The following is a 57,671-nucleotide window of genomic DNA, read 5'->3' on the forward strand; positions in this document are numbered from 1 at the left end:
GCAGGCGGTGGCGGCCACCAACGGCTGGCTGTTGGCTGCACCGGCGTTGTATGCGGCGGTCGTGTGGATTTGCCGGCCGCGCGCGCTGTGGCGAACCAATATCGCTGCGCGGCGTTTTGCGATCGGCCGCTATGCGGTCGCGCTCGATCCGGCCACCCGCACGGTGGTCGTCTGGGCCGAGCGTCGTAAGGTGGGGCAGTACGACGCTCGCGAATTGTCCGTGCGATGGGCGGCGGCGGGAGGTGTGAGCGCGGCGCCGACGCCGACGCCCGTCGTGGCGTTCGGTGTCGCCGGCGAGCCGGGTGGCGCCGCCGCGCCGCTCGGCGTGCCTGCGTTGGCTCGCGGTGCCTTCGGCCGACGTCCGAAAATCGAATTGCTGTGGGATTCGCCGGCTGCGGCGGGCCACAATCGGCAAACCGTGTTCCGCACCGCGCTGACCACCGAGGGTGATCGGGTCGCCGCGCGTGCGCTCGACACATCGTTGCGGCAAGTCTGATTCTGTCGCTTTGTGCAGTCGGCCACACCGCGCGGCCGAAGCGGGCATCATAGAGTGAGTGGTAGTCGATAATAAGAAGTGCCACCCGGCGGTTCAGTGGGTGGGTGAGACATACATCGATCGTATTGCGTCGTTTGCAGGAGTCGCTATGCTCGTTCGCTGGTTGCTTGCCGCCATTCATCTGCTTGCTTATGGCTTTGCCCTTGCGTCGATTCTTCGGCGCACCTGGTCACTGCGGCGAGCCAGCGTGCCCGCTGCGTTGCGATCCGTATTCCGCTCCGACACGCGGTGGGGCATTTCGGCGTTGGTGCTGATCGTCACCGGTCTGATGCGCGCCTTCGGCGGTTTCGAAAAGGGCGCCGACTACTACCTGCATGAGCCGCTCTTTCACGTCAAGATGACGCTGCTTGTGCTGATACTCATCCTCGAAGTCCCGACGGTGCTCGGCCTGATGCGCTGGCGCGCCTGTATCAGAAAAGGCGCCCCGCCTGATTTGCGAAAAGCCCGTACGTATGCGCGTTTCAGCGTGATCCAGACCGTACTGTTGGTGTTGATGGTGTTCGCGGCTACCGGCATGGCGCGCGGTATCGGGCTGCCTGCGGGCGTGGTTTAGTCGCGCGTTGAAGCACTGGCCGGTGGTCGCATTGGCTCGCGACATGCCGAACGCATATAGCGGCGTCGAGCGGTCAGGCGAGGAACGCCTCGAGAACGCTCGAGTCGGCGAACGAAGAGGAGCGTGGGTAACGCCAGCAGAAAACGCCGCTTACCGGCGGCTTCTGCATGACGTCCCACACGCTTCTGCGCAATTTACTTCTCGACCAGTAAGCTTGAATCATCGAGCCGATTCGCCTTCGTGTCATCGGTCTTGCGCATGACATCCGAATCGGCCAAGCCCTTGATCAACTCCAGCGCCTGACGTTCGAACAGCCGCCTGTACAGGCCGTTCTCGCGTCTGATCAACGCCTCGTGACTGCCTTCCTCGATGACCTTGCCCTTGTCCAACACCAGCAGCCGGTCCAGCGCTCGCACGGTGGAAAGGCGGTGTGCCACCACCAGCGTCGTGCGGCCCATCATCAGCCGTTCCATGGCGTGCTGGATCAGCACTTCGCTTTCGCTGTCGAGGCTCGAGGTCGCTTCGTCCAGAATCAGGATCGGCGCGTCCGCGAGAAACGCCCGCGCGATAGCCACGCGCTGACGTTCGCCACCCGAGAGCTTGATGCCGCGTTCGCCCACCAGCGTGTCGTAACCCTGAGGCAGCGTCGCGATAAAGTCGTGCGCACTGGCGAGCCTCGCGGCGCGTTCGATCTCGGCGCGGCTCGCACCGGGCCGCGCATAGGCGATGTTCTCCGCCAGCGAGCGATGAAACAGCACCGGCTCCTGCTGAACGATCGCGATCTGGCTGCGCAACGATGCCTGCCGCACACGGGCGATGTCCTGACCGTCGATCGTGATCCGGCCTTCCGAGATGTCGTACAGCCGCTGGATCAGCTTGATGAAGGTCGTCTTCCCGGAACCTGAATGCCCGACCAGCCCGACGCGTTCTCCCGGCGCGATGCGCACGGAGAAGTTGTCGTAGAGCGGCGTGGCTTTTGCGCCGTAGTGGAAGGTGACGTGCTCGAAGCGAATTTCGCCTTTGCCGATCGCGATCGGGCCCGCGCCGGGCCGATCTTCGATGCCCAGCGGCTGGCTCTCCAGCGACACCAGTTCTTCCATGTCGTTGACCGAGCGCTGCAGGTTGCGGATATGCATACCTACGTCGCGCAGATAGCCTTGCAGCATGAAGAACATCGTCAGCGCGAACGTGATGTCGCCGACGCTCGCTTCGCCGCGCACCCATAACAGCAACGCGGCGCCGAGAATGGCGGCCTGGATTGCCACCAGCATGCCGCCCTGCAAGCCGCCGTTGATCGTGCCGCGCATCCACGTGCGGCGCGTACGATGACGCCACTTGACGATTACACGCTCGAGCAGGACTTCTTCGCGTGCTTCGGCGCCGAACGCTTTCACCACGCCATTGCAGCTGACTGCGTCGGCGAGGGCGCCGCCCATGCGTGTGTCCCACGCGTTAGCGAGGCGCGCGGCGGGCGCAACGAAACCGAGCGACATGGCCACGGTCACCGCGATATACAGCATCGAGCCGATACCAACGACCGCGCCCATCATCGGCCAGCGCCAGCCGAGCAGCATCGTTGCGCCGACCAGCATGACCAGCGACGGCAACAGCGCGATCAGCAATGTGTCGTTGAGCAGATCGAGCGCCCACATACCGCGCGTGATCTTGCGCACCGTGGATCCTGCGAAGCTGTTGGCATGCCAGTCCGTCGAAAAGCGTTGCACGCGATGGAACGCATTCGCGGCGATCTCGCTCATCATCTTGAGCGTCAGCCTGATGATGTTGAAGAACACGCCCTGGCGAAGCAGCGTGGCGCCGAGTCCGAGCGCGCCCAGCACGCAGAAGGCCGTGATCGCAGCGTGCCACGCGACGGCGTCACCGGCGGAGCCGGACGCGATCGCGTCGACGAGCCGTCCGGCGAACATCGGCGTGAGTACGTCGGCCAATGCCGAGAGCAGCGCCAGCGCCGTAATGACGAAGATGCGCCAAGGCTGTTTGGCCCAGTGAAGGAAGGTGAAGCCGAGGACGTCCTTGAAGGCTTGTCCGCGAAAGTCGAGTTTTTTTCTAGTCATTTGCCACGACCCGGTGGCGCGCGAGCGCACCGAGGTTCCAGTCAGAAGCGAAAGGAAGAGACAGTCAAGCGAGCCGGAATGTATCGACGACGATGCCGGCAAAGAGACTACGGACTGTCTGGGATTTGCGCGGACGCCTGTTCAGGCAGAACCGCGCGAGCGACGACGCGACGAATTTAAGGTCGCGAGAATGGCCGTGAGGCCATCCCAGGGACGACGATATGCACTGCGAACATGTGACGCCTCCCTGTAGTCGAATGAGGTGAAGAAAGTGGACGGGGCGAGTGCCCGAAAACTGACTATATCAGCAGTATTTGGCGACCGCAATCGTACGAAAGTTCGGTGTTGACTTCGAAGCGGAGCAGGTGTGTGCGCGTATTAACTCGTCTACGCGTGAGTGATCAATCTGCCGTGTACATCTAAAACATAAGCAAAAACAAAAAAGCCCTCGACTTTCGTTCGAGGGCTTTCTCTTGCGGCTCTTCGGAGACCCGCGAATCTGGTGGGTGGTACAGGGATTGAACCTGTGACCCCTGCCGTGTGAAGGCAGTGCTCTACCGCTGAGCTAACCACCCGAAGAGAGCCGAATTATGTCAGGGATTTTTCCACTCGTCTAGTACTTTTTAAGCGGTTTGCTCATCGGCGGTTGGTGCGGGTTCGAGACGCCACACGCTCGTGCCTTTGATCGCTTTGTCGAGACCGTCGAGCACGGCCTGATGTTCGGTGACCTCGTCGTCGCTCGCGGCAATCACAACCAGATTCAGCGAGTCGATCGCGATGCGCGGCGCGTGCGCGTCGCCGCCACCGTGCGAATCGCCGTGCATGTCGATGACAAGGCTTTCCTGGCCGCGTGTCATCGCCAGATACACCTCGGCGAGCAGTTCCGAGTCAAGCAGTGCGCCGTGCAGTGTACGGTGCGCGTTGCTGATGCCGAAGCGGTCGCACAGCGCGTCGAGTGAATTGCGCTTGCCCGGGAACATCTGCTTGGCGCGCGCCAATGTATCGATGATCTCGCCGCAGTAGGTTTTCACTGGCGGCAAACCCAGCAGCGCGAATTCGGCATCGAGAAAGCCGATGTCGAACGGCGCGTTGTGAATGATCAGCTCCGCGTCCTGAATGAAATCGCGAATCTGATCGGCGATCTCGGCGAACTTTGGTTTGTCGCTCAGGAACTCGGTAGTCAGCCCGTGAACGGCCAGTGCGCCCGGATCGCTGTCGCGTTCCGGGTTGATGTAAAAATGCAGGTTGTTGCCCGTGAGCCGGCGGTTCACCATTTCGACGCAACCGAGTTCAAGGATCCGGTCGCCGGTTCTTGCATTCAGGCCGGTGGTTTCGGTATCGAGGATGAGTTGACGCATGTCGGATTAGCCTGCTCAAAAAAAATCAGCAAAAAAGAAGGGCGCGCGCGTTGGTGTCGCTGCGGGCATCACGGCACGCATCACATTTCTGCGAGTGAGGCGACACCGCGATTGGCCAGTTGATCCGCGCGTTCGTTTTCCGGGTGGCCGTTGTGACCGCGCACCCAGCGCCATTCGATTTCGTGCTGCGCGACGAGCGCATCGAGCCGCTTCCAGAGATCGGCGTTCTTCACCGGCTGCTTCGCAGCGGTGATCCAGCCTTTTTTCTTCCAGCCGTGGATCCATTCACTGATGCCTTTCTGCACGTACTGCGAGTCGGTGTGCACGACGGCCTTGCAGGGGCGCTTGAGTGCCTCGAGCGCGGCGATCACGCCCATCAGTTCCATGCGGTTGTTGGTGGTGTTGGGTTCACCGCCGAACAGTTCTTTTTCCTGGTCGCCGAAGCGCAGCAGCGCGCCCCAGCCGCCGCGGCCGGGATTGCCCTTGCAGGCGCCGTCGGTATAAATATCGATGATGTCGGAAGTCATTGAGTGTGGTTGCGTGTGTTCGGGGTGGCGGCGGGCGCGAGGCCCGCGGCGAGGACAGGTTTCTTCACTTTCAGCGGGCCGACGAGGCGCATGCCGCGCACGCGCTTGATCGCCTTGATCATGTAGGTGGCGCCGAAAATCGGCCACCAGCGGTCGCCGGCGGCTTCCATGAAACCATAGCGGGACAGCCATTGATCGCTGCCAAGCGGCGGACGATAGCAGCCGAAGCGCCCGCGTTCAAGGTCGAAACCCAGCAGTTTGATCCAGTCCTTCAAACGCGTGAAGGCGATCAGGTCGACTGCCGCGGGCACGAACGGCCGACCGGTCATCTTGCCGACCGATTGACGCGCGCCCCACAGCGAGAGCGAATTGAAGCCGAGAATGATCAGTTGGCCTTCGGGCATCAGCACGCGCTCGGCTTCGCGCAGAAGCCGGTGCGGGTCGCTCGTGAATTCCAGCGTGTGCGGCATCACGATCAGGTCGACGCTTTGTGCTTCGAACGGCAGGTCGAGCAGGTCGCACCAGACCGCGCTACGCCCGGTCGGCGCCGACAAACCAGCGGGCAGACCTTGCGCGGCGCCATTCCTGGAGCCATTCGCCAGGCCATTCCCGGCACGCCCCAGACCGCGCGGAAACGTGTAGGGCGCGCTCGCGCCGCTCGCTGCGTCGAGCACGAGCCCGCGGCACGGCATGCGGTTTTCGCGCAAGGCGTCGAGTTGCGGCAGGCCGAGTTGCAGCGCATGGTAACCGAACACGTCGGACACCACGCGATCGAGTTGGGTCTGTTCCCACTCAAGTACGTAGCGGCCAGGTGGCGAATCGGTCCAGGCGGGCCAGTCTATAATCTCTCGATCAGTCATATCAGAGAATGCGTCGCCTATGAATGCGCTCGAGTACGTACCGGTCCCGGCGTTTGAAGACAATTACATCTGGGTCGTTTCCGACGGGCATCACGCCGTGGTCGTCGATCCCGGTGAGGCCGCCCCCGTGCGCGCATATCTGGCGAAGCGGGGTTGGCGGCTGAGCGCTATTTTACTCACGCACCATCACCAAGACCATGTCGGTGGAGTGGCCGATCTGCTGAACGGCCAGGCCGTTCCCGTCTACGGCCCCGCCGGTGAAGCGATCCAGCACCTCACGCATCGTCTCAAAAACGGCGATCACGTGACGATTGCTGCGCCCGCACTCGAATTCGAGGTGCTCGACGTACCCGGTCACACGAGCGGTCATATCGCCTATTTTCAGGCGGCCGACCCGCGCGGCACGCCGCACGTGTTTTGCGGCGACACGCTGTTCGCGTGCGGCTGCGGCCGGTTGTTCGAAGGGACGCCCACGCAGATGCTGGCATCGCTGGATTCGCTTGCCGCACTCCCGGGTGCGACCGAGGTGCACTGTGCACATGAGTACACGTTGTCGAACATCCGCTTCGCGCTCGCCTGCGAGCCGGGCAATGCTGAACTGCAAGCCTGGCGTGACAAAGCGGGCGAATTGCGCGCGCGTCATGTGCCGACGCTGCCCACCACCATTGCCCACGAACGTGCTGTGAACCCATTTTTGCGCGCCGGCAACCCGGCGATTCAAACAATCTTGCAAGAGCAGTTGCACGAAAAAGTGCCCGATCGATTAACGGCATTTACGCTGATGCGTGAATGGAAAAACCGCTTCCGTTGACCCGATTTGGATCAGGGTATTCCTCACGCGAAGAATCGCAAAAATTCGCCAAGCCCAAGATTTCCTTGATTTTTTTCGTAATTTTCCGATTGACGTAAACGTTGCCGTTTCGTACTATCGGCTGCAAATTCCAGCCCTTGTGGAAGCCGAGACGTTCATGCGATTTATCTTTAGTGCGTTGTTGGTCCTGACACTCGCCGCTTGCGCGAGTCAGGGACCGGCGACGAATAGCCCCACCACTGCAACAAACCCCGCCAGTCAGCAAGCCGTAGCCGACGCCCTTCGCAAGACAGCCACCGCCAAAGAGACGATCAACGTCGACCAGGGTTCGGTCGATCAACTGACGAGCGCGGACGCCGATTTGTGGGGCCGTATTCGCCGTGGTTTTCAAATGCCGGATCTGCAAACCGACCTCGTCGACATGCAGGTCAACTGGTATGCGCAGCGCCCGGACTACGTGCAGCGCATGACCGAGCGCTCGCAGAAATATCTCTACCACATCGTCGAAGAGCTCGAAGCGCGCCACATGCCGACCGAGCTCGCGTTGCTGCCGTTTATCGAATCCGCGTACAGCCCGCAGGCATTGTCAGTGGCGAAGGCTGCCGGCATGTGGCAGTTCATGCCGGGCACGGGCCGCACCTACAATCTCAAGCAGAACATGTGGCAGGACGAGCGCCGCGACGTGCTGGCCTCGACCAGCGCCGCACTCGACTATCTGTCGCGTCTGCATGACATGTTCGGCGACTGGCAACTGGCGCTCGCCGCTTACAACTGGGGCGAGGGCAACGTGCAGCGCGCGATTGCCCGCAACGAAGCGGCGGGGCTGCCTACCGACTACCTCAGCCTGCGCATGCCGAACGAGACGCGCAACTACGTGCCCAAGCTGCAGGCGGTAAAGAACATCGTAATGAACCCGCAGATGTACGGGCTCACGTTGCCGTCGATTCCGAACCACCCGTATTTCGTAACGGTCACGACCTCGCACGACATCGACGTGGATACGGCGGCGAAACTCGCGAATCTCTCTCCGGATGAATTCCGCTCACTGAACCCGTCGTTCAGAAAGCCGGTCATTCTCGGCGCCACCCAGCCGCAGATTCTGCTGCCGTTCGACAACGCGAGCGCGTTCGAACGCAATCTGAAGACGTACTCCGGTTCGCTGTCGTCGTGGACCACGTACACGGTCACCGAGCGTGCTGCACCGGCGGCGATCGCGCAAAAGATCGGTGTCGACGCCGACACACTGATGGAAGTGAACAAGATTCCGGTCGGCATGCGCCTGAAGCCGGGCTCGACGATCGTGGTGCCGCGTGGTTCGGACGACGACGAAGACATCAGCGCCGACGTCGCCGAAAGCGCGGTGCTCGCCATGGAGCCTGATGTCCCCGACACCCGCAAGATGCTAATCCGCGTGCGCCGCAATCAATCGATGGCCGCCATCGCGGTACGTTATGGCGTCTCGATCGGTCAGTTGAAGGCCTGGAATCGCACGCATCGCGATCAGGTTTCGCGTGGTCAGGTGATCGTGCTGCACGTGCCGGTCGGTAAGACGATGCCGAGCGAGCCGGGTCCGGAGCGCATCGCGACCGACGTGCAGGGCGGTGGCGTCGAGAAGATCGGCACCCGCGTCGCAGACACGAAGAGCGATTCGCGCTACGATAAGAAGAAGGGTCGTGGCCGCTCCGCCGTGGTGAAGGTGTCTGAGCCGGTGGGTCAAGCCAGCAAGCCGACAACGTCCGGCGCCAGCAAGGGCAAGGTCACGAAGGTGTCGGCTTCCACGTCCAGCAAGGCGTCGAAGGCCGCGGCAGATAGCCGCCCGAAGACCGCGGCCAACGCGAAGAAGGGTAAGTAGACCAAAAGCGGCTCCCACGGTAGTGACCACATGCGTTGCGGGGGCAGCGCGTGAATTGCGCTCCGATCACCCACCGTGTTATTCCGACGCCGTCACCTGTGGTGACGGCGTTTTTCATTCTGCAGATCAATTCGGGCGAAGTTCGCCCATTTCATTTATCTTTCGTGCTTAGGCCAAAGTCGGCCGCTCATTTCAAAGCTTATGTCGTCGACCCAGTTGCGCGTTTTTCTCCTGTTTTCGGCCGGTTACTTCGTTTCGTACGTGTTTCGCGGCGTCAATCTCGGCTTTGCGCCCTTCATCACGCACGATCTCGGCTTGTCGGCCACTGATCTTGGCTTGCTGACCAGTCTGTACTTCCTCGGCTTCGCGGGCGCGCAGATTCCGGCCGGCGTGTTGCTCGACCACTTCGGTGCGCGTCGGGTGACGGCGGTCACCTTGCTATTTGCCGCGCTCGGAATCTGGGTATTCGGCGCCGCGCACAGCGTCGGCATGATGATGTTCGGGCGGTTGCTGATCGGCGTCGGCGTCTCGGTATGTCTTGGCGCTGCCTTCAAGGCGTTGGCGCAGCATTTTGCGTCGGCACGGCTGCCGCTGATGAACGGGCTGGTGATGGCGATCGGCGGTTTTGGCGGCGTGATGGTCGGCTCGCCGCTCACGTGGGCGCTGAGCTTCGCCAGTTGGCGTGCTGTCTGTATCGGCCTGGGTCTGCTGACAGTGCTGGTGGCGGTGGCGCAATGGACTCTTGTGCCGGACACAAAGGAAACCCACCATCAAGCAAGTCTCGGTGCCCAGTTCAAAGGCACTTTGCACATTCTGAAGAGCGCGGCATTCTGGAAAATCGCGTCATTTTCAGTCCTTACGCAAGGCGTGTTCTACGCGATGCAATCACTATGGGTCGGCGCCTGGTTACGCGACGTGCAGGGCTTCGAGCCGCGTGAGGCCGCCGCGCTGGTGTCGGTTCTCGGCTTCGCAATGATGGCCGGCTGCGTGGGCTTCGGCGCGGCGGCACGTAGCCTCGAGCGGCGCGGTGTTTCGCTGTATGTGTTTTGCGGCGTCGGCATGGCGCTGTTCGTCGTCACCCAACTGCTGATCATGTTCAGCGCGCCGCTGCCTGCGAGCCTGCTGTGGGCGGCGTACGGGATCTTCGGCGGTACCGGGATTCTCAGTTATGCAGTCATGGCGCGGCATTTCCCGGCGCAGATGATCGGCCGGGTGAATACCACGCTGACGCTGATCATCTTTCTGCTGATTTTCGGCTTCCAGATCGGCGTCGGGGCGGTGCTGTCGCGCTGGCCGGCCAGCGGCGGACATTATCCGGCGGCTGCGCATCTGACCGCCTGGGGCATTCTGGTGGCGCTACAAGTGTTGAGCGCGATCTGGTACGTATTGCCCGGCCGCGCGCGGCTTCAGCCGGTGCACGCGCGCGCCGAACAGCAGGTTTAAGGCAGCCAAGTAGAGTTCGCAGGGTGGAGTCATATTTACCGCTCCTATCCCGATTCTGGCCCGTGCAAATTTTATCCAGCGGCTTCCGAGCCATGCGCAGCAAGGCTTACACTAGTTTTGGGGCGCGCCTTGCTACGCTAGCTCCCCATCTCGGATTTGGAGGGAAGGGTAGTTTCACGCTATAATTTCAAGGTTTGAGCTTATCAACCCGCACCCTAGCGCCTACCTCTCCCATACCGTTCATCCGCCGCGCGCTTTTGACGCCCCGCACCCCAGCCGATCCGTCCACACAATGGACCCATCGCGCCCCTTGCGACGTCATCAGCAGTACGCGAGCGAGTCTGCGCGCGCATCCTGTCGATGCGTTTCGCTGCGGCTCGCAGTCGGATAGACAGGTCGGCAACAGGGTGTTCCCCAAGGAGTCTCCCGTGTTGCCGTCATTTTCTCCCGCTTTGCTCGCACTCGCCGACGGCACGGTCTTTCGTGGTTACTCGATCGGCGCCCCCGGGCATACGATCGGCGAAGTCGTGTTCAACACCGCTATCACCGGTTATCAGGAAATCCTGACTGACCCGAGCTACGCGCGCCAGATCGTGACCCTCACGTATCCGCACATCGGTAACGTCGGCGTGAATGCCGAAGACGTCGAAGCCACGAAAGTCCATGCCGCCGGCCTGATCATCCGTGATCTGCCGGTTCTCGCGTCGAACTTCCGCATGGAGCGCACGCTCCCGCAATACCTGAAGGACGAAGGCGTGGTCGCCATCGCCGGCCTCGACACCCGTATGCTGACCCGCGTGCTGCGCGACAAGGGTGCACAGAACGGCGCCATTCTGGCCGGCTCGGATGACGAAGCGAAGGCAATCGAACTCGCGCGTTCGTTCCCGGGTTTGTCGGGCATGGACCTCGCGAAGGTCGTGTCGACGAAAGAAAGCTACGAATGGACCCAGACCGAATGGCGTCTGGGCACCGGCTACGGCAAGCAGAACGCGCCGAAGTACCGCGTGGTCGCGTTCGATTACGGCGTGAAGTACAACATCCTGCGCATGCTGGCCGAACGCGGCTGCCACGTCACCGTGCTGCCGGCAGAAGCTTCCGCGGCTGACGCGCTCGCGCTCAACCCGGACGGCGTTTTCCTGTCGAACGGCCCCGGCGATCCGGAACCGTGCGACTACGCGATTCGCGCCACCAAGGAGTTGATCGAGCGCGGCATTCCGACCTTCGGGATCTGCCTCGGCCATCAGATCATGGGCCTCGCGCTCGGCGCCAAGACCCTCAAGATGAAGACCGGCCACCACGGCGCGAACCATCCGGTGAAGGATCTCGAAGACGGCCGCGTGGTCATCACGTCGCAGAATCACGGCTTCGCGGTCGACGCCGACACGCTGCCGGCCAACGCCAAGGTCACGCACATCTCGCTGTTCGACGGCACGCTGCAAGGCTTCGCGTTGACCGACAAGCCGGCGTTCTGCTTCCAGGGCCACCCGGAAGCGTCGCCCGGTCCGCACGACATCGCCTATCTGTTCGACCGCTTCACCGCGTTGATGGACACGAAGAAGGCCGGCAAGACCGCAGCGGCATAAGTCTTGTGAAGCGCCCGAGCGGCGCGCGGCTCGCAACGCGATGGGCGCAACAAGCGCACTCAAGGCGAGCCGCACAAAACAGAGCGCGCGCAACGTATTAACGCAGCGCGCCGACGGAAAGAATTCAGGAATACATTAGCGAGAGCGTTATGCCCAAGCGGACAGACATCAAGAGCATCCTCATCATCGGCGCGGGTCCGATCATCATCGGCCAGGCGTGCGAGTTCGACTACTCGGGCGCGCAGGCATGCAAGGCGCTGCGTGAGGAAGGCTACAAGGTCATTCTCGTCAACAGCAATCCGGCGACGATCATGACCGACCCGAACACGGCCGACGTGACCTACATCGAGCCGATCACGTGGGAAGTGGTGGAGCGCATCATCGCCAAGGAGCGCCCGGACGCGATCCTGCCGACGATGGGCGGCCAGACCGCACTGAACTGCGCGCTGGATCTCCACGCGCACGGCGTGCTGGAGAAATACAAGGTCGAGCTGATCGGCGCCTCGCCGGAAGCGATCGACAAGGCGGAAGACCGCCAGAAGTTCAAAGACGCGATGACCAAGATCGGCCTCGGTTCGGCCAAGTCGGGCACCGCGCATTCGATGGAAGAAGCGCTGCAGGTGCAGGCGGACATCGCTGTGCAAACGGGCAGCGGCGGCTACCCGGTCGTGATCCGTCCGTCGTTCACACTCGGCGGTTCGGGCGGCGGCATCGCGTACAACCGCGACGAATTCGAAGAGATCTGCAAGCGCGGTCTCGACCTGTCGCCCACGCGCGAACTGCTGATCGAAGAATCGCTGCTCGGCTGGAAAGAGTACGAGATGGAAGTGGTCCGCGATAAAAAGGACAACTGCATCATCGTTTGCTCGATCGAAAACCTTGACCCGATGGGCATCCACACCGGCGACTCGATTACCGTCGCGCCGGCACAAACGCTCACGGACAAGGAGTATCAGATCCTGCGTAACGCATCGCTCGCCGTGCTGCGCGAGATCGGCGTGGACACGGGCGGTTCGAACGTGCAGTTCTCGATCAATCCGAAAGATGGCCGGATGATCGTGATCGAAATGAACCCGCGCGTGTCGCGTTCGTCGGCATTGGCTTCGAAGGCCACTGGCTTCCCGATTGCCAAGGTCGCGGCAAAGCTGGCAGTGGGCTACACGCTCGACGAGTTGAAGAACGAAATCACCGGCGGCCAGACCCCGGCATCGTTCGAACCGACGATCGACTACGTTGTCACCAAGATCCCGCGTTTCGCGTTCGAAAAATTCCGCGAGGCCGATGCGCGCCTGACCACGCAAATGAAGTCGGTCGGCGAAGTGATGGCCATTGGCCGCACCTTCCAGGAATCGTTCCAGAAGGCGCTGCGCGGTCTGGAAGTGGGTGTGGACGGTCTGGACGAAAAGACCAATAACCGCGACGAGATCATCCGCGAGATCGGCGAAGCCGGTCCGGATCGCATCTGGTATGTGGGCGACGCGTTCCGTGTCGGCATGACGGCCGAAGAGATCTTCGAAGAGACCTCGATCGACCCGTGGTTCCTCGCGCAGATCGAGCAGATCATCCTGAAGGAAAAGGCGCTGGCAGGCCGTACGCTGGCAAGCCTGTCGAAGGAAGAGCTCAAGTACCTGAAGCAAAGCGGCTTCTCGGACCGCCGTTTGGCGAAGCTGCTCGGCGCGAAGCCAGCGGAAGTGCGCCAGCGCCGTATCGAGTTGAACGTGCGCCCGGTCTACAAGCGCGTCGACACGTGCGCGGCCGAGTTCGCAACGAAAACCGCCTACATGTACTCGACCTACGAGGAAGAGTGCGAAGCGAACCCGACCAACAACAAGAAGATCATGGTGCTGGGCGGTGGCCCGAACCGGATCGGCCAGGGTATCGAGTTCGACTACTGCTGCGTGCACGCTGCGCTCGCCATGCGCGAAGACGGCTACGAAACGATCATGGTCAACTGCAACCCTGAAACCGTTTCGACCGACTACGACACGTCCGATCGTCTGTACTTCGAATCGCTGACGCTCGAAGACGTGCTCGAAATCGTCGACAAGGAAAAGCCGGTCGGCGTGATCGTGCAATACGGCGGTCAAACGCCGTTGAAGCTCGCGCTCGATCTCGAGGCGAACGGTGTGCCGATCGTCGGCACGTCGCCGGACATGATCGACGCCGCGGAAGACCGCGAGCGTTTCCAGAAGCTGCTGCAGGACCTCGGCCTGCGTCAACCGCCGAACCGCACCGCGCGTGCTGAAGACGAAGCGCTGAAGCTCGCCGAGGAAATCGGCTATCCGCTGGTGGTGCGCCCGTCGTACGTGCTGGGCGGCCGCGCCATGGAAATCGTCCACGAGCCGCGCGACCTCGAGCGTTACATGCGCGAGGCCGTGAAGGTGTCGAACGATTCGCCGGTGCTGCTCGACCGCTTCCTCAACGACGCGATCGAATGCGACGTGGATTGCATCTCCGATGGCGAAGCCGTGTTTATCGGCGGCGTGATGGAGCACATCGAACAGGCGGGCGTCCACTCGGGCGACTCGGCTTGCTCGCTGCCGCCATACTCGCTGTCGAAGGAAACCATCGCCGAACTGAAGCGCCAGACCGGCGCAATGGCCAAGGCGCTGAACGTGGTCGGCCTGATGAACGTGCAGTTCGCGATCCAGCAGGTGCCGCAGCCTGATGGCTCGAAAGAAGACATCATCTACGTGTTGGAAGTGAACCCGCGCGCATCGCGTACCGTGCCGTACGTGTCGAAGGCAACCAGCCTCCCGCTCGCTAAGATCGCAGCGCGCGCAATGGTCGGCCAGACGCTGGCGCAACAAGGCGTAACGAAGGAAATCGATCCGCCGTACTTCAGCGTGAAGGAAGCCGTATTCCCGTTCGTCAAGTTCCCGGCAGTCGATCCGGTGCTCGGACCCGAAATGCGTTCGACCGGCGAGGTGATGGGCGTGGGTCAGACGTTCGGCGAAGCGCTGTTCAAGTCGCAGCTCGCGGCAGGTTCGCGTCTGCCGGAGTCGGGCACGGTGTTGCTGACCGTGATGGACGCCGACAAGCCGAAGGCCGTCGAAGTCGCGCGCATGCTGCACGAACTCGGCTATCCGATCGTCGCGACCAAGGGCACGGCTGCCGCGATCGAAGCGGCCGGCGTGCCGGTCAAGGTCGTCAACAAGGTGAAGGACGGTCGTCCGCACATCGTCGACATGATCAAGAACGGCGAAATCGCGCTGGTCTTCACGACCGTCGACGAAACCCGTGCCGCGATCGCCGACTCGCGTTCGATCCGCATGAGCGCACAGGCGAACAAGGTCACGTACTACACGACGATGTCCGGCGCGCGGGCTGCAGTTGAAGGTTTGCGCTATTTGAAGGACCTGGAAGTCTATGATTTACAAGGTCTTCACGCTCGCCTAAACTAAGGCTTCGAATACCTGTCCAAGATGTAAGTGCCGCGGTTAAGCGGCGTTCCGCAGGTGCTGTGGCCCGGGTTTTGCCCGGAACGTCAGCCTCCACGGAATGCACTTAACCGCGGTGATTTTTTTTTACGGCTGTTTTTTGCATAGAGTTGTTTATGAGCACTGTTCCATTGACTAAGCGCGGCGCGGAAATGTTGCGCGATGAATTGCAGCGCCTGAAATCGGTTGAGCGTCCCTCGGTGATCAATTCGATCGCGGAAGCGCGTGCCCAGGGCGATCTGTCGGAAAACGCGGAATACGACGCGGCGAAGGAAAAGCAGGGCTTCGTCGAAGGCCGTATTGCCGAGATCGAATCGAAGTTGGCCGGCGCGCAGGTGATCGACCCGTCCAAGGTGGAGGCGGACGGCCGCGTGGTGTTCGGCGCGACGCTCGAACTCGAAGACCTCGATTCGGGTGCAAAGGTCAAATACCAGATCGTCGGCGACGACGAAGCGGACATCGACCACGGTCTGATCTCGATCAGCTCGCCGATCGCGCGCGCGTTGATCGGCAAGTCGGAAGGCGACGTTGCATCGGTGCAGGCGCCGGGCGGCGTGCGCGAATACGAAATCATCGCGGTTAGCTACGTTTGAAGGCGGCCCCGGTGTCCTTGATGCCGCATCGACTGTTCCGCCTGCTGACGGTGGTGTGGGTCGGTAGTCTGTTGACTATCGGCTATGCCGTCGCGCCGGTGCTGTTCACGTCGCTCGACCGCATGACGGCGGGCGCCGTGGCGGCGCAACTGTTTCGCATCGAGGGCGTGCTGGGCGCGGTGTGCGGCATTTTGCTGCTGGGTCTGGCGAACGTGCTGGTTCGCCGCGGTAGCGACGCTTATCGTCGTTTGCGCTGGTTGATCGCCGGTATGCTGGTGTGCGTGCTGGTGGGTTACTTTGCGTTGCAGCCGTTTATGAATGCAATGCGCATTGCCGCCTTGGAAGCGGGCAGTGATGTTGGGCATTCGGCTTATGCGACACGCTTCGGGATTCTGCACGGCGTGTCGAGTCTGTTTTACCTGATCGAAAGCCTGCTGGGCGTGGCGCTGGTGTGGAAGCTGCCGGCGGGCGTCGGCGTCTTGGCAGCGGAGCAGGGCGCTCGCGGCGCTGCCGGGAAAGTAACCGGTTGAGTGGTGCGGCTACGGCTTGCTTAAGCGGGTTTGCCTGTAGAGTGACTCAAGCGGAAGGGCGCCGGCGGTTTTATCCAGGCGGCTTTGCCTGGGCGGAGTCAACCACGCGGAGTCAGCTTGGCGGCCTGAGCAATTCACACCAAGATGCGGACACTGCCCGCACCCCTCCATCATTCGCTTACTTCGACGACTGATGCGAGCGCTTCGCGCTGGTCTGGCGCTTCTTGGCGCGCTTGATGTTGCCGCCTTGCGTAACGCGTTCATTGCCGCGCACCACGACGGCTTTTGCCTTCGGCTTGCGCATCGGGATTTCGCTGGGCTTCACCACCGTGACCACGCGCGGTGCGCGGCCTTTACCTGGTTTGGCTTCGACAGCCGCTTCGCGGGCGCTAGGCAGGGCGCCGCGCTTGGCCTTCACCGCCGGTTGTGCTGCTGCTTCCGGCTTCCAGATCACCAGCAGCTTGCCGATATGCTGGATCGGCGCAGCGTTCAGCTGGTCGCAGATTTGTTCGTAGATGGCGATGCGCTCTTCGCGTTCGTCACCGAATACGCGGATTTTGATCAGTTGGTGCGCGCCAAGGTGGACCTTGATCTCCGACAGCACAGCGTCGGTTAAGCCTTCGGCGCCGACGAGCACGACCGGTTTGAGCGCATGTGCCTGGGAGCGCAACTCGGCGCGTTGGTCGGAAGAGACTTTAAGGGCTGGCATGGAAAGTGGGAGACTCGACTAAAATGGCGGCACCTGCAGTCCGGATAGATTCGGGCCATGGCGCAGGGCGGCGCGTCAGAACAACAGAATCGCGGATGACTGCCAGTTTTGGCGGTGGCCGCGCGAATTAACCGCGTATTATCCCCTAAAGCGCGACATCACGCAGCAAGAGTTCTACCTTTAATGGCAAAAAACAAATTCAACACCGCGTGGCTGCACGATCACATCAACGACCCGTACGTAAAAATGGCGCAGCGGGAGGGTTACCGCGCCCGCGCTGCTTACAAGCTGAAGGAAATCGACGAGCAGGACAAGCTGATCCGGCCAGGCCAGGTGATCGTCGACCTCGGCTCAGTGCCGGGCAGCTGGAGCCAGTACGCCCGTAACAAGCTCGCCAAGGGCTCGCAGCGCGACGCCGAGCGCGAGGGCGGCATCGACGGCACGATCATCGCGCTGGACATGTTGCCGATGGAGCCGATCGCCGACGTCCACTTCATTCAGGGCGACTTCCGCGAAGACTCGGTGCTTCACCAATTGGAAGAATTGGTCGGGGAACGCCAGGTTGATCTTGTAATTTCGGATATGGCGCCCAACCTGTCGGGGGTGGCGGTGGCGGATGCCGCGCGAATCGAGCATCTGTGCGATATCGCGATGGAGTTCGCACAAAACCACCTGAAGCCGGATGGTGCCCTTTTAGTCAAATGTTTTCATGGCAGCGGTTATAGCCAGATTGTCGAAAAGTTCAAGCGCCAGTTCAAGGTGGTGGCGGCCCGCAAGCCGAAAGCTTCGCGGGACAAGTCGTCAGAAACGTTTATTTTGGGTAAGCATCTCAAGCGACCCGCATAGGTGCGCTGCAGGAAGGTTCCGCATCTGCCGATAATGTGCCCATGGAGCCGAAGATTGGCGCTCTGATGGCCCGCTATGCTATTTCTGTGGTAGCGAAACCTTATGGCAGGGGTCTGCGGACTGGATTAGAATGCTTTCGTGGTGCCGCAAGGCAAATGTAGGCGCCCGTCTAAGTGAAGGAGTGGTGCTTTGAACAACAATATGTTTTCGAAAGCAGCAGTGTGGCTTGTTATCGCACTGGTGCTGTTTACGGTGTTCAAGCAGTTCGACAAGCCCCGTGTCCAGGAAGGCGTTTCCTATTCGCAGTTCATGGACGACGCGAAGAACGGCAAAGTCAAGAACGTCATCGTCCAGGGGCGGAACCTCACGGTCACTCCAGCAGACGGCCAGAAGTACCAGATCGTGTCGCCCGGCGACATCTGGATGGTCGGCGATCTGATGAAGTATGGCGTTCAGGTGAGCGGCAAGGCTGATGACGAACCAAATGCGCTGGTGTCCGCGCTGTACTACCTTGGACCAACGATCCTGATCATCGGGTTCTGGTTCTACATGATGCGACAGATGCAGGGAGGCGGGAAAGGCGGTGCGTTCTCGTTCGGTAAATCCCGTGCACGTCTGATCGACGAAAACAACAACGCAATCAATTTCACCGACGTCGCCGGTTGCGACGAAGCCAAGGAAGAAGTCTCTGAATTGGTCGACTTCCTGCGCGATCCGCAGAAATTCCAGAAGCTGGGCGGACGCATTCCTCGCGGCGTGCTGCTGGTCGGCCCGCCGGGAACCGGTAAGACGCTGCTGGCGCGTGCTATCGCCGGTGAAGCGAAGGTGCCGTTCTTCAGCATCTCGGGTTCGGACTTCGTGGAAATGTTCGTGGGTGTCGGTGCGGCTCGTGTGCGCGACATGTTCGAGCAGGCCAAGAAGCATGCGCCGTGTATCGTGTTCATCGACGAAATCGACGCGGTCGGCCGTCATCGCGGCGCCGGCATGGGCGGCGGTAATGACGAACGCGAACAGACCTTGAACCAGATGCTGGTCGAGATGGACGGTTTCGAAGCGAACTCGGGCGTGATCGTCATCGCTGCCACGAACCGTTCGGACGTACTGGACAAGGCGCTGCTGCGTCCGGGCCGTTTCGACCGTCAGGTGTATGTCGGTCTGCCGGACATCCGCGGCCGCGAGCACATCATGAAGGTTCACCTGCGCAAGGTGCCGATTTCGAACGACGTCGACGCAGCGGTGATCGCACGCGGCACGCCGGGCTTCTCGGGCGCCGATCTGGCGAACCTGGTCAACGAAGCAGCCCTGTTCGCGGCTCGCCGCGGCAAGCGCATCGTCGAGATGAACGACTTCGAAGACGCGAAGGACAAGATCTTCATGGGTCCGGAGCGCAAGTCGGCCGTGATTCGCGAAGAATCGAAGCGTGCTACGGCGTATCACGAGTCGGGTCACGCGGTCATCGCCAAGCTGTTGCCGAAGGCCGATCCGGTGCATAAGGTCACGATCATCCCGCGCGGCCGTGCGCTGGGCGTCACGTGGCAGTTGCCGGAGCATGACAACGAAACGTATTCGAAAGACTACCTGCTGGACCGCCTCGCGATCCTGTTCGGTGGCCGTGTTGCGGAAGAGCTGTTCCTGAACCTGATCAGCACCGGCGCATCGGACGACTTCAACAAGGCAACGGCTACGGCCCGTGCCATGGTGGCTCGCTTCGGTATGACGGATGCGCTCGGACCGATGGTCTACGTTGACGACGAAAACGACGCAACGCCGTTTGGCCGTGGCTTCACGCGCACCATTTCGGAAGCGACGCAGCAGAAGGTCGACGCGGAAATCCGCCGCGTGCTGGACGAGCAGTACAACCTCGCCAAGCGCCTGCTGGACGAGAACCGCGACAAGGTCGAAGCGATGACCGCCGCACTGATGGAGTGGGAAACGATCGACGCCGATCAGATCAACGACATCATGGCAGGCCGTCCGCCGCGTTCGCCGAAGAGCTCTCCGCCGCCGGCAAGCGATGCCTCTTCGGGTGGCAGCACGGGCACCGAGGTCAAGCCGGGCAGCGCGACCGCGCCGGCCTGATAGGCGGCCAGTAGAAAGTGCGGGCCGGTGTGTTTCACACCGGCCCGTTTTGCATTTATCCGTTTTACGTGATTGACCGCTACGTGTCGAAAGTCGAATTTCCTTCTCTTCCTATCCCCGAACCGCTGCAATGCGGCCGCTTCAAGCTGACCTTTGAACGCCCGTTAGTCATGGGCATCCTGAACGTCACGCCCGATTCTTTCTCTGACGGTGGCCAGTACGCGATGCGCGGCGATGCGCTGCGCCAGGCCGAGCGCATGCTGCTCGATGGCGCGGATATCATCGACATCGGCGGCGAATCGACCCGTCCGGGTGCGCCGCCAGTGCCGCTTGACGAAGAACTGGAGCGGGTGATCCCGCTGGTCGAACAACTGCACGGTGCGAATGTGCCGCTGTCGATCGATACGTACAAGCCGGAAGTGATGCGTCGCGCGCTCGCCGCGGGCGCCGATCTGATCAACGACATTTGGGGTTTCCGGATGCCCGGTGCGGTCGATGCCGTGCGCGACAGCGAATGCGGTGTGTGCGTGATGCATATGTCTGGTGAGCCGCAGACCATGCAACTTGGTGAGCCCGACTATAAAGACGTGGTGAGCGAGGTTCGGCAGTTTCTCGAAGAACGGGTGGCGACCCTGAAGCGGGCAGGTATAGCCCGTGCGCGTATCAGCGTGGATCCGGGCTTTGGCTTTGGCAAAGCGGTGGTCGAACACAATTACGCACTGCTCGCGCACTTGCCGGACACGGCGCCGCAAGCCGAGCCGCCGTACCCCATTCTCGCCGGCATGTCGCGCAAGTCGATGGTCGGCGCGGTCGTCGGACGCCCGGCGGCGGAGCGCGTTTCGGGCAGCATCGCCGCAGCGGTATGTGCCGCCGAGCGCGGCGCGGCAATTCTGCGCGTGCACGATGTCGCGCAAACAGTAGATGCATTGAAAGTATGGGCAGCCATGCGCGACGCGGCGAATCACAGCCGCGCGCGAGGCTGAACCCAAAAGCCAAGGAGGAACATAAAAGATGGCACGTCGTTATTTTGGAACGGACGGGATTCGGGGCAAGGTCGGCGAAGGACCCATTACGCCGGAGTTTGTATTGCGGCTCGGCTACGCCGCCGGCAAGGTGCTCGCGGGCGCGGACCGCTGGGCCAGGACGGGCGCACGTCCCACGGTGCTGATCGGTAAAGACACACGGGTGTCGGGCTATATGCTCGAAGCCGCGCTCGAAGCGGGCTTTTCCGCGGCCGGGGTCGACGTCATGCTGGCCGGGCCGATGCCCACCCCGGGCATCGCCTATCTGACGCGTGCACTGCGGCTTGCCGCAGGCGTCGTGATCAGCGCCTCGCACAACCCGTACTACGACAACGGCATCAAATTCTTCTCCGCCGACGGCAACAAGCTGCCCGACGACGTGGAATCGCAGATCGAAGAACAACTCGATCTGCCGCTCGCATGCGCGGCCTCCGAGCAACTCGGCAAGGCGCGGCGCCTCGACGACGCAGCCGGCCGCTACATCGAGTTCTGCAAGAGCACCTTCCCGGCAGCGTTCGACCTGCGTGGCCTGAAGCTGGTGGTCGACTGCGCGCACGGTGCAGCGTACGACGTCGCGCCGCACGTGTTCCACGAACTCGGTGCTGACGTGATTCCGATCGGCGTCGCGCCGAACGGTTTCAATATCAATGACGGCGTCGGCGCGACCGCGCCGGACGCGCTGGTGCGCGCGGTGCGCGCGAACCACGCGGACCTCGGCATCGCACTCGACGGCGACGCCGACCGGTTGCAGGTGGTGGACGCGGCAGGCCGCCTGTATAACGGCGACGAGCTGTTGTACGTGCTGGTCAAGGACCGGATGGCGACCGACGGCAAAGTGGAAGGTGCGGTCGGTACCTTGATGACCAATATGGCGGTCGAAGTCGCGCTGCAGGAAGCCGGGGTGAAGTTTGTCCGCGCGGCGGTGGGCGACCGCTACGTGCTCGAGCAGTTGCGTGAGCACGGCTGGCAACTGGGTGCGGAAGGCTCCGGCCATATTCTCTCCCTTGACCGCCATTCGACCGGCGACGGCATCGTGTCGGCCCTGCTGGTGCTGGCCGCAATGAAGCGCAGCGACAAAACGCTCGCTGAGTTGCTCGACGGCGTCACGCTGTTCCCGCAGAAGCTGATCAACGTGCGCATGCAACCCGGCGCGGACTGGAAGGGCAGCGATGTGATTCGCCGCGCCATCGGCATGGCCGAGGAAGCGCTGAACGGCCGCGGCCGTGTGCTGATTCGCGCCTCGGGCACCGAGCCCGTTCTACGCGTGATGGTCGAAGCAGAAAATGTCGACGACGCGGTTCGCCATTCCGAAGCAATCGCCAACGCGGTCAAGCAAGCCACCGCCTGAACAACGCAGGGCCGCTGCGCGCCTACGGCAACCCTGCCGACGGCGCGCAAGCCTTTCTATCTTGTCACCGAAATTCGCCGTACTGCCCAGAAGACCCCGTAAGAATTCAGGTCTGTTGTCGTTGCGCTAGTTGATTTCAAGATAATATCCTGCGCCATTTTGTCCAAGGCGAAAACATTGATTTATTGAGTGTGAATTTATACACTGCGGATAGTTGATTTTGAAGTTAAAGGATTGGCTTAAGTTATCTTTTTTTGGAGCCGTGAAAACCGCACAAAGTCTTTTGTTAATTGTCACGGCCGCCATTCGTCGGCCGGATTGAAATCTGTTTTCGATCGGTTCGGATTATTAAGGGAATGCGCTTTATGTCTACGGCAGTCACTTATCCTGGTGTTTATGTTGCTGAGTCTGGCGGCCTGACTATTTCCGTAAACTCCGTGGCCACCGCTGTTCCAATTTTTGCGCTAAATAACACTTCAGATAACAACAAGAATCTATTCAATAACGCCACAAGGGTGAATTCATGGTTGGATTGGACAGCCATGAAGGGACAAGGACACCTTTACCTATGTGGAAGATGGGGTACTCCGACTCTATTTCGCGAACGGCGGGGGCGCTTGTTACGTGGTGAGCGCCAGCAATCTGGCGGAACAGGTCCCACAATACGACGATATTACGTTGATCGTAAGCGCGGGCCAGGATATATCCTCGCAGGTGGACACGTTATGTCAAGATGGAAAAAATTTGTTTGCCATTCTCGACGGACCTGCAACAGAAATAACTTCGACTTACGATCCCAGCAGTTCGTACGCTGCCAATTCCTACGCAGCTGTATATTATCCATGGTTCACGCCAAGTTGGGCGGACAAGCCAATTCCGGCTAGCGGCGCAATAGCGGGTATATATTGTTCTACAGATCGCACCCGCGGTGTGTGGAAGGCGCCAGCCAATGTTGTAATACAGGGCGGTGCCGAGCCGCAGTTTATTGTCACTGATTCCCTGCAAGGGCAATTCAATAAGGGACTGGCGATCAATATGCTCCGTAAGCTTGACGATCGCGGCTTGGTCGTCTGGGGAGCGCGAACGCTAGATGACTCCGATAACTGGCGATATATCGCTGTGCGCCGTTTGTTCAATAGTGCGGAAAAGGATATCAAGGCTGCCATGCAAAGCCTGGTCTTTGAGCCGAACAATCAGCCCACATGGGAAAAAGTAAGAGGCGCGGTTAGCAACTATCTGCACGGATTGTGGCGGCAGGGTGCGTTGGTTGGCGCAACGGAAGCGGAAGCTTACTTCGTCGAGATCGGCGAGGGCACCACCATGACCGCCGACGATATCGCGCAAGGGAAAATGATTGTCAGTGTGGGGATGGCAGCGGCTCGCCCCGCGGAGTTTATTATTCTGGAGTTTACCCAGAGCGTGGCGCAGGGCTGACCCACCGCCCGGTCGCGCTTAAGCCTCGCCTGCGCGCGGCGACCCGTCCCGCTTCAGACCCTCCAGCCATGGACGACCGGGAGGCAGTGTCCGGTCGTCGCCACAACTATGTGACGCGGCAGATTGCATCCGCGTGATATGGCCGTCCATACTTCCTCCATCCAACGCAAACGTTCAGCTCGGGCGTTTCTCGCGTAGTCTTGCTGATATCTTGCAAACGCCGCGTAAGCAGCGCTTTGCCGCGTCGCGGTAGCTTTCATCACGGTAATCCCACTGTCACATCCGTTTCACGATAAGTCACGTTACTGTCACAAAGAGACCCTAAGCTTCGCGGTGTTCGTGTTATTCGCTCACACCGCTCACACCCTTGGAGGTCTCATGAAATTGATGCAAACCGTGTTCGCTGGCGTCGCTGGCGCGCTTTTCGCGATCGCCGCGCAAGCCGCAGACATCACCGGCGCGGGCAGCACCTTCGCAGCACCGATCTACACGAAGTGGGCTGACGCCTACCAGAAGTCGGGCGGCGGCAAGGTCAATTACCAAGGTATTGGTTCGTCGGGTGGCGTGAAGCAGATCGTTGCGAAGACCGTCGACTTCGCCGGTTCGGACGCTCCGCTGAAGGACGACGAACTCGCCAAGGAAGGCCTGTTCCAGTTCCCGACGGTAGTCGGCGGCGTGGTGCCGGTCGTCAACGTGCCGGGCGTGAAGCCGGCGGAACTGACGCTGTCGGGTGAAGTGCTCGGCGACATCTACCTGGGCAAGATCAAGAAGTGGAACGATCCGGCGATCGTTGCGCTGAACCCGAAGATCAAGCTGCCGGATACCGACATTGCCGTGGTTCGCCGCGCCGATGGTTCGGGCACCAGCTTCATCTGGACAAACTACCTGTCGAAGGTCAATGCTGACTGGAAGTCGAAGGTCGGTGAAGGTGCAACGGTCAGCTGGCCGACGGGCACGGGCGGCAAGGGCAACGACGGCGTCGCAGCCTTCGTGCAACGTCTGCCGGGCGCAATCGGTTACGTGGAATGGGCATACGCGAAGCAAAACCACATGACGTACGTCGCGCTGAAGAACTCGACGGGCACGGTGGTCGAGCCGAAGACGGAAACGTTCAAGGCAGCGGCAGCGGGCGCGGACTGGTCGAAGTCGTTCTACCAGATCCTGACGAACGAGCCGGGCAAGAACGCATGGCCGATCGTCGGCGCAACGTTCGTGCTGCTGCACACGACGCAAGACAAGGCGCCGCAAGGCACCGAAACGCTGAAGTTCTTCGACTGGGCGTTCAAGAACGGCACGCAAGCCGCAAACGATCTGGATTACATCTCGCTGCCGGATTCGGTTGTTTCGGAAATCCGCACGCAATGGAAGTCGAAGGTGAAGGACGCTGCGGGCAAGGCAATCGCTGACTGAGCTTTGCAGTAAGCGTTAAGCAGCAAGCTTCTCGCAACACGTTGGCCGTCCTCATGTGAGGACGGCCAACGGCATTACCCCGGCACTAGCCAAGCATCATCCGCCGCACGACAAGTGTCATACGGCAACTGGAAACAGGTCCATCAGGCTCTCATGTCCGATATCCAATTAGCGTCTGGCGCGGCGAGGTCAACACCGCCCGGCAGCGCGTCGCAGCAGAAAGCGCCCAGCCGCGCCGGCGATGTCATCTTCGGCGGCCTCGCGCGCCTCGCCGCCATCATCACGCTGTTGCTGCTCGGCGGCATCATCGTTTCGCTGATCGTCGCCTCCATGCCGTCGATCAAGCAGTTCGGCCTCGCGTTTCTCTGGACCGCCGACTGGGATCCACCTGGCAAGCAATTCGGCGCATTGGTGCCCATTTACGGCACGATCGCGACCTCGCTCATTGCACTCATCATCGCTGTGCCCGTCAGCTTCGGCATCGCGCTTTTCCTGACCGAACTCGCGCCCGCGTGGCTGCGCCGTCCGCTCGGTATCGCCATCGAACTGCTCGCCGCGATCCCGTCGATCGTCTACGGCATGTGGGGTCTGCTGGTGTTCGCGCCGATTTTCGCGACCTGGTTTGAAAAGCCGCTCGGCGCGGTGCTCGGCGGGATTCCGTTTGTCGGCGCCTTGTTTCAGGGCGCGCCGATCGGCATCGGCATCCTGTGCGCCGGCGTGATTCTCGCGATCATGATCATTCCGTACATCGCCGCGGTGATGCGCGATGTGTTCGAAGTCACGCCGGTCCTGCTGAAGGAATCGGCGTACGGCATCGGCTGCACGACGTGGGAAGTGATGTGGAAGATCGTGCTGCCCTTCACCAAGAGCGGCGTGATCGGCGGCGTGATGCTCGGCCTCGGCCGTGCGCTCGGCGAGACGATGGCGGTGACCTTTGTGATCGGCAACACCAATCTGCTCGATAACGTCTCGCTATTTTCGCCGGGCAACAGCATTACTTCGGCGCTCGCCAATGAATTCGCGGAAGCGGATCCGGGCCTGCATACGTCGGCGTTGATGGAACTCGGGTTGATCCTGTTTGTGATTACTTTCATCGTACTGGCGATCTCGAAGATCATGCTGCTCCGCCTCGAAAAAGGGGAGGGCGCGAAATGAGCCAACCCACCTTGAACATGCCGGGTTCGCACGACGCCGCTACGCTCGAAGCAATGCGCGTGCGTCTGCAGGGCCGCCGCCGCGCGAAGAATGCGGTTGCGCTGACGATGTCGCTCGCGGCCATGGCGTTCGGTCTGCTGTGGCTCGTGTGGATTCTTTATACGACGCTGCGTCTCGGCATCGGCGGCTTGTCGGTCGAATTGTTCACGCAATCCACGCCGCCGCCGAACACCGATGGCGGCGGTCTCGCCAACGCGATCGTCGGCAGCGTGATGCTGGTTGCGCTCGCAACGTTCGTCGGTACGCCGATCGGCATTCTGGCGGGCGTCTATCTCGCCGAGTACGGTCAGAAGGGCTGGCTCGCCAGTCTCACGCGTTTCATCAACGACATCCTGTTGTCGGCGCCGTCGATCGTGGTGGGTCTGTTCGTCTACGCGCTGGTTGTCGCGAAGATGGGGCACTTCAGCGGTTGGGCCGGCGTGTTCGCACTCGCCCTGCTGCAGATTCCGATCGTGATCCGCACCACGGAAAACATGCTGAAACTGGTACCGAACGCGCTGCGTGAAGCGGCTTTCGCACTCGGCACGCCAAAGTGGAAGATGGTGCTGTCGATCACGCTGAAGGCGTCGATCGCGGGCATTATCACCGGCGTGCTGCTCGGCGTCGCGCGGATTGCCGGCGAAACCGCGCCGCTCCTGTTCACGGCGTTGTCGAATCAGTTCTTCTCGATGGACATGAACCAGCCGGTCGCGAACCTGCCGGTCACGATCTACAAGTTCGCGATGAGCCCGTTTGCGCAATGGCAATCGCTCGCGTGGGCCGGCGTCTTCCTGATCACGCTCGCGGTGCTGGGATTGAACATCCTCGCGCGCACGATCTTTTCGAATAAGTAAGGGCGGAGTGTAATCCGATGAATATGGCAGAAACTCAATTCAATCCGACCGTGCGTCCGACGGCGCCCGCCGGTTTCGATCCCGCCCAGAGCGGCCAGGCGCAAGCCCCGTCGCGTCCGAAGATCGAGATCAACGACCTGAACTTCTTCTACGGGAAGTATCACGCGTTGAAGAACATCAATCTGCGCATTCCCGAGGGCAAGGTGACCGCGTTCATCGGCCCGTCGGGTTGCGGCAAATCCACCTTGCTGCGCACGCTCAACAAGATGTACGCGCTCTATCCGGAGCAGCGCGCCGAAGGCGAGATCCTGATGGACGGCGAAAACCTGCTGACCTCCAAGCGCGATATTTCGCTGCTGCGCGCGCGGATCGGCATGGTGTTCCAGAAGCCGACGCCGTTTCCGATGTCGATCTACGACAACATCGCGTTTGGCGTGAAGATGTTCGAAACGCTGCCGCGCTCGGAAATGGACGACCGCGTGGAATGGGCGCTGACCAAGGCCGCGCTGTGGAACGAAGTGAAGGACAAATTGGGCCAGAGCGGCTACGGTTTGTCCGGCGGCCAGCAGCAGCGTCTGTGTATCGCGCGCGGTATCGCGATCCGTCCCGAAGTGCTGCTGCTCGACGAGCCGTGTTCCGCACTCGACCCGATTTCCACGGGCCGTATCGAAGAGTTGATCGCCGAATTGAAGAGCGATTACACGGTGGTGATCGTCACACACAACATGCAACAGGCCGCGCGCTGTTCGGACTACACTGCCTATATGTACCTCGGTGAATTGATCGAATTCGGCGACACCGAAAAGATCTTCATCAAGCCGGTCCGCAAGGAAACCGAGGATTACATCACTGGCCGCTTCGGTTAAACCGACGACGAGCAAAACAACGGAGTACGACATGTCCGATAAACATCTGTCCAGCCAGTTCGACGCCGACCTGAACCTCGTTTCTTCGAAGGTGCTCGAAATGGGCGGCCTCGTCGAATCGCAGATCGTCAACGCGATGATCGCGCTCAACAACTTCGACCGCGATGTATGTGAACAGGTGATCGCGGCCGAAGAGCGCCTGAACACGATGGAAGTCGAGATCGACGAAGAGTGCAGCAACATCATCGCGCGCCGTCAGCCGGCCGCGCGCGATTTGCGCCTCCTGATCGCGATTTCGAAGACCATCACGAATCTCGAACGCGCCGGCGACGAAGCTGAAAAAATCGCCAAGCGTACCAAGCGTCTGATGGAAGACGGCGCCTCGCGCAGCATCAATATTGCCGAGATTAAATTGTCGGGCGAAATGGCGGTGTCGATCCTGCGCCGCGCGCTGGACGCCTTTGCACGTCTCGACACGGTCGCCGCCGCGCAGATCATGCGCGACGATAAGGCGATCGACGAAGAATTCCGCGCTTTCGTTCGCAAGCTGATTTCGTACATGACGGAAGATCCACGTTCGATTTCGGTGGGCCTCGATTTCCTGTTTATCGCCAAGGCGATCGAACGGATTGGCGACCACGCGAAGAACATCGCCGAATTCATCATTTACATCGTCAAGGGCACCGACGTGCGGCACAAGTCGCGCGACGCGCTCGAACGCGAAGCGCTCAGTTAATCCAGATATAAGGAACAGAGGTGCCGATGCCCAGCAGCATTCTCGTCATTGAAGATGAGCCCGCCATTTCCGAACTGATTTCGGTCAATCTTCAACACGCCGGACACTGCCCGATTCGCGCGTACAACGCGGAGCAGGCGCAGAACCTGATCAGCGACGTACTGCCCGACCTCGTCCTGCTCGACTGGATGTTGCCGGGCAAGTCAGGCATTGCGTTCGCCCGCGATCTGCGCAACAACGAGCGCACCAAGCACATTCCGATCATCATGCTGACCGCGCGCGGCGATGAACAGGACAAGGTGCTCGGCCTCGAAATCGGCGCCGACGACTACGTCACCAAGCCGTTTTCGCCGAAGGAACTGATGGCGCGTATCAAGGCGGTGTTGCGCCGCCGCGCGCCGCAGTTGACCGAAGACCTGGTTGCGATCAACGGTCTGAAGCTCGATCCGGCGACGCACCGCGTCGCCGCACAGGCGGAAGGCAGCGAGATCAAACTCGACCTCGGCCCGACTGAATTCCGCCTGCTGCACTTCTTCATGACGCACCCGGAGCGCGTGCACAGCCGCACGCAATTGCTCGATCAGGTGTGGGGCGACCATGTGTTCGTCGAAGAGCGCACGGTGGACGTGCACATCAAGCGTCTGCGCGCGGCGCTCAAGCCGGCCGGGTGCGATGCTATGATTGAGACGGTACGCGGCAGCGGCTACCGGCTCGCGAAGAGCGCCTGACTTTGCGGTAGCACTTTTCTCTTCGATCACTAGAACATGAACATCATCTGGGCGCGCTCCATCGTGTCGGTCGTGCTGCTGGCTGTTCTGTGCGTGGTGGTCGGCGCACTCCTGAACGTCAAGGCAGGGCTGGTCCTCGCGATCGTCATGCTGCTGGCGCAGAGCCTCTTCAGCACCTTCCACAAGCAGCGTTTGTGGCGCTTGCTCGACGCGCCGGTCTACGGCGAAGTGCCGAGCGCTCCCGGTATTTGGGGCGAAATCTACTACCGTCTGCACAAGCTTGCGAAGCGCTGGCATGCGCAGGTGCGTCAGGTCGAGCAGCAGCATTCGCGTTTCATTCAGGCGATACAGGCGTCGCCGAACGGCGTGGCGATGCTCGACGATCACGATCAGATCGAGTGGTGCAACGCGATCTCCGAACTTCATTTCGGGCTCGATGCGAAACGCGATCTGCGCCAGCACATCACGCATCTGGTGCGTCAGCCCGATTTCGTGCGCTATCTGAATTCGCATCGCTATGAAGAGATGCTGATCATGCGCGGCATGGGCGACAAGCGCCAGAACGTGCTGTCGGTGCAGGTGTTTCCGTACGGTGAAAATCGCAAGCTGGTGCTGTCGCAAGACATCACGGAGTTGGAGCGCACCGACGCGATGCGACGTGACTTCGTCGCCAATGTCTCGCATGAACTGAAGACGCCGCTGACCGTGCTGTCGGGTTTTCTCGAGACGATGCGAGAACTGCCGTTGAGCGAAGCCGAGCGCGGGCGCTACCTCGAATTGATGGAGCAGCAGGCCTCGCGGATGCGCCATATCGTCGACGACTTGCTGGTGCTCGCGAAGCTCGAAGGCGACAACAAGCCGCCGAGCGATCAGATGATCGATATGCGCGCGGTGCTGCGGCATCTAAAGGACGACGCGCAAAGCCTGTCGAGCGACCATCACAAGATCGTGTTCGACGCCGACGAAGGGCTCACTGTCACCGGCGTGGAAACGGAAATACTCAGTGCGCTTGGCAACCTCGTGACCAATGCGATCCGCTACACGCCGGACGGCGGTGCGATCACGGTGACCTGGCACGCCAACGGCGGCAGTGCGGTTTTTTCGGTCACGGACAGCGGCTTGGGGATCCCGGCTGCGGACATTCCGCGTCTAACCGAGCGCTTCTATCGTGTCGACCGCAGCCGCTCGCGCGATACGGGTGGGACGGGCCTCGGCCTCGCCATCGTCAAGCATGTGCTGCAACGGCACGATGCGCAGCTTGACGTGAAGAGCGAAGAGGGACGTGGCAGCACGTTCACTGTGCGCTTCCCGGGGTACCGAACGGCGCGTCGGCAACCGGCGCCGGTTTGAGAATCGTGGCCTGAAAAGAAAGCCCGCCTGTAGCCAAAGGCGGGTTTTTTTCATGCTCGCCGCCGTTTCAGCGGCGCGCGAACAGGATCAGGAAATCAAGCTCACGAACAAAATTTCCCCAGCAGACTCATCTGCGCATTGCGCGAGGATTTTCCTGGCCGCCGGCGCCGATAGTGACCGTCGCTTTGCATCAGCCACGCGGACTGGTTGTCGCCGAGAAACGCCGACAGGCCTTCGGCAATCACACGCCGCTTCAAGCGACGGTTGTTGATCGGAAACGCCACTTCCACACGCCGGAAGAAGTTGCGGTCCATCCAGTCGGCGCTCGACAGATACACCTGTTCCTTGCCGTCGTCGTAGAAGTAGAAGATGCGATGATGCTCGAGGAAGCGCCCAACGATCGAACGTACCGTGATGTTCTCCGACAAGCCCGGCACACCCGGTTGCAACGAACATACGCCACGCACGATCAGATCGATCTTCACGCCGGCCTTCGATGCCTCGTACAGCTCGGCAATCACGGTGGGTTCGAGCAATGCGTTCATCTTCGCGACGATGCGCGCCTTCTTGCCGGCGCGCGCGTGCTCGGCTTCCGCGCGAATCGCTTCGACCAGTTTCGGATGCAGCGTGAACGGCGACTGCCACAACTCATGCAGCCTCAGTTCGCCGCCGATGCCGGTCAGTTGCTGGAACACGTGGTGCACGTCTTCGCAGATCTTCTGATCGGCGGTCATCAGGGCGAAATCGGTATAGAGACGCGCGGTGCGCGGATGATAGTTGCCGGTGCCCAGGTGCACGTAACGCTTGAGCGTGGTCTTGCCGCCCGACGATACACGCCGCACGATCAGCATCATCTTGGCGTGGCACTTGTGGCCCACCACGCCGTACACGACATGCGCGCCCACCGCTTCCAGCTGTGACGCCCAGTTGATATTGGTTTCTTCGTCGAAGCGCGCGAGCAGTTCGACCACCACCGTCACTTCCTTGCCGTTGCGCGCCGCTTGCATCAACGCGTCCATCAGCGGCGAGTCGGTGCCAGTGCGATAGATGGTCTGCTTGATGGCCACCACGTTCGGATCTTTAGCCGCCTGCAGCAGCAACTCGAGCACCGGCTGAAAGCTCTCGTACGGATGATGCAGCAACACGTCGCCTTGATCGATCACGTCGAACATGCTCGTGCTGTTGGCGATCTGCGGCGGAATCGCGGGGATATGCGGCACGAACTTCAGGTCGGGCCGGTCCACCATCTCCGGCAATTGCATCAGCCGCACCAGATTGACGGGGCCGTCGGCGAAATAGCAATCCTTGGCGCTCAGGCTGCTTTCGTCGAGGAGGCGCCGCACGACATGCGCGGGCGTGTCCGCCGACACTTCGAGCCGCACCGCATTGCCCAGATGCCGCGCCGGCAGTTCACCCTGCAACGCGACCCGCAGATTGGTGATTTCGTCTTCGTCGACGAACAGTTCGCTATTGCGCGTGATGCGGAACTGGTTGCAGGTGCGCACCACCAGATTCGGGAACAGCTCGCCGACAAAGCGCTGCAGCAACGAGCTCAGCAGCACGAAACCATGCGGATAGCCCGACAGATCCTGCGGCATGCGCACGAGCCGGGGCAATGCACGCGGCGCCTGCACGATGCCCATCATCGCCTGGCGGCCGAACGCATCCTTGCCTTCGAGTTCGACGACGAAGTTCAGGCTCTTGTTGAGCACGCGCGGAAACGGGTGAGCCGGATCGAGGCCGATCGGCGTGAGCACCGGCAGCAGTTCGTCGAAGAAGTAGTTGCGCGCCCATTCGGTCTGCGCTTCGTTCCACGCTTCAGTGCCGTGAAAATAGATGCCTTCTGCTTCGAGCGCGGTGAGCACCGTGTCGTGCAGCATGGCGTACTGGCGATGCACGAGCCGCTGCGCGCGCTCGACCACGAGGTCATACACATGTTGCAACGACATGCCGTCCGGCGACAACGCACCGGGGTTGTCGCGCATCTGTTCCTGCAGTCCGGCCATGCGGACTTCGAAGAACTCGTCGAGGTTGCTACTGGTGATGCAGATGAAGCGCAGGCGTTCGAGCAAAGGGACGGCAGGGTCGGCAGCTTGTGCCAACACACGCTCGTTGAAACCCAGAATGCCCAGCTCGCGATTCAATAAGGGGTAGCGGATGGACATCGGCAGCGAGAATGGAATGTCAGGAGGAGAGGCGAAAAGACGCTCGGAAATTCTCACAGTATGATGACGTTGTTATGACATTCTCGAAGTTATAAATTCTACGCCGTATTCGTTGCGTGTCGTAATTATGACGCAGTGCATATGGGACCATAGGGCACCCCCATTACTGCGAGGCGACATCGTGAGGTCCGGTACGCTTAGAATGGCGTCTTTGAACAGCGCGGCCGGCCACAAGGCGCCCAAGGCATCCGGTGGTCATCCGGCACCTTCCGCATCCAACGCCGCTGCGCTCGCGCGCATGGAGTCCGCTTACTCGATGGTCACTACTCCACAACTCCTCGCTGCCGTCGATCTCGGCTCGAACAGCTTCCGGCTGATCGTGGGCCGGGTCGAGGAAACCGACGCGGGCAGCCAGATCTATCAGGTCGACGCCTTGCGCGAGCCGGTGCGCCTTGCTGCCGGTCTGTCACGCGACAAGATGCTCGACCGCGCCTCGCAAGTGCGCGGCTGGGATGCGCTCAAGCGCTTCGGCGAGCGGCTGCGCGACTTTCATCCCGACCACGTTCGCGCCGTTGCCACCAATACGCTGCGCATCGCCAAGAATGCGGGCGAGTTCCTCGGCGAGGCGCAGGCCGCGCTCGGCTTCCCGATTGAAGTGATCGCCGGGCGTGAAGAAGCGCGTCTGATCTATGCGGGGGCAGCACACTCCGTGCCCGCGAGCGCGGGCAAGCGTCTCGTGGTGGATATCGGCGGCGGCTCGACGGAATTCATCATCGGTTCGCACTACACGCCGATCAAGATGGAGAGCCTGTATATCGGCTGCGTGAGCCATAGCCGCGCGTTCTTCCCGGCGGGCAATGTCGACGAATACACGATGCGTCAGGCCGAACTCGCCGCGGGCCGTGAAATCCAGATCATTTCTGCCGAATATAAGAAAACCGGTTGGGAACAGGCCATTGGCTCGTCCGGCACCGCACGGGCGCTCGCCGAACTGGTCGAGGCAAACGGCTTCAACGATCCGGGCGTCACGCACGGTATCTCGCGCGGCGGGCTCGAGCGCCTCAAGCGCGCGCTGATCAAGGCGGAGAACGTCAATCGTCTGAAGCTGGTCGCGCTGAAGGGCGATCGCATTCCTGTGCTGGCCGGCGGCCTGTCGATCATGATCGCGGTGTTCGACGAACTCGGCGTCGATTACGTCGATACAACAGATGGCGCGCTGCGCCTCGGCGTGCTGTACGACTTGCTGGGCCGTTCGCAGCACGAGGACATGCGCACGGTGACGGTGGAAGGCTTCATGCGCCGTTATGGCGTGGACCGCGCGCAGGCGGGGCGCATCGGTGAACTCGCGGTGCGCTTTTACGATCAGTTTGCCGAGCCGGATCAGGAGCGTCGCGTCGAGAACCGCATGTTCCTCGGCTGGGCTGCGGCCTTGCACGAAATCGGGCTGTCGATTTCCCACAGCGCGTATCACAAGCATTCGGCCTATATCGCCAGCAACGCCGACATGCCGGGTTTTTCGCGCACCGACCAGGCGCGGCTCGCCGCGCTGGTGCTCGGTCACGCAGGGAAGCTCGGCAAGCTGTCGCAAACGCGCGAAGTGGAATGGCCGCTGCTGTTCTGTCTGCGGCTTGCGGCGCTGCTATGCCGCCGGCGCGCCGATGTCGGCTTGCCGGGTATCGCGGTCGCACAGGTCAACGGCGGCTATGAGGTGCGTTTGCCGAATGAGTGGGTGGCTAACAATCCGCTGACCGATTACAGCCTGATCCAGGAGGCTGCGGAGTGGGAAAAGGTTGGCATTCCGTATCGCGTGGTCTACACGGACGATTGAGAATCATGCGTTATAAATTAAAAAGCCCGGCGGAATTTTTGCCGGGCTTTTTTAATGTACATCAGTCGTAGACTGAATCAGCCGGGTGGTTTGCGCACCGCTCAGCGCGGCGACGCGTCGCCGAGGAAGTGCCGCGCGTAACGTGCGTTGATATCCGTCAGGCGCAACAGCGTCAAAAAGTCCGCCGTGTTGAAGTCGGGGTCCCAGGCCGGCGCGCCACAAATCTTCGCACCGAGGCGCAGATAGCCTTTCACCAGCGGCGGCGGTGCGACGTCGGCGCCGGTTTGCAATTCTTCGACCGGCAGCGGCGTGTGCGGGAACGCGCGATATTCCGGCGCCGTCAGCGCGCTGTCGCGCAGCGAGCAGTAAAGATTCGCCGCGTAGTGGCCACCGTCGACCATCGCGACGCTCGCGCAGCCAAGCATCGTCTCGTAGCCGTTGTGCTTCATGTACGCGGCGAGCCCTGCCCATAGCGACATGATTACCGAGCCGCTGCGATAGTCCGGGTGCACACACGAACGGCCCACTTCGACCATTTTCGCGCGCAGGTGCGTGAGGCGCGATACGTCGAATTCGCTTTCGGCGTACAGGCGTCCGATACGGGCGGCCTGGTGCGGTGGCAGCGCGCGATAGGTGCCGACCACCTTCAGCGTGTCGAGATCGCGCACCAGCAGGTGATCGCAGTATGAATCGAACGAATCGACGTCGAGGCCGGCCGGACCCGTCAGACGTGCGCCCATTTCATCGGCGAATACACGGTAGCGCAGACGCTGGGCCTCGCGCAGTTCCTCGTCAGTGCGCGCCCACGTCACTTGCAGGCGGTGCTGGGCGGTGACCGTCTCTTCGGCGCGCGGCAAGCGACGCGTTTCGAAGATCGAAGCCAGGGGCAGGGTGGGCGTCGGCAGTTCTCGCATGGGGCGTCCTGGTCGAAAAAAGGGAGATTTCTTTTTTCGCCAATGTAGTAACGCCTGGTGACGCTCGCATGGCAAAGCCATGACGATTGGATGACTGCCCGTAAGCTGCGTGCGCGCGGCTTGTAATGTCGTGGGCCGGGCGGGGCGTGTGTTGTTTCCGCGCGACCGGCGGGACTGGCGGGCGCAACTGGACCTCTTCGATCGCCAGCCTGCGCGACCGGTTCAGTTCAACTCAGATCAAATCGGGACTCATCGCGGCGCGCAGTACGGCCTGGTCGTCGCCGTCGCGTTCGCGGCTTTCGATCCACCACAGGCCGGCTTTCTTCAGCGGCCAACTCGCTTCGCTATTGCCAAGCAGACGTGCCGCAACGTGGCCGAGCGTCGGTTGATGGCCGACGATCACGACGGTCTGTGAGATGCCTTTTGGCCAGCCGGCGGCCTTGAGCACATCGTCCGCACTGGCGTTGGGCGCGAGTTCGCGCACCACGCGATACTGGTCGCTCAAGGTTTCGGCGGTCTGGATGGTGCGCACTGCGGGGCTCGCAAGGACCACTGCGTTGTCGGGCAGGCGGGTGCGCAGCCACTTGGCAACGTTTTGCGCCTGTTTGCGGCCTCGCGTGGTCAGTGCGCGGGCGAGGTCGCTGCTGGCGAAATCTTCGGCTTCGGCGTGACGCCAGAGGATCAGATCCATGGGTGTCTCCTTGACTCTGGTTGCGGCGTAGAGAGCAGCGCCGGGTTTTCAATCACTGTCGCATGCGCGCTCGTGAGGGCGCAAGGCGGTGACTCAGGCGGAACGTCCGCATCAGTCCGCATGAGCGCGCGACGTCCAAAAAGCAAAAACCCGCGAAGCCGAAGGCGACGCGGGTTTCGTATTGCTTTTCGTGGTCGGAGCGAAAGGATTCGAACCTTCGACCCTCTGATCCCAAATCAGATGCGCTACCAGGCTGCGCTACGCTCCGACGAAGCCGAGATTCTATGTGGCATTGGGTGTCAGAGTCAACCACGAATTGCGTCGGGATGAAAAAAGGTTCTCAGACGCCGGCAGCGGGCAGAAAAAATCGCGCGTCAATGTGCGCTCGCGGCAAGCGCGAGAAGCGTAAGAAGCGCACCGTCGATGGTCAGCGCGTCGTCTCCTTCGTGCAGGGCGACGCGCCGGGTCATCCCCTCAATGCCGGCGGCGCATCCAGTGCGGCATGTTCACGTGCGGCATGTGCTGGTGTGTGATCCAGTGATGCAGCATGCCTTCGCCGTCGTGTTCGCGTCTGTAGGTTCTCGACTCAAAAATCGACAGGGCGAGCAGCACGAGCAGGCCTATTGCAAGTCCGACCAGACCTGCGATCGATTCAGCATCCATGGCAGCCTCCTATGACACGCAACTGTGCCTTTATAGTAGGTCACGCGTAACAAAATGGGAGGAGGGAGACTGCTTGCCGTGACGTCGTCGAATGCGAATTGCGGGTAGACTCTCGGCGCTTCATTGCCGTTATTGTCATTCTGTATCGAGAGTCTATGAATCGCGTTTTGTTGATTGCGTTGCTGCTGGCTGCCGGACTCGCCGGCTGTGCCAACGATCCTTCCGGGCATCATGGCGGCCCGCCGCCGAAAGATCCCGTCGATTACCACGGCGTCCCTACCGACGTCCGGCCCCCTCTCATTGCGCCCGCGCCCTGAGCACCTGCTGGGAATGAAAGCGAAGCACCGGCGCGGGCACGCCGGCGCTTCTGACCCGCGCAGACTGTTCGCGCGGACAGCGCAGGCTGAAGTTATTCTAGGGCGACGTGCACGCGTAACATGTATGCGCTTGTTTCAAGCCGTAACTGTGTGCGGCGTTGCGGAGATGAACGCATAGCGCGTAGTTCATCTGCGGCGGAGCACAACGTGCGCGTTCCTAAGATCAAAACACGCGGCGCAAACACGCCGGGCGACGAAACAAAGACTAGGCGGCCATGCCTGCCATGCCTTGTACGACGCGTGGCAAAAAGCGTGCGAGCGTTATGCCGCGCGCGGCCATGAAGATCAGCATCGCGGCCCATAAACCGTGATTGCCGTACAGCGCCAGCAAGGCCCACGAAGCCACCACGAACACCCCAAACGACACCACCATCGACGTCATCAACTCATGCGTGCGAGTGGCGCCGATGAACACGCCGTCGAGCAGAAAACCCCACACAGAGATCACCGGCAAGAGCGCGGCCCATGGCAGATAAGTCTCGGCCGTGGCGCGCACCGCGGCCTGATTGGTCAGGCCTTCGATGATCCATGAGCCCGCGCCCCAGTACACCAGCGAGAAGCCCAGCGCGCCGAGCGCGGACCATAGCGCCGTCACCTTGATGGCCTGCGCGAAAGCGTGCCGGTCGCGCGAGCCGATCGCCGCGCCAACCAGCGCTTCGGCAGCATGCGCGAAGCCGTCGAGTCCATAGGCCATGAAGGTCTGAAAATTGAGCAGCAGCGCGTTGGCGGCAAGCGTGGCGTCACCTTGCTTCGCGCCGAGATGCGCGAACCAGCCGAACGATGACAGCAGACAGAGCGTGCGCACGAAGATATCGCGATTGAGCACCACCAGACGCTTGAGCGCGGCAGCGTCGAAGAGCGCGGCGCGGTTCAGCGCAGGCAGGCCGTGCGGTCTGCCGCGCCACAACAATGCGGCGCCAAGTACGAAGCCGAGCGCGTCGGCCGTGGCTGTGGCCGCGCCGATGCCGGCCACGCCCCAATCAAATACGTACACGTACAACAGCACCGCTGCGATGTTCACGCTGTTGATAAATACTTGCGAGAGCAGCGCAAGCCGCACCTTCTGCGTACCGAGCAGCCAGCCGAGCACCACATAATTGCCGAGCGCGAGCGGTGCCGCCCAGATGCGCGCGTGGCAGTAGATCTGCGCGTGGCGCTGCACCGCGTCGCTACCGCCGATCGCGCGCAACGCATAGCCGATCAACGGCACTTGCAGCAGAAGCACCGCCGCGCCGATCGCCGCCGCCAGCAACAGCGCGCGGACGACGGTGTTGCGCAACTCGGCATGGTCGCCCGCGCCGTGCGCTTGCGCGACGAGACCCGTGGTGCCCATGCGCAGGAAGCCGAAGCCCCAGAACACGAAGTTGAAGAACAGGCCGCCGAGCGCCACGCCGCCGAGATAGGACGCGCCCTCCAGATGGCCGGCTACGGCGGTGTCGACCGCGCCGAGAATCGGCTGCGTCAGATTGGCGAGGACGATGGGGAACGCCAGCGTCAGCACCCGGCGGTGCCAACGCACAGGGACGGCGGGCGCCGTCGCGGCCGCGCTGTCCCCGAAGTGGACTTCCTCCGGGGCGCTCCCCAAGGTGACTTCGTTCGGGGCACTCCCCAACGTGACTTCCTCCGGGGCGCCCCCCAAGAGGACTTCCTTCGGGGCGCCCCCCAGGGGGACTTCCTTCGGGGCGTGCGCAGGGTCGGTCAATTACGTTCCTGCACGCACACCCAGGGCGAGACGACTACCGCCCACAGATCGGGATCGCGCGCGGCGAAATCGGCGGCGGTTTCCGCCTGCACGCGTTCGACGAGGCCGGAAGACAGCCATTGCGCGACTTGCGTGGTGTCGTCGCTGGCGATGGCCTCGGCGACGCTCACCAGATCGATGTCGCGCGCGACGCGCAGCAGGATGCCGCGCGCAAAAAAGCGTTCGAGTTCGGTCCAGCCGATTTTGGCGGTTTCGGCGAGCAGCTTGGCGTACAGCGGGCTATGAGTGGCGTCGGTGGAAGTCATCGTAAGCGGGTTCTGACGGGGCCGTTACTATAAACCATCGGCGCGGACCGCCAGGGCGGCGCGCGTTCCGGTACGCTTGAGGTTTTTCGAAAGCCATTCTGAACCTTCATGTCACTGGATTCAACGGCGCCGGCTTCGGGCGCGCAAGCTCATGTGGTGACCGACGCCACACTCACGCGCACCGACGTGGAGCGTCTCATCGCTACGAGCATGGCGGGGAATAAAGAGCCGCTCCATTTCACCGACTGCGATTTCGAAGGCGCCGATCTGTCGCGACTCGATCTGCGCGGCGCGGAATTTCATCGTTGTACGATCGTCGAGACGTCGTTTTTCGGCGCGACGCTGTCACACACGCGTTGGGTCCGTTGCCGCGGACGCGAGGCGGATTTTGCGTCGGCCGATCTGGTCGACGCCGCGTTCCAGTCGAGCGATCTGAACAACACCAGCTGGCGGCGCGCCAAGCTTGCCTCGGCGTCGTTTCACAGCTGCAAGCTGACCGGCGCCAATTTCGAGGCCTGCACGGCGCTTGGGTTGAGCTTCGTCGAAACCCTGCTGGTGGGCGCGCATTTGCGTGGCCTGTCGTTTCGCAAGGCCACGCTCCAGCAACTCGACTTCTCCGACGCCGACCTGGCCGGTGTCGATTTCCGCGAGGCGGTCTTCGATGGCGGCAGTCTGAAGGATGCCCATCTGAAAGGCGCGCGTTTCGATGGCGCGGACCTGCGCGAGGCTGACCTGAGCGGCGTGCGGCTCGTCGATGCGGCGCTTTTCAAAGGCGCGACGATTTCGCATCAGCAGGCGGCGGTGCTCGTGACCGAACTGGGTCTGCGAGTCATGTGATCGCCGTTTCCAGCTGGCCGGTTTTAGCCATTCGGCCAGCTTGAACCAAGGGATGCATGTGCTTATCATCCGATTTATCGATTCATTAGCAGAAGTCGATTTTAAACTTCGCAATTTGTCAGTTGATCTGAAGATTTTTAATATATTCGCTGTTCGCGAATATGTTGTGAAGAAATGCGACTGCCTATTCGCATCGTTCAATTTACGCTAATACATCGGTATGGTGCGTTGGCGCACTAAAGGTTCGCAATGCATAAAGCGTCCGGATTATACTGGGCGCGGTTAGCGGGGGCGGCCAAAGGGCTTTCGTCAGGCTTTTCCAATATCGTGAGGCAGGCGCTTGATTCATAAGGCATTGCGAGCGGCGTGCTGGATTTGGACTCGCTGTTTGTATGGCGTTTCGTCCGGAGCAGATAAGGGTATTTACCTCGCTTATTTCCGCCATTCTCCTTCACATAATGCGGATACCGTACGCCGTGTCACATTGCTCGCGAAATTAAGCTATTGCACTTGTAAAAGCGGGTTGTTAGATTCCGTTCTGGCGCATGGTGAACCGGTCCTTTGCCGATATGCGCCGAACCCCCGTTAGCCCGGCCTCGAGCCGGGCTTTTTTTTGCCCGGTCATTGCCGATTCAATCTAGCGTCACTGCGGATTCACACGCGGCGCCGATCATTGAAAATTACTTTTCCCTTCGCTGGTCATGACCTGGTTGATCATTTTTCTCGGCGTCTGGCCGATTGCGCTCGGTGTGCTGTTCGCCTTCGCCGCACGCATCGATCCGCGCTCCGGACGCAGGCGGCGCCGCTAGCTCGAGCGGCGCTGCGCCTTGCGTTATTGCGTGGCTACCTTTGCCTTCACTGCTTGCAGCGAATCACCATCGACCGGTTCTTGACGTTCGCTCCAAAAATCCCGCCGATTGAGCCGCCCGCAGTGGCGCCGTTGTCGACGTCCTTCGAAACGACGTCGTAGCCATAGTTGCCGCAGACTTCGCCCGCGCGCTTGTAGCACTCGGCCCAACTGGCGCTTGCGTCACTGCCGCTGCAATTGATCGCAAAGCCTGTATCGCCGCTCGGCAGGTAGGTCATGGTGGTGGTGCTGGAGCAGCCGCCGAGGCTGCCGAACGTCAGCAGGCCGAGGCCAATCGCCGCGGCCGTTGTTAAGGACGCGAGTGCGCTCTTCATTGCGAATTCCTTACAGATGACAGGGGGAGACGTGGCGCGAGGCCACGTCATGCATAAGATTGAGCGCTTTATAGTACGCCCGGTTCCCTGGAGCGCTGCAGGACGCGTGCCTGAAGCCGGGAGGCTAGCGCGCCGGCAGCGCGCGCGACGGGTCGATCGAGCGGCCCTGATAACGCAGCTCGAAGTGCAGCATGACCCGATCGGTGTCGGTGTCGCCCATTTCGGCGATTTTCTCGCCCCGGGTGACCGCCTGGCCTTCCTTCACCAACAGCGTGCGGTTGTGCGCGTAGGCAGTCAGGTACTCGGCGTTGTGTTTGATGATCAGCAGATTGCCGTAACCGCGCAAGCCGTTACCCGCATAGACCACCGTGCCGGGCGCCGCGGCGACCACCGGGGTGCCCGCTGCCGCCGAAATGTCGATGCCCTTCGAATTCGCGCCGTCGAAGCGCCGGATCACCGTGCCGTCAGCCGGCCACACCAGAGAGATCGTCGAAGTCGGTGCGGACGACGGCGCGCTATCGGCGGGAGCCGGGCGCGGCGCAGCCGAAGCGCTCGCGCTGCCTGCGCCGTTGCTGCGTATTGCACCACTTGTGGCACCACCTGCGGACACTGCATTACCCGGCGGCGTAACGCGCAGTACCTGCCCGACCTCGATGCTGTCCGGGTTGGTCAGGTTGTTCCAGCGCACGATGCTTTGCACCGACTGCCGGTTGCTGCGCGCGATCTTCGACAGCGTATCGCCCCGTTCGACGCGATAAAAGCCTGGCCCCACCGGAGCGGACCCGCAGGCTGCGAGTACCGCCAGCAACGACGCGCAAGCGAGCCGTTTCATCATTCTTGTTGTGTTAAGCATTGGACCTCGCAAAGCGCTGCCACGCGCCGATCCCGATCACGCGGCAGGTAGATGCAAAGCGTCCGATTCTAACGGTTTTGCGCTGCAGCATCCGAAAAACGGACGCAGAGGAGGGCGCGCACGGCCGGAACGCGGCGAAACGCCGCGTAACCGGCCGAGCGAAAATGTGCAGAAAAAGGGGATCAGCGCAGCTTGCCGACGTTCTCAGCACAGCTTGCCGATGTTCTCAGCGCAACGTGCTGACGTTATCAGCGCAACGTGCTGACGTTGATACGCAGCGCAGCCGTTTCGGTTTGTCCCGGTTCGAGCCAACGCAGTCCCATGCCGTTGTGGATCGCATCCGGCAGACCTAGCCATGGCTCGACGCAGTAGAAATCCGAGTCAGCGGCTTCGGTCCATGTCGTTACCGCGTACCAGGGCACCGAGCCAGGCCGTTGCAGATCGATCGTGATGAGCCGGTTCAGGCCGGGCGCGACGAGCCGCACGGGTTGATCCGGCGCACCGGCGAGACAATGGAAGCGGTCGAGAATGCGCGCCTCGTCGAGCGTGTAGCGCGCCGCGCCCGGTTCGGCCGCGCTGATCGAGCCATCCTCCTGCTGATAGCACCGCTCCGTGCGCGGCAGTTCCAACGAGGTCTCGGCGCGCTGCGTGTGCGGCAGCGTGAAATAGAAGTGATGGCCGGCGTAGTAGGGCAGCCGCGTCTTGCCGGTATTGGCGGTGCTCAGCGTGACTTCCAGCGTATGCGTATCGACGAGCCGGTACGTCGCTTCGAAACGGAAGCCGAAGGGATAGCCGCCGCGTGTCGCGTCGCTGTCGGTGAGGGTCATGCGCAAGCCGGCGCCGTGCACGTCGGCGTGAGCTTCGAAGGGCAGGTCGCGTGCAAAACCATGCATCGGCAATTCACGCACCGTGCCTTGTGCGTCACGCCAGTAGCCGATCTTGCCGTCAACACGATGCCGGCCGAGAAACGGAAACAGCAGCGGGTTGCCGCCGCGAATCCTGGCGGGCTGGCTCCAGTCGGCGTGCTCGGGCCAATGAATCACCTCTTGGTCGTCGATGATCCACGACAAGAGTCGGCCACCGGCCTGCGGCGCAAAACGGAGCACGGAGGCGTCCTGGGCGATCTCGAGAATGTCCTGTTGCGGGGAGAGGGGCATGGTCGATGGGCTGGTTGATAAAGGTTTGAATGCGGTTTGAGTGCGGCTCAGATGCGGGCTACATGCGAGCGACATGTGAGCTGAGCGTGGCTCGAACGCGGGTTGAGAACGTTCGAACGCGCCGCATGGCGACTCGCGAGAGATCGATTTTGCGCTGCTTTGCGCTACGGGGAAACCCTTCTCGGGAAATTGCGGGTGTCGGAGAAGCCCCATCCTTGCCGATAATCCGCTGACTGCCCGGTAACTTCGACGACCGGGCGAGACTGGCTCAGGAGGTGTTATGGATCTCGCAATGGCAATGGGTGTGGCACTGTTCGGCATGTTCGCGGCAAGCACCGTCTACTTTTTCTACAAGCTCGAGCGCTAATCCAGTCATCTGCTTCACTTTCTGCCGGGCCCTCAAAGCGAGCCTGGCATGAGCTTCGCGCGGTCCAGCATTGAATTCCTCATGATGGCAGGGCGGCCGCCGGCGGCGCCCCGTTACCCTTTCTGCGGCGTAACAACGGTTTCCAGTTGTGACGCAGCGCATCAATATTTCCCCGAATGCGGTTCAAACGCTTGGCGCTGACTTTGCAGCCAGGCATAATCGGTGCGCTTTTGACGCGCCGTCTATTTTCTATTGCGGCGCGCTGTTCCCCGACATTTTCCTTACAAGGACCGCCGCGTGAACCTCTCGTTTCTGATTTTCCTGAGCGTGCTGCAAGGCGTCACCGAACTGTTCCCGGTCAGCAGCCTCGGCCATACGCTGCTCGTGCCCGGATTGTTCGGTATGCACATCGACAAGCACGCGCCGCAGTTGTTGCCGTTCCTCGTCGCGTTGCACCTCGGTACGGCGTTCGCGCTGCTGTGGTACTTCCGCAAGCGTTGGTGCGAGTTGGTGCGCGGCTTCTTCGCTTCGTTCGGCGGCCGTCGCAACGATGACGCACACATGATGTGGGCGCTCATCATCGGCACGATTCCGGCGGGCCTCGTCGGCCTGATCCTCGAGAAACGCCTCGAGCGGATTTTTCACGATCTGCGCATCGTCGCCGTCGCGCTGATCGTGAACGGCGTGCTGCTGTGGTTCGGCGACCGTCTGCAACGTTCGCGCGCACATCAGGCGCCGGAGAAGCTGAGCTTCCGCCAGGCGTTCTTCGTCGGCCTCGCGCAGGTCGGTGCGTTGATTCCGGGCTTCTCGCGCAGCGGTCTGACGATGATCGCCGGCAATGCGGCCGGCCTGACGACTGAGAAGGCCGCCGAGTTCTCATTCCTGCTCGGCACGCCGATCATCTTCGCGGCCGGTGTGCTCGAATTGCCGAAACTGTTCCATGCGCCGGGTCAACTCGCCGACGCATTGCTCGGCGGCGTGCTGACCGCAATTGCCGCGTATCTCAGCGTGCGTTTCCTGATGCGCTATTTCGAAGGCCGCGGACGTCTGGCTTCGTTCGGCGTGTACTGCGTGATCGCGGGGATCGTGTTCCTCGGCTGGTTCATGCTGCATCCGCAGCCGGTCTGATTGCGCTCGATATGCCTGCTACTGTCCGCTGAGCGCTGACGTGCGGCTGGCGGATGAGAATCGATCGGTTATAATCCGGGCCCGGCTCAACTCGCCGGGCCCGTTTGTTTTGTGATGTGTTTTGCCATGCGATGGGGCGACGGGCGATCAGGGTTGCCGCGCGCCGGATCGGATTTCCACAGTCTCCGGCGCGGTCAGTTAGAATTTCGGTATCCCACGAACCCTGTGGCAGTGATACTGCCCAGGTTCCCATGCCCGATACGGGTTCTCATTGCGGGCGATGCATGTTGTACACGTTTGTGTAGCATCGCCTCACGTCAATACGGCAGTAGCTCAGCTGGATAGAGCATCGGCCTTCTAAGCCGAGGGTGGGGGGTTCGAGTCCCTCCTGCCGTACCAACTTTCCTAGTCTATTCAATAACTTACCTCTGACCACATTCGGCGGGTGAATGGGCCTATTCACAATTCACTGTGAACAGAGTGTGAACGGATTGTAGCTACATTTGCGTGTTCGCTTCTGGGCGGCTTCGGCTACGCCGGGGGATGATTGCGGTTGTAGCGCGGCCTTATCAGGTAGCGGGCCAAGTAGAAGGCGCACGCTCGAATTCATCCCAATATCCTGCCTGTCGAATGGTACTTTGAAGAATGTCTAAGCGATCCCCCTCGGGCCAGGTCCTAAGGCATTCCTCGATGTACCTGTCCACCAGCTCGCGGATAACATCGCTGGCCGAGCGTTCCTCCTGTGCCGCAATTTGTTTAAGTACTTTGATTTGCGCCTTAAGCATACGCACTTGCACTGGTTGCGTATCACGCTCAGTCTTGACGCCATTCCTAATCGCCGGCGGGGGCAGGGAGGACGCGGGCAACATGCTCACGTCTGGCTCGTTCAAAGCCCCGTCAGAATCTTCCTTGGCAAGTCGCTCAAGTTCGTTTGAGCGATCCGCTCTATTGATGCGTCCACGCATATACACCCTCCAGTTATTGGTAGTGTAGCACTGAAGCAACGGAGCAACAAATTTTAAAAATCTCTTGTTGGTAGTGTAGCTTGCTGCCATACTTCGTCCCGTTGGTAGTGAAGCTTGCTACTAACCCCATCCGGCAAAGCGGCCGGGATCGGGCGCCGATCTTTAACAACGTGGGCAGTAACCGCCGAATCCGTGACTTGTTTTAGGTTGCGTTGAGAGAGGTGGGGTAACTGCGAAAATTTCTAGATGGTTCTTTGGTGCGGTTATGAGGCGCACCAGACGGCACATTTGGACGAGGGAACATGGAGTCAAGGCAGATTGGAGCAAGAGAGTTCGCCTATTCGCGAACAGCCGCTGTTGCAGATGCACAGGGTAGGGTGCAGCGGCGCGGCGGAGGTAGCGGGAACCCTAAACGGGCGGAGCATGCGCGGCGCAAATTAGCGGAGCAGCGTCAAAAGACACAGGGCAGCACGGCCGATTGAACAATTATCGAGGTAGATCGACATGTATAAAACACTTTACATTGATGTTCCCGGAATGGACGCGAAAACGGCTCACCGGAGGATATTCGCTACGCTTATACACTTTGGTTTTATGTGCCCGGGAGTAATCGGCACTTACGTGAAGCAAAGCCGAGGTGTAGCCCGTCTCAAGATTGTGGCGCGGCACTGCGCGAGCGATCACGAAACGGCGGCACAGATGGCGCTGCGAACGTTGCCTATCGGCACACGGCTAGCAATCGATCACCGTAACCCGTTTCGGTAACTGACTTGTCCATAGTTGGGTGGATCACAACTATTAAGTTAGGACTGCATGTGAAGAAGGAAACAAATTTGCTGTTTGTATGTTTGTGCGTGTGGATCGGTAACACCGCTATGGTGTGGCATCCGGTTCACTTTGTTTAACTAGCGGTATTACCAACGGGAGCGAGTAACAATGGTCTCAGGGGAGGTCACTACGCGACGTAAGCCACGCGGGGGCGAGATGCGCACAATGAGTTTCAAAACTCGGCCTGATTTGCAGAGAGCCGTTCGAATCTGCGCCGCAGAGCAAGACCTGGATGTGAGTGAAATTATCCGCCGCGCTATCGCACAGTACTTGGAGACGAAGCACACATAGCCGGTTGCTTATAAACCGCGAACGCCTGACGCGGAATAAATTAGGCATTCTAATCATAGGAAAGAAGTTGGAAAAATCATTTTCACCGATTGTCATAAAGACAGTCTCAGAGGATCAGCGAATCGTCGAGGGTATTGCGACTACACCAACGCCAGATCGTTCAGGCGATGTTATCGAGCCTGGCGGCCTAACCTTCGCCAAAGAGGTTCCGCTTCTGCTCAATCATAACCACTCGCAACCCGTTGGGACGGTGCAGTTTGGCGAAGCCACCGCCAAGGGCTTACCTTTCAGAGCTAGGATTGTAAAGGTAGACGAGGATGGGACCGTCAAGCAACGCACAGACGAGGCTTGGCATAGCGTTAAGGCCGGTCTAATCAAAGGCGTTTCTATCGGCTTCATTCCGAGTGAAGGTAAGCCATTCCCGAACGGCGGAACCTATTACGCAAAGGCGGAAATCCACGAGCTTAGCCTTGCCAGCGTTCCTTGCAATCCCGATGCTGTCATTACCGCATTCAAATCAACTCAATTTCACTATCAAAAGGACATGACCATGATTGAACCTATTCGCATGCAAAACAAGACGTTCATCCGTGCAGCTATCGCCAAGGCAGCGGACGGACACAACGCTGCGGCATACGCTGCTAATCGCTGGGGCGAACATTCTACGGAAGCAACCTACATCAAGGCGGCCGTAAATCCTATGGCGGCGGGCGCTGATGCAACGGGAGTGCTAACGGCCGGAAAGCTTAGCCGCTCAGAATTCGTACAAGCTGTCTTTAGCCGGTCTATCCTAGGCCAGATGCAGGGGTTGGTGCAGGTGCCAGCTATCACGCGGATTAACGTGGAGGCGTCGCCCGTAGCCGGTGCGTTCTTTGGAGAAGGGGCGGGTATGCCCTTGGCCCAAGGCGATATCGGTGTTTATCTGTCGGATAAGCGAAAAGCTGGTGTGTTCACCGTAGTCTCGCAGGATTTGATTCGAGCGACCGATGATACTGCGGAGGCGACCCTCACCGGCATCCTTGTGCGAGCCCTCAGCCGTGCCATCGACAACGCATTCGTCGGTACTCAAGCTCGTGACGAAGTATCCCCGGAAGGTCTCGGGGCGGTAGCTACTCACGCTACCGGTTTTAGTGCAGGTGTTGAAGTGTTCGCCGGGGACATTACCCAAGCTTGCGTGCTTGTGAACCCGCTTACCGCAATTTCGCTGCGCAGCCCCACGGAGAATCAAATTACGGCACGCGGTGGATTCTATAGCGGAATGCCCGCGATTTGCTCGTATGCCGTGTCGCCGGGAAAGCTGTTCATCACCGATGCGACCCGCGTACTCGCCTACATCGGCGATTCGGTAGTCGACGCTCTGGAACACGCAGACGTTTACGGTCTCTCAGGCGTAGCACCCAACATTCCAGTGAACATGTTTCAGACGTCCCAGGTTGCTCTTACTGCGCAACAGTATATCGACTGGCAATTCGTTCCGGGAGCTGCGGTGGAAGTCGCACTTTCGGCCTAATGTGATCCCCAGGCGGGTGAATCCGCCTGACTAAAAATAAGGAATACTATGAAAATGAAGTTTGACTTTGAGAGCGTCCTCGCTGGTAAGGACGAGAGCGGGCTTGCGGACCTTATCGCCGAGGCGGACCGTGATAACGCAACCGCACGTTTGGTTATCGCCCGCAACGACACCATTAAAGCGATGGCACAGCATAGGCTTATCGCCTTGCAATTGCAGCAGGCGGAGCGCGAGTGACACGCGCCGAGCGTAACCGGGGCCTCCCGCGAGGCATCCGGCTCATTAGCGGAGAGTATGAAGTCCGGGGGACTAAGGTGGTCCCCGGACAGTCTGTACGGAGAGCGGACGGCTCGTACGGTCCGGTTTTGAAACGGGTAACGCTTGGCCGCGTTTCGTCACTTGCCGCAGCTATCCGCCTCCGGGCGGACTTCGTCCAGGCACAGGGGGGGCACAATGTCCAATAACCGGGCGCGTGTTGTTCGCATGGCGGAAGCTATGGGCATACTGACCCGCAGGCGGGGTCTTAACGGTCAAACGTTCGCAAGGCCAACCGCCGAGATTCGTATTGGCGTACTGGAGGCATTGTACGGACGGGCGCAAGGGATGATCCGGTGCGTGTCTATTGACGAGCTAGACGCGCGGCTTGAGCGCGCTATAAAGGTGCGCAAGGGTATCTATGGCTATAGCCTGAGAATGGCTCAACACCATCTTTGCGCTGGTAATAACGCGCGGGACGAGGCTAACCGCCTTTGGTTGCTCCCGAGCAGGCCGTACAGGCGGGTTATGGCGGCGCTTGCAGACGCGAGAGAACACCTCGCGGAGGCCGCTAAGTTTCAGATCCAGCATGAGGCCTCCCGGTAATGTCCGCCGGCTTGCAAATTTGGAACGCGTCCGGGGGCTTGCTCCTGGACACTTCCGACAGAATTGGCCGCATCAAGGGTGCTGTGCAGATCAAGGGGCAAGCGGGAAGTATGGCGTGTGACCTGTCGGATGGCGTCCCGTTCTGGTCCTTTCAACCTGACTTCTTATTCGCGCATACGTCCCAACAAACCCCGCCTCCGATCATTTCGATATCGTCAAACGGGGTTTCCTGGGTCTACAGCAGTAGCGCGGGGCTTAATTACGCCGTTCCTATTGCCGGTTGGCTATTCTACGGTGTCTTTTGAAGGTATCAATCATGGTCTATAACTAAGGAGTGCTATGTCATCAAATAACGAAGTAAAGACAAAGTTTACAGCGGACTCCTCCGGCTTTACCGCTGCGGTAGATAAAGCTAATCAACGCATTTCCGCCTATGCTGCTAGCACGGGCCGCGCGAGGGAAGTGCTGGAGAATTTCCAAGGGGCGCTGGAGGAGTCAGGCGCTGCGACTAGCAAGCAAGTCCAGCAAATCGCCCAAGCCGTTATGCAGATGGACAAAATGGCGACCACTGCGGGTAAGACCCGCGCGGAGTTAGCCTCAATGAAGGCGGAGAGCCTGGGTATTTCCTCCGCAATGAAAAGCTACATTAGCGACATTGACGCGGCTACGAGCCACACTCATAGCTTTAGTCTCGCTAACGCCAGCGCGCAACGTGAGTTGCTAGTGTTGGCTCATGAGTTGTCACAGGGCAACTTTAAGAAGTTTGGCGGGTCGCTTATGGTACTGGCTAACCAGGCCAACGCTATGAGCCTTATTCTCAACCCGGTAGCTTTGGGTATCGGTGCGGTTGTCGGGACAGCGGCGCTCTCAGCGGAGGTTGTCCATAAGGCAGCGGAGCAAATGGAGACGTACGCGGATACCGTACAAAAGCTCTCCCAACAAACCGGGCAGAGTACCAAGCAAATTCAAGAGTGGTCATACGCCACTCAATCCGTGGGCTTGGATGCTAAGGATTCCGCCAAAGCTATTGAGGCGTTAGGGGACGCACAGAATAAGGCCGTAGCCGGAAATAAAAATGCGGTCAACGCGTTTAACGCCCTCGGTATCAGTATGCAACAGGTTAAGGCGGAATCCCCGCATGATATGTTGCTAGACGTAGCAAACGCTTTCCAGCAATCGGAGGATAGTGCAGCTAAAGCGGCTGTTGCCCATGAGTTGTTTGGCGAGGCCGGAGAGAAGCTAATCCCGCTGTTGGACAAGGGTAGCGCTGGTATCTCGGAGTACGCAGACCGGGCTAACCAACTTGGCGGCATTCTCTCAGATAACACTATCAAACAGCTAGCCTCAATGAAGGAACACACGGAGGAGGCGCACGCGGAATGGGAAGCAATGACCATGCACGCCAAGGCGCAACTCCTCCCGGCTATCTCCGCCATTACGAGCGCGTTTAGTGACAATGCCTCTATGGGGCCGATCATTGACGACTTCTACGCTGGCGTGGTTGACGTGTTCCGAGGTGTAACCACTGCTGCGGCTACGGTAGTTACGGGCCTCCAGCAAACCGGGTCCGCTCTCAACATGATTAGTCACATGGCTAACGACCTCGGTAAGGGGAGCTGGTCCGCCGTGGTGGAGGACGCAAAAAGGGGCTATGCTGAGATTAAGCAAGAGGGCGAGACTTACGCGGCTTTTACTAAAAAGCTGTGGGCCGATCAAAGCTCTATGCAGGTTCCAAAGTTGGGAGCGACAGGCCATAAGCAAATCCAGTATGCCAAAGGTGAGAAAACACCTAAGGGTAATGAGAATGAGCTTAACGGCCAAATTGCTGAGCTTAGTACACAACTCAAGGGCATTGACGACAGCCGCAAGGAACACCTTGATAGCCTCAAATCTGACTTTGATAAGGGCCTCCTAGATTACCGGGATTACTACGCCAAGGTTATCGCAACAAACGAGGACTACTACAAGCAAGAGGAGGCGATACAGGAAAAGCGTATCGAGCTTGCCAAGCAAAAGAGAAACATTGCGGCGGCTCAGAGCGCACAGCAAGAGCTTAACCGTATCGAGCATGAGCGTGTGCTTGCGGCTCAAAAAGCGTCTGCCGATTTGGGTAAGGAGTGGCAAAAACGCGCGGAGGCAACGGCCAAGTATGCAGACCAAGAGCAAGCGGCTACCCGCGCCCTCATGCAAAGCTACGCGGACGGTAACGCCCAACGTTTCATGACACCTCAGAAAAGGACCGATTACACGGGCCAGCTTAAGCTACTCAATTCTTACTATCAGGACGTTGACAAGCTGAGAGAGCAATTCGACTCAAAGCAAATTGACCAACAATCCTACGATGATAGAACGCAGATTGCGGCTCAAGCGTACTCGGATCGGCTGACGCTGTACAAGCAACACTTAACGGACGAGCAAGCTATCCGAGAGAGCTATGACGCTCAAATGAAGCTGGCAATCGTAGGTATCGCCAGCGCTGGAAAGACCAACGCGCAATACGTTGGTGAGGCATTTACCTCCGTGTGGGGCAGTATGTCTAACGCGCTCGATCAATTTGTGACTACGGGTAAGCTCAACTTTAGTCAGTTCGCTACGAGTGTCTTGGACGACATGGCTAAGATTGCGCTCCACGCGGCGGAAATGCAAATTTTCCAAAGCGCAACGAGCGGGCTGTCTATGTTCTCTGGCGGCGGCTCTGTTGGTCACTACGCGGACGGTGGTTCTATCAGCGGGCCGGGAACGGGACGCAGCGATAGCATCCCGGCAATGCTCTCTAACGGGGAGTTTGTGGTTAATGCCTCGGCGGCTAACCAACACCGTAGTTTGCTTGAGTCTATCAACTCCGGACAGGCCGCGCACTTTGCCTCCGGTGGTGCGGTTGGCGATGCCCCGGCTAGCTCCTCCTCGTCCTCGTCTAGTGGCGGTAGCCCGGTTAGCGTCACCGTCCATAACAACGGAGGCGGCGGTTTGACTGAGCAAGACGCTAAAGACATGCACGCGCTTATTAAGGCGTTCGTAGATAAGCGTATGGACCAACGCATGAGAGGCCAGGGTGGATATAGCTATCAAATGAAATATAACCAGATTTAGGCCAGCTAAGGCGGGCTAACCGGCCCGTCAAGCAATCTTGCTATTAAGGATAACGTATGAATGAAAATAACGTAACTAACACGATGGAACGTGAAGTAGCTCTTACCCGTGAGCTCTCGCCACTTATTGCCAAGCTGTACGAGTTGGACCCGGCTAAGGCTAGTGCTGATTCGATCGCGATCATTAAGACGCTGCAGGCGGCGGGCTAACTATGGGCCGAAAGAGCAAAAGCGACCGCATTAACGAGGTGCTACGGCTAAACCCCGCTTTGCGTCGGGATGATCCTAGGTTGGGCGAGTTGTTCAACGCTGAGGATATTCTACGCAAGGCCCAATTAGTAGCAAAGAAAGCCGCCATTACCGCCACTACGGCTAACGGAGGCAGTAAGCGTAGCCCTGAGTACGTAGCCTTGGATTCTGCTACTACTGCGGTTAGACGCCTCCGTAATGATTTGGGTATTGATCGGCTTGCGCTTAGGCGTAGCGAGGTCGCCGGAGTCAAGATTAAACGTCATCCTAACTCGGCCCACATTCTGGCCGTATGGGAAAGCGACCCTACCGGAGTGTTGGCTATGCTGGACCTGATTCCTGGCTATGCCGCTGCGTCTATGGCACATGGTCTGACCGAGGCGGATGTACCCGGTGTGTCGCGGGAGGCATTCCTAGCCAAGCTGGAGGAGCAACGGGAGCTAATCCCCGCAATCCGAGAGCGTATCACCCAGTAAAGGAGGGCCTACGGGCCTCTCCAACCGCTGAGGCTAACTTGCCCTTGGGTGAGCGGGCCGGAGCCGCTGGTGAGCCTGTACGTGGGCCGAGTGCTACGGTGCACTAAAGGTGCAGAAAAGTACACGCACTAATTTCAGAGTACTTATGTTATCCACAGGTTATTAACAGCAATTGTGGATAACTTCCGTCTTTGCCGTGTCTTTGGTAGGCCGAAAAAGTTTATTTTGATAGTTGGCGTTAAAACGAATGGAACCTGTCGGCGCTGAGCCGATGACCTCCGCAATTTTTCATACCCCCCCCGCCTGTTGACGGCTATCGGAATCCCTATGGCTGACCCACTGAGAGGGCTGCTGTGCGGTCGGTCGAGGTCGCCTAATACCTGAGGGTGGGACGGATTGATAACGGCTCCACAGGGATATATTTAGGAATACATATGAATGAATGTGCCAAGCATCCACATTGGAAACCTGAGGGTATGGAGTGGCGTTGCCCATTCTGTACTACACCACGGACGAGACCGCTAACGACAAAGCAGCGGGCCAGATTGGCGGCTACCAATGCGCCACGTATTGATGACCTTAGCGGCCACGCTTGGGGAAAGATACGGGACCGTATTCGTGAGCGTGATCAATGGACTTGTCGTATGTGCAAGCGCGCGGATTTGCGAGGTGTTGTGGACCACATTAAGCCACTGGAGCAGGGCGGGTCTAACGATGATGCCAACCTGCAATATCTGTGTAACCCGTGCCATCTGGATAAGACCAATAGAGACCGAGGCTTTAGGGTTAAACGTGCTTTCGGACCGGATGGTATGCCGTTGGATGGTAGCTGGTAGCGCGTCTCAATCTGTCAAATCTGCGGTAAAACAGCACATTCCAAAAGCTGAATCCCTTGCTGGGCGGGGGTTTCAGCCATTCTGTCTAATATATAGAGAGCGTTCCTCTGGGAGGATGCACAGGATAACATGACATACAATTTAAACAGCGTAATTGCGGAGGCAGCAGACCGAGCAATTGATCCAGATAGACTGAAGTACCCGAATCTGTTCAATACGAGAGAAATTAGCAGTGAGGAAATAAATAGGCATCAAGCTCTCTATGGGGCGGGTGTTAAAACTATTGAGCATCCATATCAATTCATTGGCCGGTTAGCGGCTAGTGTCAACAAGATCATTCCTATTGATGACCCAAAATACATTCCGGTAACGGGTCAATATAGGGTTGTACCTAAATCGAAGCTAAAGACTGCCGGTTGGTTCCATGAGAAGGGCTTTAGTCGGTCTGCCGTCACCACAGTTGAGCCGGATATGTGGCTGGATACAACGACTGGCGAACTCATTACCAAGAAGGTGGCCCGCGAGTCCGGTATTCGTATTCCTATGGTTAAGTCCATATCAGAGCGCATGCTAGATACAACTTGTCGAATCCAACAATGCGCCCCTAGCGAGAGAGAGTTTGTCACCTACGTTCTTAAGATGCGTAATCGCAGAGGTGGTCTTGTAGTTGACCTTGATACTGTGGTTGCTCTATGGATATCGCATAAATATCCAGAAATGCGCAGTACAGATAAGTCACGTAAACGCAGGCGTCTAGCCGCAATCCTAGAGAAACGCAGAATTATGGTCAACAGCCAAACTCTAGCGAGCGACTTGCAAGTGTTGGGTAATCCGACAAAACAAGAAATAATCGAAGAGTCGGCCCGCGTATTCGATGTACTTAAGCCAAAAGCTAAACCGGTTGTTAGTTCTCGCCGCACATTTAGCGGTTGAGGATAGCAAACGCGCAGTTAAAGTAGTTGTCCGCCAACATACAAGTCAACGCGTTGTGCTGGCCCACATTCGTCCTCGATTGATAGTGTTATTCGCGGTAAGACGCGCGGTTCGATAACTTGCCCTACACGATCAAGGGATTTATATTTGTTCGGGTTTTGGCAAAAGTCACGCTATATATATATATAGTCGTCGTGCGCGGCGGCTCCGTAATACTTGCTAGGCTGGTACCGTGGGCGGTTAGATGCGCGAGCGCTTCTTGGCTGTCCACGTCTGGGCACACCATGCATTGCCTCGCTTCGTCCATGTGACGTGCTAGCTGCGCTTAGCGGGGAGCCCTCCGGTGCTGCGGCGTTGCCGGGTCAGGATCGCGAAGTGACGAACGCGGCGTGCATATGCATTACAATCGTGCGGCAGGGAACTGCGAGCGCTGCATGGTGTGCCTCCTTCTAGGGCTGCCAAATTTTTGATCGCCAACGCAACTCCATGACCGTGCAAAATTAATACTGTGGAGAATTTCTTGCTCGACTCGTTGGTTATCGGCTCCCCCAAGCGAAAGAAGAACTCGCAATCTGGCTGGACTGATTTTTTTCCATACTACGCTGGGTTTCCTGAGGACTTTGCAAAGAACATTCTGCAAAGCAGTGGCCTTCCATCATCCGCAGTGATTTTTGACCCTTGGAATGGAAGCGGTACGACGACATACGCCGCCGCTCAGTTGGGCTACGCTTCATGCGGAATTGACCTTAACCCGGTAATGGTTCTTGTGGCGCGGGCGCGAAGCCTCGCAAGAACCGAAGCGGACAGCATCGCGCCGCAGGCTAAGAGTTTGACAAAGGACGTATCGCGGCTCGCGATCAAGATACGGGAGAACGACCCGCTATTGCAGTGGTTCGACGTGGAAACAGGGAACGTTATTCGTGCCATCGAATCCCGCATACGGTCGCGCTTGGTTGGAACGGATGCTGCGGACCTCAGAGCGCAGTTTGACAAAATTTCGTGTTTTGCTGCGACTTTCTACGTAGCTCTCTTTACGATTTGTAGGCGTTTAACTGCACCGTATCGGTCAAGCAACCCAACTTGGCTAAAAACCCCGAAGGGCGACGAGGCCAAGCTAACAATTTCAGCGAAGGATATATGCTCAGCCTTCGTGGCGCAAGCAACGTGCATGGCTGATGCGTTGCAAAAGTCCAGCTTTCTGATTGATCCTGCCAGGGTTAAAATTGCTGTTGGCAACACTACAGAATTCAAAGTGAGTGGATTGGCGGATTTGATTTTGACTTCGCCGCCATACTGTACCAGGATCGACTATACTGCTGCGACTCGAGTTGAGTTGGCCTTAATAAGCACACTGCTGACTGAAAACCGTGACGACCTGAGCAGGCAGATGATCGGTTCAATTAAGGTGCCGGATAAAATAATTGAGCCGTCCATTTTTTGGGGTGAAACTTGCTTAAAATTTCTGGATCGGCTGAGGTCGCACGATTCAAAAGCTTCGAAAGGCTACTATTATAAGACGCATCTTGATTATTTCGAAAAAATGTCAAGGTCGATTTACAATATGCGGGCCAGCATGAAGCGGAATGCGATCGCCATTATGGTTGTGCAGGACTCTTACTACAAAGACCTACATAATGACGTGCCGACAATTCTGGGCGAGATGGCAGAAAATATTGGATTTAAGATGCGAAGACGGGAGGATTTCATTCAGGGAAATTCCTTTCTCGGAATCAATTCGCGATCCAGGATATATAGAGACACTTCCCGGGCGGTTGAGTCGGTGATTTGTTTCGAAAAATAGGAAAGTATAAAATTATGAAGGCCAACGCTTCGCCAATGTCGGTTGCTGATTACTGCAGCGCTCTGCAAGAAAAGAAAATTATTGTCAACTCTGATTATCAGCGGAAGGACGGGTTGTGGACGGCGCCGGCAAGGTCCTTCTTTATTGAGTCTATTTTGCTCGAATATCCGATACCGAAGTTATTTGTATACGCAAAATTGGATTTGAAGACAAAGGGCGTGATTAAGGAAATTGTTGACGGACAGCAGCGCAGCCAGGCGCTTATGATGTTCTACGAGAATAAGCTGATCTTGTCGAAGAACCTCGAAACAGAGGAGCTTCGGGGTATGCGCTATAACAAGCTTTCCGAAGAATGGCAGACTAAGTTTCTTTCTTATCAGTTGCCAGTCGATCAATTCGCCGGAGTGCCTGAGAATGAAGTGAGAGAAGCCTTCAGGCGAATGAACGCCAACAATGTCCCCTTGAATGCGGAGGAGCAACGAAACGCACGCTACCAAGGCGATTTTAAATGGTTTATCAACGGCCTGGCTGAAGTATTTAAGGAGTCGCTGCTGAGCATTGGCGTCCTATCTCGACGCGATATGATACGCATGACCGACCTGCGACTGTACGCGGAAATCGTCCTTACTATGGACGAGGGCTTCATAACGGTTAAGGGGGCTCAACTTGACCGTATCTACAAGAAATACAATGCCGGATTTGAGCAGGCTGACGAACTGAACGAAAAAATAAAGTACGGAATCGAGTTTGTTTTGCATCATGAAATTCTGCATGATGATGTACTTCTTCGAATGCATGTTTTTCAATCTCTTGTGCTGGCTGCAATTGCGGTCCGCTTCGGCGGCGATTTTGGCGACAAAGCGGAGGTAGATTACAACGAGATGAACGCGGAAATTGTTGCGCACAATT

At 59.6% G+C, this 57,671-nt stretch carries 49 protein-coding genes and 3 tRNA genes (2 of these 52 only partly in view); 35 read left to right on the forward strand and 17 right to left on the reverse strand.

Going from position 1 to position 57,671, the window contains the following annotated elements:
• Positions 1–496, forward strand: partial view of a hypothetical protein gene (locus HHL24_RS12310; protein ID WP_169485739.1) — the 3' portion only. Its footprint begins 350 nt before the window's first position; the window shows 496 of its 846 coding nt (coding positions 351–846); its start codon lies off the left edge, out of view; it ends in the stop codon at positions 494–496.
• Positions 497–644: 148 nt separating this feature from the next.
• On the forward strand, positions 645–1,109 hold the full coding sequence (locus HHL24_RS12315; protein WP_169485740.1) for a DUF2214 family protein: 465 nt from the start codon (positions 645–647) through the stop codon (positions 1,107–1,109).
• Positions 1,110–1,303: 194 nt separating this feature from the next.
• Here HHL24_RS12315 and HHL24_RS12320 read toward each other — a convergent pair whose 3' ends face one another.
• From HHL24_RS12320 to HHL24_RS12340, 5 genes are all read right to left on the reverse strand, one after another.
• Positions 1,304–3,181 carry an ABC transporter ATP-binding protein gene (locus HHL24_RS12320; RefSeq protein ID WP_169485741.1) on the reverse strand — a complete coding sequence of 626 codons (1,878 nt, stop codon included), beginning with the start codon at positions 3,179–3,181 and terminating at the stop codon, positions 1,304–1,306.
• Positions 3,182–3,681: 500 nt separating this feature from the next.
• Positions 3,682–3,756 (reverse strand) — tRNA-Val (locus HHL24_RS12325).
• Positions 3,757–3,804: 48 nt separating this feature from the next.
• Entirely contained in the window at positions 3,805–4,539 is a 735-nt protein-coding gene (dnaQ, locus tag HHL24_RS12330) for a DNA polymerase III subunit epsilon (RefSeq protein ID WP_169485742.1), read from the reverse strand.
• Positions 4,540–4,619: 80 nt separating this feature from the next.
• The gene (gene rnhA, locus HHL24_RS12335; RefSeq protein ID WP_169485743.1) at positions 4,620–5,066 is read right to left on the reverse strand and encodes a ribonuclease HI; all 447 of its coding nucleotides are present in this window, start codon (positions 5,064–5,066) and stop codon (positions 4,620–4,622) included.
• Entirely contained in the window at positions 5,063–5,926 is an 864-nt protein-coding gene (locus HHL24_RS12340) for a class I SAM-dependent methyltransferase (RefSeq protein WP_169485744.1), read from the reverse strand. Before HHL24_RS12340 ends, rnhA begins: the two co-directional genes overlap by 4 nt.
• A 19-nt stretch (positions 5,927–5,945) precedes the next feature.
• On the opposite strand from HHL24_RS12340, the gene gloB reads away from it, so the two are divergent.
• The 7 genes from gloB (at position 5,946) to HHL24_RS12375 (ending at position 16,178) form a co-directional block, all read left to right on the forward strand.
• Complete coding sequence (gene gloB, locus HHL24_RS12345; protein WP_169485745.1) at positions 5,946–6,737, forward strand: hydroxyacylglutathione hydrolase; 792 nt, start codon at positions 5,946–5,948, stop codon at positions 6,735–6,737.
• A 157-nt stretch (positions 6,738–6,894) separates the two neighbouring features.
• A complete protein-coding gene (locus HHL24_RS12350) occupies positions 6,895–8,589 on the forward strand; it encodes a transglycosylase SLT domain-containing protein (RefSeq protein ID WP_169485746.1) in 1,695 nt (564 codons plus the stop codon).
• A 201-nt stretch (positions 8,590–8,790) separates the two neighbouring features.
• Positions 8,791–10,032 (forward strand): MFS transporter, encoded by a 1,242-nt coding sequence (locus HHL24_RS12355; RefSeq protein WP_169485747.1) that lies wholly within the window; start codon positions 8,791–8,793, stop codon positions 10,030–10,032.
• A 428-nt stretch (positions 10,033–10,460) separates the two neighbouring features.
• Positions 10,461–11,615 carry a glutamine-hydrolyzing carbamoyl-phosphate synthase small subunit gene (gene carA / locus HHL24_RS12360; protein WP_169485748.1) on the forward strand — a complete coding sequence of 385 codons (1,155 nt, stop codon included), beginning with the start codon at positions 10,461–10,463 and terminating at the stop codon, positions 11,613–11,615.
• A 149-nt stretch (positions 11,616–11,764) separates the two neighbouring features.
• Positions 11,765–15,019 (forward strand): carbamoyl-phosphate synthase large subunit, encoded by a 3,255-nt coding sequence (carB, locus tag HHL24_RS12365; RefSeq protein WP_169485749.1) that lies wholly within the window; start codon positions 11,765–11,767, stop codon positions 15,017–15,019.
• A 152-nt stretch (positions 15,020–15,171) separates the two neighbouring features.
• A complete protein-coding gene (greA, locus tag HHL24_RS12370; RefSeq protein WP_097389983.1) occupies positions 15,172–15,648 on the forward strand; it encodes a transcription elongation factor GreA in 477 nt (158 codons plus the stop codon).
• A 20-nt stretch (positions 15,649–15,668) separates the two neighbouring features.
• Positions 15,669–16,178 carry a DUF4149 domain-containing protein gene (locus HHL24_RS12375; RefSeq protein WP_169485813.1) on the forward strand — a complete coding sequence of 170 codons (510 nt, stop codon included), beginning with the start codon at positions 15,669–15,671 and terminating at the stop codon, positions 16,176–16,178.
• Between the two features lie 178 nt (positions 16,179–16,356).
• On the opposite strand, the gene HHL24_RS12380 is transcribed toward HHL24_RS12375, so the two are convergent.
• Positions 16,357–16,887, reverse strand: coding sequence for a YhbY family RNA-binding protein (locus HHL24_RS12380; protein WP_169485750.1), 531 nt, complete (start codon positions 16,885–16,887; stop codon positions 16,357–16,359).
• A gap of 183 nt (positions 16,888–17,070) precedes the next feature.
• On the opposite strand from HHL24_RS12380, the gene HHL24_RS12385 reads away from it, so the two are divergent.
• The 12 genes from HHL24_RS12385 (at position 17,071) to phoR (ending at position 30,754) form a co-directional block, all read left to right on the forward strand.
• A complete protein-coding gene (locus tag HHL24_RS12385) occupies positions 17,071–17,733 on the forward strand; it encodes an RlmE family RNA methyltransferase (protein ID WP_169485751.1) in 663 nt (220 codons plus the stop codon).
• 189 nt (positions 17,734–17,922) lie between these two features.
• Positions 17,923–19,812 (forward strand): ATP-dependent zinc metalloprotease FtsH, encoded by a 1,890-nt coding sequence (gene ftsH, locus HHL24_RS12390; protein WP_169485752.1) that lies wholly within the window; start codon positions 17,923–17,925, stop codon positions 19,810–19,812.
• A gap of 83 nt (positions 19,813–19,895) precedes the next feature.
• Positions 19,896–20,795, forward strand: coding sequence for a dihydropteroate synthase (folP, locus tag HHL24_RS12395; protein WP_169485753.1), 900 nt, complete (start codon positions 19,896–19,898; stop codon positions 20,793–20,795).
• A 28-nt stretch (positions 20,796–20,823) separates the two neighbouring features.
• Positions 20,824–22,182, forward strand: a complete 1,359-nt coding sequence (gene glmM, locus HHL24_RS12400) for a phosphoglucosamine mutase (protein ID WP_169485754.1) — start codon at positions 20,824–20,826, stop codon at positions 22,180–22,182.
• Between the two features lie 627 nt (positions 22,183–22,809).
• Entirely contained in the window at positions 22,810–23,616 is an 807-nt protein-coding gene (locus HHL24_RS12405) for a phage tail sheath family protein (protein ID WP_206002826.1), read from the forward strand.
• A 378-nt stretch (positions 23,617–23,994) separates the two neighbouring features.
• Positions 23,995–25,026: a phosphate ABC transporter substrate-binding protein PstS gene (pstS, locus tag HHL24_RS12410; RefSeq protein WP_169485755.1), complete on the forward strand. Its 1,032-nt coding sequence runs from the start codon at positions 23,995–23,997 to the stop codon at positions 25,024–25,026.
• Positions 25,027–25,179: 153 nt separating this feature from the next.
• Entirely contained in the window at positions 25,180–26,181 is a 1,002-nt protein-coding gene (pstC, locus tag HHL24_RS12415; protein WP_169485756.1) for a phosphate ABC transporter permease PstC, read from the forward strand.
• Entirely contained in the window at positions 26,178–27,074 is an 897-nt protein-coding gene (gene pstA, locus HHL24_RS12420) for a phosphate ABC transporter permease PstA (protein ID WP_169485757.1), read from the forward strand. The genes pstC and pstA overlap by 4 nt, the downstream gene beginning before the upstream one ends.
• 17 nt (positions 27,075–27,091) lie before the next feature.
• Positions 27,092–27,940, forward strand: a complete 849-nt coding sequence (pstB, locus tag HHL24_RS12425; RefSeq protein ID WP_169485758.1) for a phosphate ABC transporter ATP-binding protein PstB — start codon at positions 27,092–27,094, stop codon at positions 27,938–27,940.
• A 31-nt stretch (positions 27,941–27,971) separates the two neighbouring features.
• Complete coding sequence (phoU, locus tag HHL24_RS12430; protein WP_169485759.1) at positions 27,972–28,676, forward strand: phosphate signaling complex protein PhoU; 705 nt, start codon at positions 27,972–27,974, stop codon at positions 28,674–28,676.
• Positions 28,677–28,702: 26 nt separating this feature from the next.
• Positions 28,703–29,404: a phosphate regulon transcriptional regulator PhoB gene (gene phoB / locus HHL24_RS12435; protein WP_169485760.1), complete on the forward strand. Its 702-nt coding sequence runs from the start codon at positions 28,703–28,705 to the stop codon at positions 29,402–29,404.
• A gap of 36 nt (positions 29,405–29,440) precedes the next feature.
• Entirely contained in the window at positions 29,441–30,754 is a 1,314-nt protein-coding gene (gene phoR, locus HHL24_RS12440; protein WP_169485761.1) for a phosphate regulon sensor histidine kinase PhoR, read from the forward strand.
• A 101-nt stretch (positions 30,755–30,855) separates the two neighbouring features.
• Here the strand turns inward: phoR and ppk1 are convergent, their stop codons facing one another.
• Entirely contained in the window at positions 30,856–32,919 is a 2,064-nt protein-coding gene (gene ppk1, locus HHL24_RS12445) for a polyphosphate kinase 1 (protein ID WP_169485762.1), read from the reverse strand.
• A 202-nt stretch (positions 32,920–33,121) separates the two neighbouring features.
• On the opposite strand from ppk1, the gene ppx reads away from it, so the two are divergent.
• Positions 33,122–34,747 (forward strand): exopolyphosphatase, encoded by a 1,626-nt coding sequence (gene ppx, locus HHL24_RS12450; RefSeq protein ID WP_169485763.1) that lies wholly within the window; start codon positions 33,122–33,124, stop codon positions 34,745–34,747.
• A gap of 101 nt (positions 34,748–34,848) precedes the next feature.
• Here ppx and HHL24_RS12455 read toward each other — a convergent pair whose 3' ends face one another.
• From HHL24_RS12455 to HHL24_RS12470, 4 genes are all read right to left on the reverse strand, one after another.
• Complete coding sequence (locus HHL24_RS12455; RefSeq protein ID WP_169485764.1) at positions 34,849–35,661, reverse strand: GNAT family N-acetyltransferase; 813 nt, start codon at positions 35,659–35,661, stop codon at positions 34,849–34,851.
• Positions 35,662–35,893: 232 nt separating this feature from the next.
• Positions 35,894–36,352 carry a SixA phosphatase family protein gene (locus tag HHL24_RS12460; RefSeq protein ID WP_169485765.1) on the reverse strand — a complete coding sequence of 153 codons (459 nt, stop codon included), beginning with the start codon at positions 36,350–36,352 and terminating at the stop codon, positions 35,894–35,896.
• A gap of 191 nt (positions 36,353–36,543) precedes the next feature.
• A tRNA-Pro gene (locus HHL24_RS12465) sits at positions 36,544–36,620 on the reverse strand.
• Between the two features lie 206 nt (positions 36,621–36,826).
• Entirely contained in the window at positions 36,827–37,015 is a 189-nt protein-coding gene (locus HHL24_RS12470) for a hypothetical protein (RefSeq protein ID WP_169485766.1), read from the reverse strand.
• Between the two features lie 155 nt (positions 37,016–37,170).
• Between HHL24_RS12470 and HHL24_RS12475 the strand changes: the two genes are divergently transcribed.
• Positions 37,171–37,332 carry a hypothetical protein gene (locus HHL24_RS12475; RefSeq protein WP_169485767.1) on the forward strand — a complete coding sequence of 54 codons (162 nt, stop codon included), beginning with the start codon at positions 37,171–37,173 and terminating at the stop codon, positions 37,330–37,332.
• 265 nt (positions 37,333–37,597) lie between these two features.
• Here HHL24_RS12475 and HHL24_RS12480 read toward each other — a convergent pair whose 3' ends face one another.
• Together HHL24_RS12480 and HHL24_RS12485 are read right to left on the reverse strand one after the other, a co-directional pair.
• Positions 37,598–38,977 (reverse strand): MATE family efflux transporter, encoded by a 1,380-nt coding sequence (locus HHL24_RS12480; protein ID WP_169485814.1) that lies wholly within the window; start codon positions 38,975–38,977, stop codon positions 37,598–37,600.
• Positions 38,978–39,090: 113 nt separating this feature from the next.
• Positions 39,091–39,399: a DUF2288 domain-containing protein gene (locus HHL24_RS12485; protein WP_169485768.1), complete on the reverse strand. Its 309-nt coding sequence runs from the start codon at positions 39,397–39,399 to the stop codon at positions 39,091–39,093.
• Between the two features lie 108 nt (positions 39,400–39,507).
• On the opposite strand from HHL24_RS12485, the gene HHL24_RS12490 reads away from it, so the two are divergent.
• Positions 39,508–40,236: a pentapeptide repeat-containing protein gene (locus HHL24_RS12490; RefSeq protein WP_169485769.1), complete on the forward strand. Its 729-nt coding sequence runs from the start codon at positions 39,508–39,510 to the stop codon at positions 40,234–40,236.
• An 855-nt stretch (positions 40,237–41,091) separates the two neighbouring features.
• Here the strand turns inward: HHL24_RS12490 and HHL24_RS12495 are convergent.
• The 3 genes from HHL24_RS12495 to HHL24_RS12505 all read right to left on the reverse strand — a co-directional run bounded on the left by HHL24_RS12495 (position 41,092) and on the right by HHL24_RS12505 (position 43,428).
• Positions 41,092–41,418, reverse strand: a complete 327-nt coding sequence (locus tag HHL24_RS12495; protein ID WP_169485770.1) for a hypothetical protein — start codon at positions 41,416–41,418, stop codon at positions 41,092–41,094.
• A 124-nt stretch (positions 41,419–41,542) separates the two neighbouring features.
• Entirely contained in the window at positions 41,543–42,271 is a 729-nt protein-coding gene (locus tag HHL24_RS12500) for a peptidoglycan DD-metalloendopeptidase family protein (protein WP_169485771.1), read from the reverse strand.
• A 248-nt stretch (positions 42,272–42,519) separates the two neighbouring features.
• Complete coding sequence (locus HHL24_RS12505) at positions 42,520–43,428, reverse strand: aldose epimerase family protein (protein ID WP_169485772.1); 909 nt, start codon at positions 43,426–43,428, stop codon at positions 42,520–42,522.
• Positions 43,429–44,092: 664 nt separating this feature from the next.
• Here HHL24_RS12505 and HHL24_RS12510 point away from each other — a divergent pair.
• Both HHL24_RS12510 and HHL24_RS12515 read left to right on the forward strand, forming a co-directional pair.
• Complete coding sequence (locus HHL24_RS12510; RefSeq protein ID WP_169485773.1) at positions 44,093–44,923, forward strand: undecaprenyl-diphosphate phosphatase; 831 nt, start codon at positions 44,093–44,095, stop codon at positions 44,921–44,923.
• Between the two features lie 322 nt (positions 44,924–45,245).
• Positions 45,246–45,322: transfer RNA gene (locus tag HHL24_RS12515), tRNA-Arg, on the forward strand.
• 170 nt (positions 45,323–45,492) lie between these two features.
• On the opposite strand, the gene HHL24_RS12520 is transcribed toward HHL24_RS12515, so the two are convergent.
• A complete protein-coding gene (locus tag HHL24_RS12520; protein ID WP_169485774.1) occupies positions 45,493–45,978 on the reverse strand; it encodes a ribbon-helix-helix protein, CopG family in 486 nt (161 codons plus the stop codon).
• 903 nt (positions 45,979–46,881) lie between these two features.
• Between HHL24_RS12520 and HHL24_RS45035 the strand changes: the two genes are divergently transcribed.
• The 9 genes from HHL24_RS45035 to HHL24_RS12565 form a co-directional block, all read left to right on the forward strand.
• Complete coding sequence (locus HHL24_RS45035; protein ID WP_169485775.1) at positions 46,882–47,007, forward strand: ribbon-helix-helix protein, CopG family; 126 nt, start codon at positions 46,882–46,884, stop codon at positions 47,005–47,007.
• Entirely contained in the window at positions 46,955–48,517 is a 1,563-nt protein-coding gene (locus HHL24_RS12530; RefSeq protein ID WP_329606625.1) for an HK97 family phage prohead protease, read from the forward strand. The genes HHL24_RS45035 and HHL24_RS12530 overlap by 53 nt, the downstream gene beginning before the upstream one ends.
• 48 nt (positions 48,518–48,565) lie before the next feature.
• Entirely contained in the window at positions 48,566–48,754 is a 189-nt protein-coding gene (locus HHL24_RS12535) for a hypothetical protein (protein ID WP_169485777.1), read from the forward strand.
• A gap of 963 nt (positions 48,755–49,717) precedes the next feature.
• The gene (locus HHL24_RS12540; protein ID WP_169485778.1) at positions 49,718–52,468 is read left to right on the forward strand and encodes a phage tail tape measure C-terminal domain-containing protein; all 2,751 of its coding nucleotides are present in this window, start codon (positions 49,718–49,720) and stop codon (positions 52,466–52,468) included.
• A gap of 56 nt (positions 52,469–52,524) precedes the next feature.
• Complete coding sequence (locus HHL24_RS12545) at positions 52,525–52,677, forward strand: hypothetical protein (protein WP_169485779.1); 153 nt, start codon at positions 52,525–52,527, stop codon at positions 52,675–52,677.
• 1,159 nt (positions 52,678–53,836) lie between these two features.
• On the forward strand, positions 53,837–54,028 hold the full coding sequence (locus HHL24_RS43925) for an HNH endonuclease (protein WP_230417423.1): 192 nt from the start codon (positions 53,837–53,839) through the stop codon (positions 54,026–54,028).
• A 129-nt stretch (positions 54,029–54,157) separates the two neighbouring features.
• On the forward strand, positions 54,158–54,961 hold the full coding sequence (locus HHL24_RS12555) for a hypothetical protein (protein WP_169485781.1): 804 nt from the start codon (positions 54,158–54,160) through the stop codon (positions 54,959–54,961).
• A gap of 520 nt (positions 54,962–55,481) precedes the next feature.
• Positions 55,482–56,762, forward strand: a complete 1,281-nt coding sequence (locus tag HHL24_RS12560) for a DNA methyltransferase (RefSeq protein WP_169485782.1) — start codon at positions 55,482–55,484, stop codon at positions 56,760–56,762.
• A 14-nt stretch (positions 56,763–56,776) separates the two neighbouring features.
• On the forward strand, positions 56,777–57,671 hold the 5' portion of the coding sequence (locus tag HHL24_RS12565; protein WP_169485783.1) for a DUF262 domain-containing protein. It continues 155 nt past the right edge of the window; 895 of the gene's 1,050 nt are visible here — the first part of the coding sequence; the start codon lies at positions 56,777–56,779; its stop codon lies off the right edge, out of view.

Origin of the sequence: Paraburkholderia polaris (assembly GCF_012927345.1) — a bacterium.
GTDB lineage: Bacteria > Pseudomonadota > Gammaproteobacteria > Burkholderiales > Burkholderiaceae > Paraburkholderia > Paraburkholderia polaris.

Coding starts and splice junctions, on each gene's coding strand:
- phoB (WP_169485760.1), top strand. CDS start 28,703: ATGCCCAGCAGCATTCTCGTCATTGAAGATGAGCCCGCCATTTCCGAA.
- dnaQ (WP_169485742.1), bottom strand. CDS start 4,539: ATGCGTCAACTCATCCTCGATACCGAAACCACCGGCCTGAATGCAAGA.
- HHL24_RS12500 (WP_169485771.1), bottom strand. CDS start 42,271: ATGCTTAACACAACAAGAATGATGAAACGGCTCGCTTGCGCGTCGTTG.
- HHL24_RS12455 (WP_169485764.1), bottom strand. CDS start 35,661: ATGCGAGAACTGCCGACGCCCACCCTGCCCCTGGCTTCGATCTTCGAA.
- HHL24_RS12545 (WP_169485779.1), top strand. CDS start 52,525: ATGAATGAAAATAACGTAACTAACACGATGGAACGTGAAGTAGCTCTT.
- ppx (WP_169485763.1), top strand. CDS start 33,122: ATGGCGTCTTTGAACAGCGCGGCCGGCCACAAGGCGCCCAAGGCATCC.
- HHL24_RS12320 (WP_169485741.1), bottom strand. CDS start 3,181: ATGACTAGAAAAAAACTCGACTTTCGCGGACAAGCCTTCAAGGACGTC.
- HHL24_RS12315 (WP_169485740.1), top strand. CDS start 645: ATGCTCGTTCGCTGGTTGCTTGCCGCCATTCATCTGCTTGCTTATGGC.
- phoR (WP_169485761.1), top strand. CDS start 29,441: ATGAACATCATCTGGGCGCGCTCCATCGTGTCGGTCGTGCTGCTGGCT.
- HHL24_RS12350 (WP_169485746.1), top strand. CDS start 6,895: ATGCGATTTATCTTTAGTGCGTTGTTGGTCCTGACACTCGCCGCTTGC.
- glmM (WP_169485754.1), top strand. CDS start 20,824: ATGGCACGTCGTTATTTTGGAACGGACGGGATTCGGGGCAAGGTCGGC.
- HHL24_RS12555 (WP_169485781.1), top strand. CDS start 54,158: ATGACATACAATTTAAACAGCGTAATTGCGGAGGCAGCAGACCGAGCA.
- HHL24_RS12470 (WP_169485766.1), bottom strand. CDS start 37,015: ATGGATGCTGAATCGATCGCAGGTCTGGTCGGACTTGCAATAGGCCTG.
- HHL24_RS12505 (WP_169485772.1), bottom strand. CDS start 43,428: ATGCCCCTCTCCCCGCAACAGGACATTCTCGAGATCGCCCAGGACGCC.
- HHL24_RS12475 (WP_169485767.1), top strand. CDS start 37,171: ATGAATCGCGTTTTGTTGATTGCGTTGCTGCTGGCTGCCGGACTCGCC.
- HHL24_RS12535 (WP_169485777.1), top strand. CDS start 48,566: ATGAAAATGAAGTTTGACTTTGAGAGCGTCCTCGCTGGTAAGGACGAG.
- HHL24_RS12385 (WP_169485751.1), top strand. CDS start 17,071: ATGGCAAAAAACAAATTCAACACCGCGTGGCTGCACGATCACATCAAC.
- pstS (WP_169485755.1), top strand. CDS start 23,995: ATGAAATTGATGCAAACCGTGTTCGCTGGCGTCGCTGGCGCGCTTTTC.
- rnhA (WP_169485743.1), bottom strand. CDS start 5,066: ATGACTTCCGACATCATCGATATTTATACCGACGGCGCCTGCAAGGGC.
- HHL24_RS12380 (WP_169485750.1), bottom strand. CDS start 16,887: ATGCCAGCCCTTAAAGTCTCTTCCGACCAACGCGCCGAGTTGCGCTCC.
- ppk1 (WP_169485762.1), bottom strand. CDS start 32,919: ATGTCCATCCGCTACCCCTTATTGAATCGCGAGCTGGGCATTCTGGGT.
- pstB (WP_169485758.1), top strand. CDS start 27,092: ATGAATATGGCAGAAACTCAATTCAATCCGACCGTGCGTCCGACGGCG.
- HHL24_RS12460 (WP_169485765.1), bottom strand. CDS start 36,352: ATGGATCTGATCCTCTGGCGTCACGCCGAAGCCGAAGATTTCGCCAGC.
- HHL24_RS12540 (WP_169485778.1), top strand. CDS start 49,718: ATGTCATCAAATAACGAAGTAAAGACAAAGTTTACAGCGGACTCCTCC.
- HHL24_RS12355 (WP_169485747.1), top strand. CDS start 8,791: ATGTCGTCGACCCAGTTGCGCGTTTTTCTCCTGTTTTCGGCCGGTTAC.
- HHL24_RS45035 (WP_169485775.1), top strand. CDS start 46,882: ATGAGTTTCAAAACTCGGCCTGATTTGCAGAGAGCCGTTCGAATCTGC.
- greA (WP_097389983.1), top strand. CDS start 15,172: ATGAGCACTGTTCCATTGACTAAGCGCGGCGCGGAAATGTTGCGCGAT.
- gloB (WP_169485745.1), top strand. CDS start 5,946: ATGAATGCGCTCGAGTACGTACCGGTCCCGGCGTTTGAAGACAATTAC.
- HHL24_RS12495 (WP_169485770.1), bottom strand. CDS start 41,418: ATGAAGAGCGCACTCGCGTCCTTAACAACGGCCGCGGCGATTGGCCTC.
- carB (WP_169485749.1), top strand. CDS start 11,765: ATGCCCAAGCGGACAGACATCAAGAGCATCCTCATCATCGGCGCGGGT.
- HHL24_RS12340 (WP_169485744.1), bottom strand. CDS start 5,926: ATGACTGATCGAGAGATTATAGACTGGCCCGCCTGGACCGATTCGCCA.
- HHL24_RS12375 (WP_169485813.1), top strand. CDS start 15,669: ATGCCGCATCGACTGTTCCGCCTGCTGACGGTGGTGTGGGTCGGTAGT.
- pstA (WP_169485757.1), top strand. CDS start 26,178: ATGAGCCAACCCACCTTGAACATGCCGGGTTCGCACGACGCCGCTACG.
- HHL24_RS12520 (WP_169485774.1), bottom strand. CDS start 45,978: ATGGCAGCAAGCTACACTACCAACAAGAGATTTTTAAAATTTGTTGCT.
- phoU (WP_169485759.1), top strand. CDS start 27,972: ATGTCCGATAAACATCTGTCCAGCCAGTTCGACGCCGACCTGAACCTC.
- HHL24_RS43925 (WP_230417423.1), top strand. CDS start 53,837: ATGTGCAAGCGCGCGGATTTGCGAGGTGTTGTGGACCACATTAAGCCA.
- pstC (WP_169485756.1), top strand. CDS start 25,180: ATGTCCGATATCCAATTAGCGTCTGGCGCGGCGAGGTCAACACCGCCC.
- HHL24_RS12485 (WP_169485768.1), bottom strand. CDS start 39,399: ATGACTTCCACCGACGCCACTCATAGCCCGCTGTACGCCAAGCTGCTC.
- HHL24_RS12490 (WP_169485769.1), top strand. CDS start 39,508: ATGTCACTGGATTCAACGGCGCCGGCTTCGGGCGCGCAAGCTCATGTG.